At 60.4% G+C, this 44,109-nt stretch carries 43 protein-coding genes and 3 pseudogenes (1 of these 46 cut by a window edge); 26 read left to right on the top strand and 20 right to left on the bottom strand.

Features of this window, described 5'->3' with window-relative positions:
* Positions 1–465: alpha/beta family hydrolase (locus tag U5A52_RS34425; protein ID WP_321938427.1), on the bottom strand; the 465-nt coding region annotated here is incomplete at its 3' end.
* Between the two features lie 310 nt (positions 466–775).
* A complete protein-coding gene (locus U5A52_RS34420) occupies positions 776–1,126 on the bottom strand; it encodes a hypothetical protein (protein ID WP_321938425.1) in 351 nt (116 codons plus the stop codon).
* Between the two features lie 248 nt (positions 1,127–1,374).
* Here U5A52_RS34420 and U5A52_RS34415 point away from each other — a divergent pair, with 248 nt between their 5' ends.
* Positions 1,375–1,611 (top strand): type II toxin-antitoxin system ParD family antitoxin, encoded by a 237-nt coding sequence (locus U5A52_RS34415; RefSeq protein WP_201698493.1) that lies wholly within the window; start codon positions 1,375–1,377, stop codon positions 1,609–1,611.
* Positions 1,608–1,946, top strand: coding sequence for a type II toxin-antitoxin system RelE/ParE family toxin (locus U5A52_RS34410; protein WP_321938423.1), 339 nt, complete (start codon positions 1,608–1,610; stop codon positions 1,944–1,946). The genes U5A52_RS34415 and U5A52_RS34410 overlap by 4 nt, the downstream gene beginning before the upstream one ends.
* A 184-nt stretch (positions 1,947–2,130) precedes the next feature.
* Here the strand turns inward: U5A52_RS34410 and U5A52_RS34405 are convergent, their stop codons facing one another.
* A complete protein-coding gene (locus U5A52_RS34405) occupies positions 2,131–2,481 on the bottom strand; it encodes a hypothetical protein (RefSeq protein WP_321938421.1) in 351 nt (116 codons plus the stop codon).
* Between the two features lie 530 nt (positions 2,482–3,011).
* On the opposite strand from U5A52_RS34405, the gene U5A52_RS34400 reads away from it, so the two are divergent.
* Positions 3,012–3,215, top strand: coding sequence for a cold-shock protein (locus U5A52_RS34400; RefSeq protein ID WP_042293433.1), 204 nt, complete (start codon positions 3,012–3,014; stop codon positions 3,213–3,215).
* Here U5A52_RS34400 and U5A52_RS34395 read toward each other — a convergent pair.
* The gene (locus tag U5A52_RS34395; RefSeq protein ID WP_321938419.1) at positions 3,202–3,726 is read right to left on the bottom strand and encodes a hypothetical protein; all 525 of its coding nucleotides are present in this window, start codon (positions 3,724–3,726) and stop codon (positions 3,202–3,204) included. The two genes, U5A52_RS34400 and U5A52_RS34395, sit on opposite strands and share 14 nt — an antisense overlap.
* A 201-nt stretch (positions 3,727–3,927) precedes the next feature.
* On the opposite strand from U5A52_RS34395, the gene U5A52_RS34390 reads away from it, so the two are divergent.
* Positions 3,928–4,230, top strand: a complete 303-nt coding sequence (locus tag U5A52_RS34390; RefSeq protein WP_175198068.1) for a hypothetical protein — start codon at positions 3,928–3,930, stop codon at positions 4,228–4,230.
* A gap of 510 nt (positions 4,231–4,740) precedes the next feature.
* Entirely contained in the window at positions 4,741–6,108 is a 1,368-nt protein-coding gene (locus tag U5A52_RS34385) for a hypothetical protein (RefSeq protein ID WP_321938416.1), read from the top strand.
* Between the two features lie 252 nt (positions 6,109–6,360).
* On the opposite strand, the gene U5A52_RS34380 is transcribed toward U5A52_RS34385, so the two are convergent.
* Positions 6,361–6,681 (bottom strand): hypothetical protein, encoded by a 321-nt coding sequence (locus U5A52_RS34380; protein WP_321938414.1) that lies wholly within the window; start codon positions 6,679–6,681, stop codon positions 6,361–6,363.
* A gap of 291 nt (positions 6,682–6,972) precedes the next feature.
* Entirely contained in the window at positions 6,973–7,194 is a 222-nt protein-coding gene (locus tag U5A52_RS34375; RefSeq protein WP_321938412.1) for a hypothetical protein, read from the bottom strand.
* A 101-nt stretch (positions 7,195–7,295) separates the two neighbouring features.
* Here U5A52_RS34375 and U5A52_RS34370 point away from each other — a divergent pair, with 101 nt between their 5' ends.
* Positions 7,296–7,916, top strand: a complete 621-nt coding sequence (locus U5A52_RS34370; protein ID WP_321938410.1) for a hypothetical protein — start codon at positions 7,296–7,298, stop codon at positions 7,914–7,916.
* A gap of 268 nt (positions 7,917–8,184) precedes the next feature.
* Here U5A52_RS34370 and U5A52_RS34365 read toward each other — a convergent pair whose 3' ends face one another.
* Positions 8,185–8,787, bottom strand: a complete 603-nt coding sequence (locus U5A52_RS34365; RefSeq protein ID WP_321938408.1) for an RES family NAD+ phosphorylase — start codon at positions 8,785–8,787, stop codon at positions 8,185–8,187.
* Positions 8,788–8,790: 3 nt separating this feature from the next.
* Entirely contained in the window at positions 8,791–9,576 is a 786-nt protein-coding gene (locus U5A52_RS34360) for a hypothetical protein (protein WP_321938406.1), read from the bottom strand.
* 482 nt (positions 9,577–10,058) lie between these two features.
* On the opposite strand from U5A52_RS34360, the gene U5A52_RS34355 reads away from it, so the two are divergent.
* Both U5A52_RS34355 and U5A52_RS34350 read left to right on the top strand, forming a co-directional pair.
* Positions 10,059–10,574 carry a hypothetical protein gene (locus U5A52_RS34355; RefSeq protein WP_321938404.1) on the top strand — a complete coding sequence of 172 codons (516 nt, stop codon included), beginning with the start codon at positions 10,059–10,061 and terminating at the stop codon, positions 10,572–10,574.
* A 356-nt stretch (positions 10,575–10,930) separates the two neighbouring features.
* Positions 10,931–11,122, top strand: a complete 192-nt coding sequence (locus U5A52_RS34350) for a hypothetical protein (RefSeq protein ID WP_321938441.1) — start codon at positions 10,931–10,933, stop codon at positions 11,120–11,122.
* A gap of 64 nt (positions 11,123–11,186) precedes the next feature.
* Here U5A52_RS34350 and U5A52_RS34345 read toward each other — a convergent pair whose 3' ends face one another.
* Positions 11,187–11,426 carry a hypothetical protein gene (locus U5A52_RS34345; RefSeq protein WP_246282576.1) on the bottom strand — a complete coding sequence of 80 codons (240 nt, stop codon included), beginning with the start codon at positions 11,424–11,426 and terminating at the stop codon, positions 11,187–11,189.
* Positions 11,427–11,711: 285 nt separating this feature from the next.
* A complete protein-coding gene (locus tag U5A52_RS34340) occupies positions 11,712–12,290 on the bottom strand; it encodes an H-NS histone family protein (protein WP_415774092.1) in 579 nt (192 codons plus the stop codon).
* Positions 12,291–12,964: 674 nt separating this feature from the next.
* Between U5A52_RS34340 and U5A52_RS34335 the strand changes: the two genes are divergently transcribed.
* The gene (locus U5A52_RS34335) at positions 12,965–13,306 is read left to right on the top strand and encodes an H-NS family nucleoid-associated regulatory protein (protein ID WP_415774091.1); all 342 of its coding nucleotides are present in this window, start codon (positions 12,965–12,967) and stop codon (positions 13,304–13,306) included.
* Between the two features lie 312 nt (positions 13,307–13,618).
* Entirely contained in the window at positions 13,619–13,933 is a 315-nt protein-coding gene (locus U5A52_RS34330; RefSeq protein ID WP_321938398.1) for a helicase, read from the top strand.
* A 293-nt stretch (positions 13,934–14,226) separates the two neighbouring features.
* On the opposite strand, the gene U5A52_RS34325 is transcribed toward U5A52_RS34330, so the two are convergent.
* Positions 14,227–14,697 (bottom strand): RES family NAD+ phosphorylase, encoded by a 471-nt coding sequence (locus tag U5A52_RS34325; RefSeq protein WP_321938438.1) that lies wholly within the window; start codon positions 14,695–14,697, stop codon positions 14,227–14,229.
* Positions 14,694–15,149, bottom strand: coding sequence for an antitoxin Xre/MbcA/ParS toxin-binding domain-containing protein (locus U5A52_RS34320; protein WP_110388253.1), 456 nt, complete (start codon positions 15,147–15,149; stop codon positions 14,694–14,696). The genes U5A52_RS34325 and U5A52_RS34320 overlap by 4 nt, the downstream gene beginning before the upstream one ends.
* Before the next feature lie 222 nt (positions 15,150–15,371).
* On the opposite strand from U5A52_RS34320, the gene imuA reads away from it, so the two are divergent.
* Both imuA and U5A52_RS34310 read left to right on the top strand, forming a co-directional pair.
* A complete protein-coding gene (gene imuA, locus U5A52_RS34315; protein ID WP_321938396.1) occupies positions 15,372–16,088 on the top strand; it encodes a translesion DNA synthesis-associated protein ImuA in 717 nt (238 codons plus the stop codon).
* Complete coding sequence (locus tag U5A52_RS34310; RefSeq protein WP_321938436.1) at positions 16,075–17,484, top strand: DNA polymerase Y family protein; 1,410 nt, start codon at positions 16,075–16,077, stop codon at positions 17,482–17,484. The genes imuA and U5A52_RS34310 overlap by 14 nt, the downstream gene beginning before the upstream one ends.
* Before the next feature lie 233 nt (positions 17,485–17,717).
* On the opposite strand, the gene U5A52_RS34305 is transcribed toward U5A52_RS34310, so the two are convergent.
* The gene (locus U5A52_RS34305; protein WP_321938395.1) at positions 17,718–18,803 is read right to left on the bottom strand and encodes a transposase; all 1,086 of its coding nucleotides are present in this window, start codon (positions 18,801–18,803) and stop codon (positions 17,718–17,720) included.
* Positions 18,804–18,856: 53 nt separating this feature from the next.
* On the opposite strand from U5A52_RS34305, the gene tnpA reads away from it, so the two are divergent.
* A complete protein-coding gene (tnpA, locus tag U5A52_RS34300) occupies positions 18,857–19,285 on the top strand; it encodes an IS200/IS605 family transposase (protein WP_321938393.1) in 429 nt (142 codons plus the stop codon).
* A gap of 16 nt (positions 19,286–19,301) precedes the next feature.
* Here tnpA and U5A52_RS34295 read toward each other — a convergent pair whose 3' ends face one another.
* From U5A52_RS34295 to U5A52_RS34285, 3 genes are all read right to left on the bottom strand, one after another.
* Positions 19,302–19,586, bottom strand: a complete 285-nt coding sequence (locus U5A52_RS34295; protein ID WP_321938391.1) for a hypothetical protein — start codon at positions 19,584–19,586, stop codon at positions 19,302–19,304.
* Between the two features lie 289 nt (positions 19,587–19,875).
* On the bottom strand, positions 19,876–20,235 hold the full coding sequence (locus U5A52_RS34290) for a hypothetical protein (protein WP_321938390.1): 360 nt from the start codon (positions 20,233–20,235) through the stop codon (positions 19,876–19,878).
* 116 nt (positions 20,236–20,351) lie between these two features.
* Entirely contained in the window at positions 20,352–20,690 is a 339-nt protein-coding gene (locus tag U5A52_RS34285) for a hypothetical protein (RefSeq protein WP_321938434.1), read from the bottom strand.
* A 217-nt stretch (positions 20,691–20,907) separates the two neighbouring features.
* On the opposite strand from U5A52_RS34285, the pseudogene U5A52_RS34280 reads away from it, so the two are divergent.
* Positions 20,908–24,052 (top strand): annotated as a pseudogene (locus tag U5A52_RS34280) (error-prone DNA polymerase).
* Positions 24,053–24,821: 769 nt separating this feature from the next.
* Positions 24,822–25,286, top strand: coding sequence for a hypothetical protein (locus tag U5A52_RS34275; protein WP_321917299.1), 465 nt, complete (start codon positions 24,822–24,824; stop codon positions 25,284–25,286).
* A gap of 203 nt (positions 25,287–25,489) precedes the next feature.
* Here U5A52_RS34275 and U5A52_RS34270 read toward each other — a convergent pair whose 3' ends face one another.
* Positions 25,490–26,227, bottom strand: a complete 738-nt coding sequence (locus U5A52_RS34270; protein WP_321938388.1) for a hypothetical protein — start codon at positions 26,225–26,227, stop codon at positions 25,490–25,492.
* A 387-nt stretch (positions 26,228–26,614) separates the two neighbouring features.
* On the opposite strand from U5A52_RS34270, the gene U5A52_RS34265 reads away from it, so the two are divergent.
* The 10 genes and pseudogenes from U5A52_RS34265 (at position 26,615) to U5A52_RS34225 (ending at position 34,954) form a co-directional block, all read left to right on the top strand.
* Positions 26,615–27,028 (top strand): antirestriction protein, encoded by a 414-nt coding sequence (locus tag U5A52_RS34265; RefSeq protein WP_321938386.1) that lies wholly within the window; start codon positions 26,615–26,617, stop codon positions 27,026–27,028.
* A 54-nt stretch (positions 27,029–27,082) separates the two neighbouring features.
* Positions 27,083–27,454 (top strand): annotated as a pseudogene (locus U5A52_RS34260) (DUF932 domain-containing protein); the annotation flags it as partial.
* Positions 27,455–27,496: 42 nt separating this feature from the next.
* Positions 27,497–28,945: a site-specific integrase gene (locus U5A52_RS34255; protein WP_321938385.1), complete on the top strand. Its 1,449-nt coding sequence runs from the start codon at positions 27,497–27,499 to the stop codon at positions 28,943–28,945.
* A 44-nt stretch (positions 28,946–28,989) separates the two neighbouring features.
* Positions 28,990–30,825 carry an integrase gene (locus tag U5A52_RS34250; protein ID WP_321938383.1) on the top strand — a complete coding sequence of 612 codons (1,836 nt, stop codon included), beginning with the start codon at positions 28,990–28,992 and terminating at the stop codon, positions 30,823–30,825.
* Complete coding sequence (locus tag U5A52_RS34245) at positions 30,822–32,705, top strand: integrase (protein ID WP_321938382.1); 1,884 nt, start codon at positions 30,822–30,824, stop codon at positions 32,703–32,705. The genes U5A52_RS34250 and U5A52_RS34245 overlap by 4 nt, the downstream gene beginning before the upstream one ends.
* Positions 32,702–33,064, top strand: coding sequence for a hypothetical protein (locus tag U5A52_RS34240; protein WP_321938381.1), 363 nt, complete (start codon positions 32,702–32,704; stop codon positions 33,062–33,064). Before U5A52_RS34245 ends, U5A52_RS34240 begins: the two co-directional genes overlap by 4 nt.
* 132 nt (positions 33,065–33,196) lie before the next feature.
* Positions 33,197–33,697, top strand: a pseudogene (locus tag U5A52_RS34235) (DUF932 domain-containing protein); the annotation flags it as partial.
* Between the two features lie 53 nt (positions 33,698–33,750).
* The gene (locus tag U5A52_RS34230; protein ID WP_321938379.1) at positions 33,751–34,059 is read left to right on the top strand and encodes a hypothetical protein; all 309 of its coding nucleotides are present in this window, start codon (positions 33,751–33,753) and stop codon (positions 34,057–34,059) included.
* Between the two features lie 82 nt (positions 34,060–34,141).
* Positions 34,142–34,291 carry a DUF3717 domain-containing protein gene (locus U5A52_RS43385; protein ID WP_415774093.1) on the top strand — a complete coding sequence of 50 codons (150 nt, stop codon included), beginning with the start codon at positions 34,142–34,144 and terminating at the stop codon, positions 34,289–34,291.
* 357 nt (positions 34,292–34,648) lie between these two features.
* On the top strand, positions 34,649–34,954 hold the full coding sequence (locus U5A52_RS34225; protein ID WP_321917290.1) for an XRE family transcriptional regulator: 306 nt from the start codon (positions 34,649–34,651) through the stop codon (positions 34,952–34,954).
* Positions 34,955–35,921: 967 nt separating this feature from the next.
* On the opposite strand, the gene U5A52_RS34220 is transcribed toward U5A52_RS34225, so the two are convergent.
* The 3 genes from U5A52_RS34220 to U5A52_RS34210 form a co-directional block, all read right to left on the bottom strand.
* Positions 35,922–37,373, bottom strand: coding sequence for an IS1182 family transposase (locus U5A52_RS34220; RefSeq protein ID WP_321938432.1), 1,452 nt, complete (start codon positions 37,371–37,373; stop codon positions 35,922–35,924).
* A gap of 2,447 nt (positions 37,374–39,820) precedes the next feature.
* Complete coding sequence (locus U5A52_RS34215; protein WP_321938377.1) at positions 39,821–40,789, bottom strand: ParB/RepB/Spo0J family partition protein; 969 nt, start codon at positions 40,787–40,789, stop codon at positions 39,821–39,823.
* Positions 40,786–42,006: a ParA family protein gene (locus U5A52_RS34210; protein ID WP_321917287.1), complete on the bottom strand. Its 1,221-nt coding sequence runs from the start codon at positions 42,004–42,006 to the stop codon at positions 40,786–40,788. Before U5A52_RS34210 ends, U5A52_RS34215 begins: the two co-directional genes overlap by 4 nt.
* 891 nt (positions 42,007–42,897) lie before the next feature.
* Here U5A52_RS34210 and U5A52_RS34205 point away from each other — a divergent pair.
* Positions 42,898–44,109: the 5' portion of a replication initiation protein gene (locus tag U5A52_RS34205; protein ID WP_321938375.1), read on the top strand. The gene runs 294 nt beyond the window's last position; 1,212 of the gene's 1,506 nt are visible here — the first part of the coding sequence; its start codon is at positions 42,898–42,900; its stop codon lies beyond the right edge, outside the window.

Raw genomic sequence — 44,109 nt, 5'->3', positions numbered from 1 at the left:
TGGCACCGTGACGTCCGCCAGATGCCGTGCCCGCTCCACGCCAGGCGCGCCCGCCGGGTGCAGCGGGAACGCGACGAAAGCGAGGCCACGCACGCCGTCGAGCGGGGAGATGGCTTGAGCCTGGGAGGTCATGCGGCCGCCGAACGACCTGCCGCCCGCGAAGAGTGGCAGGGCTGGCAGCCGCCGGCGGGCCTCTGCGACGGCCGCCTGCACGGCAGCATGTGCCACGGCCGACGAGTCCACCCGCTTGGAGCCCCGCTCCATGTACGGAAACTGGTAGCGTAATGTGGCGACATTGGCCGCCGCAAGCGCGTCGGCCAATGACGACATGCCGGCATGCTGCATGCCCGCCCCGGCGCCGTGCGCGAAGACATACAGGGCTCGCCCGTCCTCCGGCACTCGCAGGAGCGCAGAGACCTTAGTGCCGTCGGGCAGTGTCAGGGAAAGCGATTCTGGGTCGTCCATCGTATTCAGGTCGTGTCGTTGTGGCCATTGCGCCGATTCTGCATCAATGAGGCATCTGGGAGCGTTTGTGGCGGCGTCCGGCAAGGCATTGCGCACGCGGAGTTTGCCGGCCGATCCATGGAGCGCGCGCCCGCTCGAACGGCGGCTAGGGGTCGAACTGGGACGGACGACCAGACTACGGCTTCAAGGGAGATTGTCCTGGCGGAACCAGAGCCCTGTTGAACTGGCTCGCCTGTCTGCTTGTCACTCATGTGAGCCGTGTTGCGCATACACGGCATCCGTCCTTATCTGCCTCATTCCAGCAAGATAATCAGGGTTCCTCTAGATATGCAGCGCAGCGCACATGGAGCCGTTGTACGACAGGTGAACGGTAGTCCAGAAACCAGCCGGTTCGTAGATTGAAGAGTCTGTGCAAATCCGCATCGTCTTTCGGGAAGGGTACCTCGCTTTCCTGCCTGGCGATCACCCGAGACGCCTCCACGAGCCTTGCCCGCTCCAGCCAGTCACATTCTGCGCCGTTCGAGGCCAGCCAGATCTGTGCCGATTCGATCAGATGATCGGTGCGCAGCCACTCGCCCTCGCGGGCGAATGCAAAGAGCTGGCCGACCACAAGGAAGCACAGCAACTCGGTGCGTGCTTCGTCATCCAGAGGTCTCGCCACTTCCGTTCCGCCATGTAGGTCGCCCGCAGGGCCGTTTGTCGGGCTGGCTTCTCCTGATGCCGCAGCCGTACGGCCAGATCACTTTACCGCACCGATTGGCGGATCGCATGGGGACAGTTCATCGCCACCCGCACGATTTCCCGTAAAGACTCGCCAGTTAAGGCTACTCGTACCGATGAGGCCACCCCTGAACATCCACCAGGAGATGAGTTTGGCAAAATTTGCCAAAGCCTGATAGACTGGTTTACATGAGCACGATGAACATCTCCCTCCCCGATTCGCTGAAGGAATATGTCGACGAGCAGGTCGGCGAGCGCGGCTACGGCACGAGCAGCGAATACGTCCGCGAACTAATCCGCAAGGACCAGGATCGCAAGCGCCTGCGGACAATGATCCTGCAGGGAGCGACTTCGGGCCTCGCAGATCCGGCCGACGCCGACTACTTCGAATCGCTGCGCGCCCGCGTACGTACTTCGCGCAAATGACGGCCAAGCCCGTCATCCCGACCCGGCTGGCCAGGCAGGACGTAGAAGACGAGCTGACACATTACCTCGTTGACGAAGGCTCGGAACAGGCAGCGCTTGGGTTCATTGCGGAAATCGAGCAGGCATACGCGCATCTCGCCAAACACCCCAACATCGGCTCACTCCGTTACTCGTACGAACTGGACATACCGGGCCTGCGCTCATGGTCTCTCGATCGCTACCCGCATCTGATCTTTTACATTGAGCGCAAGGATCACGTCGAGGTCTGGCGCGTACTCAACGGCAAGCGTGATATTCCAGCCTGGCTGTTGAGCGATGACAGCGAGTTCCATTGACACCATCTGCACGGCACAAGGCCCGCGAGAAGCCATCTGGCTCGCGGGCTTCTTCATTTTCCGACCATGGGGCTCGCCCATTTGACGGCCGCGCCCCTTCTGCGCGCTTACGCCGAAGCCGCCTTTCGTTACACAGGTAGGGGGCTACCAGTCTTTTTTCCAGTCTCCTGCGATCCGGCCCGCGTCACCTGCGACGTTCAGCGTCGGGACCCGGCACGGGGATAGTCCACTCAGCCACCACTTCCCCCGCTTCGGGTTCGCGCTCTCGCCTCAGCTCCAGGATGCGACCGTGAGCGACAACCACTTTCAGGTCGAGTCTCACGCCTTTCCGGAAGTGGAACAAATAAGCCGTGAAGGAGGCTGTGTTGCTGGCAAAGTAACCGTCACTCAGAAACTCTCGACGCGCGACAAGTCCATCGCTTGTCACCCAGTAATCGGCCATGGCGCAATCGAGCGACTTTGTCTGCCAGTCCTTTCTCGGCAGGTCTTCGAGGAACGGCTCGAAATCCTGAGAAAACTCGAATGTATCGTTCATCCTCGAGCGCGGCTTCGCTGGTGTTAGCGTCGAGCAAGGGTAACATGGCCTCCCCAGTCTCCGGGCTGGCACTGCAAAACTGGTTAGGGCCGCTTCCGCGCCACAGTTTGCTCGTCGCGGGACTGTGCGGCACGGGACCGCACAAAAATGGTGACGGAGACCGGGCTTTCGCGTGTGGCGAGGGCGGAATCCGCAATGCGTTGATGTTTCTGCGACTCTTCTCAAGTGCCTTCCCTGCTCCATTTCAGAATCAGTCTTCGCAGCGCGTCCTGCAGGCTTCGCTAAGACTCCCGCTTGCAGGGTAGATCGTGATTGCCGCGCGGCAATCATACGGTGCCACCATCAAGGGCTAGAACGACGAATGCCTGCACCGGGCCCGGGCCTCTGAAAGCCGGACCCTGTGCTGTCCGTGGACCTGCTGATTGGCAGGTGTCATCCCGGCGTGGTAAAAAGTCGTCCCTTGCGGGTGATCGCCTCCATGCGATGCGTATTCTCGCGATTTCAGGTTTCAACATCGACAGGATTCAAAAATGGCAACTGGCACTGTGAAATGGTTCAACGATGCGAAAGGCTTTGGCTTCATCACCCCGGATGACGGCGGCGAAGACCTGTTTGCCCACTTTTCCGAAATCAAGACGGAAGGCTTCAAGTCGCTGCAGGAAAACCAGAAAGTAAGCTTCGATGTCAAGATGGGGCCGAAGGGCAAGCAGGCTGCAAATATCAAGCCAGCCTGACCGGCGCGCGTCGCATCCCGATGTGTGGCCCGCTCTGCGGGCCAGTTTTTCTTGCGCCCTGTGCATCAGTCTCTGATGCGGCGATGGGCATCCGGCACATGTCCGCGCCATGCTGTTTGAGCGTCAACAGTAGTTTTGTGCGAAACACGATGTCCTGGTGCGCCCTCCTCGCGACATCGATCGATTCTCCGGATAATCGTTGACGAAGCGCAAGCGTTTCGCCACAGGCGTGAAGACGCAGGGCGAAGCGCGCGTTTGCGGTAGCGTTGATGTCGCACTTTCGGCCACGCTGCCCGGATCCATCATCGCCTGGCAAAACAGCGGATATCCTCTGAAGGAAGACGGTTGGACTCCGCGGCAGCAATAACACTGTCCTCGACGAATCGACTTCCCCGACCAGAAGCACTACGATCAAAAACATGCCGGCCGCCATGGCAGGTGCTTGCCGCAAGATAATTTGCTGATGATTCGCACCCACCGTGCCAGACTGCCCACCGATGTGGTGGCCCATAGTGCCTCGCGACGCATGCGTAGTGAACCCGCGCGGTCCCGTGCATGATCGCGGTGACCGTGACGCAGTCCGCCGCGTAGATTGTTTGAATCAGGCGAGGAGGCAAGTGCCGGAAATGCGTGGCGCTATCCTCGGTGGGTGCCCGTCGATGCCACCACCCAGTGGATCGATGCCGGGAGCCGTGCTTTCAGGGGAATCGCCATGACGACGACTGAGTCACTTCTGACGTTGGCCGAGTATCTCGAGCTGTCCCTGAACTCCGGCGGAAGTGTGATCATGATGCAGAAATGCAATGACGTCTGTGCCATGTACGTTGGCGATGCAAGGAGAGATCAGGATCGCCTGAGATATCACGGGAACATTGCTGCAACCCAGGCCGAAGAGATTCTTGAGCAAACCCACGCTGGACGAAACCGGCTGGAGATCGGCGGACAGCTATACCGTTTCATCCGGAGCTTCAAACATTTTGAGGACCGCGGCGCGGTCGTTTTCGCGCCGTCGTGACACCGGAAGCACGACAATATCGGGAAACTTGAATTTGACGTTTCCGGGTATGTTGTCCATTCCCAAATACTGAAATCCCCATCAAGGACTTGTCGGGCGAAGTCCGTTGCGCTCGAACAGGATCGAGTGATCGAGTTGCCGGTCGACGGCGGCCAGCGTGATGAGCAGGTCAGTAACGCCCCCGCTCCATTCGCCGAAGCGCCGATTCCGGTGAAACCAGAATGCCGCGCCTTGCCTTGAAAGGGTTATCGGCTTGCCGTCGGCACCGTTGACCAGTGCGCCGGTTTCATCGCGGATCCATGAATGGTTACCTGAAATTCCTGCGGAACTTCATTCGTTATCCTCTACATTTCATATCCACTCTCGGGGAACGGGTACTTCAAGGAGCCCGCCAGCCTCACCCGGGCGTACATTTACGGCTCATGGAGCGAATGACGCATCAAATACCAACATCGCCGCGTCTATAATAAATACCTGCCGGACACCAACGATCGCATGGAGCCCTACTTTATGAATCAAGCCCGCGGGCGATATGCGGGATCCCGCGACAGCGGCCAACGCCAACCTCGCCACGAAAAGAAATCTCAGCCCAACCGGCCGAAACAATCGTATGTGAAGGCGCCTGCGCAGGACTCCGCCCAGACCGCCTCCATTTTCAAGACACGGTCGTTCCAGTTTCTGGTCGATACGGTAGGCGCAGAGAATATTGCCATCGCACTTGAATCCAGCATGACGCGCGTGGCCGAACTGTTGAAGGGCGAGAGGTTCACACCCGAGACCGCCTTTCATTTGGAAACTACGCTCGGGTTGCCGCATGGCTTTTTTGACCAGCCCAATCCTGGGCTCACAGCCGAGACCATCGCCCGGCTGAAGTCGCCACTCGACTTGATTCAAGCCGACGACGGACCAGACGCGGCGTCCGAAGCACTTGCGCCGGCTTCTGCCCTGAGCGTCGACCCGCAACCATCTCCTAAAAACAGTTTGTCCGAGGAAGCACAAATGCCCAGGAAAGCAACTGGCGGTACGCCCAGAGCCGTCAAGAATAATCCGGGCGTAGCGGCCGGAGCCCAGACGCAGCGAAAATCTTCGCGTGCAAAAGACAGAACGTCTCCTGAAACGACCCGGCAGCAATCGCTGGCTCTGAACGATGGCGCCGACGTAGAGAACATCCGACGCGCCAACCTTCACGTTCTCACGCGTCGCAACGGATCGAAAGCAAGGCTTGGCGTGGTCATGGACCTGAGTGGGTCCAACATGGCCCACCGGCTGCATGGCAAGAAGCGCCTCGATGCTGTCGAAGCAAACCGGTTCACGGAGCGGCTTGGATTGCCAGCTGGCTGGCTGGACACCCCGCGCTCTGAAGCCGATATACCTGCGTCGGTGTCGCGTATGCTTGCCCCTGCGTCCCGCGGACGCGTCTCCGCCAGGCAGCACGAGTCGGTTGTGCCCGCAACAAAGGATGCCATGCCGGCGAAGGCCACCGGTGCGAAGGCGCGTGGACGGCGCGCGCGGGCGGCCGATCCACAAAACCCCTCACCGGTTTCGACGGATGTGGCGGGCGAGCAGGAGACGATCCTTGCCAGCGCGCAAGATCCTGTCAATGGTTTTCCCGACGACGTTACCGATCGCCTGCCTGAAGAAAATGGTGACGGGGCCCCGCCAGCTACAGCGTCAGCACCTGAGTCGTTTGCCGCGTCCGAAGTACCGCAGCGAAACCCGGCAGCCCTCCCCTTCGCTTCCGCGACGAGCCTGGACAATCTTCACGGTATCGAGCCGATAGCGGAAGCATTGCTCAAGACGCTGGCAGGCAAGGCACGCACGGGTCGCCTCGACGAACTGAAAGCGCTGGAACTGCTGCAGCAGGCGATCCTGCTTTGAGCCAGTGGTGGCGTACCAGGTCCCTCGCGCCGAGACGCATATAGCGCATCGAGGTACCTGGATTCCTCCGCGCCCATGACTTCGCCACGTCAGGTCGGCTTGCCACCGACCTCCATCGCCGTGTTGGCCGGAGAGGGCGATCATCTGACGGGCAGGGGATAACTGTCGGAGGCTGGATTCTTCCGCATAACTTCCCCTAGACTACTGACGAGACTGCGCCGCGCTGGCCCCGGTGCGGCGATCGCCTGCCAGTCAATGAAGTCTGGAAGCCTGGCGACGGCGGGCAGTTGCCAGAAGCGGATTATCGTCGGCTTCGGCGTCGCGCTCTGGTGCACTGCCATCGGCAATGACAACGTGGACGTCCTGCGCAAAGGCATCTTCGAAACAGCTGCGCGCACGTGCAACACATTCGGATGTCGGCGCATCGCCTGCACTCGCGGCGGCCTGCGCGGTCGCTTTTGCGGCCAGGCCAAACGCGGCGACGATCTCTTCCCAGGTCAGTCCGGTCGCCATCGCTTCCTGCACGAGCTTGCCCGCGACAACACCGATTTTTGCCCTCAGTTCATCATCCATTGCTTCAACTCCAGCGATCCTTCGCGCCGCGCCTGCGCGACATCGTTCCACAATTGTCTTCGCCTTTCAGGCGAGAGCGGCACGGCCGACGACGTCCTGCCACGCCATCTCGACCGCACAGTCACCGGACGTAACCGTACCGTGCGCCTTTACCGTCACGACGTCTACGCCATGGCTCCCTCATCGCAGTATGCGGACGTTACCGCGGGATAGCGTGATCGCACGATTGCGCGAGCCGCATCTTTGGCCTCACGGCCGGGTCGATAGCCTAGCTCGAACATGGTTTCCATCCTATGCCTTCTGGAGCACGAAATTCGCGGCCGCGTATCGTGCGTTGCAGTTCCAGACCTCCTGCCCGTCGCGGTAGAAGGTTGCCCAGCCGTCCTTGATGGTCGTCTGCGCTTTCGGAGATACCTGGCTGTGCCCATTTGCTGCAGCAGAGAAGGGATTGTTTTCCTTGCAGATCGCCCAGTATTCGCCGCTCTCAGGCACGTCAGTTCTGGAGACTTCCATTTCGTGACCCCTCCAGTTGACGGTCACATCTGCCGATATATCGCCGGGCCACCGATCACGCCGACTGCGACTATCGTACCGCGACCATAGTTGCGAGGCTCATGCCGAACCTCGTAGCCATCCTCATCGCGCCTCAGGCGGGCGATATGCGCTTCGACGGTTGCGTCCTGATCACGCACAGCCGCAAGATCACGCATCACCAGGTCCCCTGGCAACGACCGCAAACACTCCAGCAACGTAGACATCCTGCTTTTCCTTCCTCAGAACCTGATCGTATCGAACGGGACATCGATCCCGTGGTGTTGAAGCACAGCGTCGCGAAACACCTGCCATTCACCTTCTCCAGCTCGCTCATGCGTGCAGTGCAGGCACTGATCCGCACCGGCGAGCTGTTCAGTCACGGTTCGATGCACGTCGATCCCGAAGCGTTTGCTGAATCGCCCCACGCACGAGCCATCGTGCGCGGTCACCCAATCGGTATCGCCCAGCGAGGACACGTCAATGGAGTAAGGTTGCGTCACGCCCATTTCCTGTTAATCCGGCGTCAATTGTGTGTCAGGTCAGCATTGTCCTGTTTCTCGCAGGAGCGCACGGTCAGCCCCAGCGGCCGGACAAGCGCCACCACTTCGGCAGGCGTGTCACAACTGTCGACCCGGAAGTCAGTTCCGGCAACCGCGATTGCGCAGGGAGGAACGTCATCGCCCCATTCGTTCTGGCGATAGATCACAGCCTCCGGGCTACACGAGAGGTAATGTGCCATCTCGCTCCTGCATTCCGGATACACCTTCGCAACATGTGCGCATTGTGCAGCTGACATCGTTTTCATCTTCTCTCCCCACTGCCGCGTCGCCAGCATCACTCCTGGCATGACTCGCCTTCGAAAGCAACGCGTGCTGCATGACGAATTTTGCAATGCACAGGCAGACAAAAAAGGCACGTGGCTCTACGCACGCTTTTCGTGCAAGCACGCCACGCCAGCAATGTTGCTGGCTACGTGTACGCAATATGCAGGGCTTTTCGGACCTTCGCGAACGCTGCGCTACCCGCCAACGCCATGGATGGCTTACGCTGGGTCAGTGCGATACTCCCACCTCTGTCGAAAAGCACGACGGCCAGGTTGGGAGCCATCATTCTCGACACGTAGAGTATGCCGTCCACGTCAGCCGGATGCGTGTAGATCGCCCGTGACCAGCGCATCGGAATGCTGTAATTCGCCGTGCCAAACAGCCCGGCGTGTGCGCCAAGCACGTTCATGCCCGGGCCCGTCAGATCGGCAAGCGTCAGATCCATCCCCTCGAACATATGGATAAAGCGCCGCTTCACTTCATCGGCTGCGACCTGGTATCGGGTCCCAACCGGCTCGAGGTCATGCAGCAGGGACTCTGCGACAGCCGTGGCCAGATCCAGGCCGAAATAAGTGGTCCCGTATTCCCTTTTGGGATCGTCAAAGCGGTGGCTCGCGGTGTGTCCAAAATGCGGTTCGCTTGAGTCATAACTTGAGATCCTGACCAGCCGTCTGGCTTTCACTGTGACGACCGGCAACGCAAACGTGCTGAAATTCTTCGCAGGGTTCCTGAGGGCACGAGCAGCCAAATGCTATTCCTCCGCGTAGCCCGCTGCGGCCCGCAGGACCATCGACAGGTTGACCTTCCCGACCTGATCAATGCTGTTGCGACCGCCCTGCCTGCGCCCGGGCGGCTTGCCACCGATCACCTCCAGCGGGGTGAGGCCGCCGAGTGAGCGCCGCGGGTTCGTGAAAAACGCCCATTTACTGGCACCAGGCAGCTCTTTCAGCTCCCTCGAGACGCGCGCAACCGTGCGGCGGTCAAGGCTCTCATCCACAAAAAAGGCCGGGTAATAGCTCACCCCGTTGGGACCATCCACCGTGAAGAGGGAACCGGTCTTCAGCCGCTGGTGGATTGCCTGCCGCGTCACACCTGCGCGGCCCATGAACTCCGCAGGCTCCAGCAGTTTGCCTTCCCTTGCGAGCTTCGCGCGGGCGGTCATCGCTTCTGCAAACATTTCCGCTTCGGCAGAGGACGCACTGGCACGCCGCCCCGCCCTGGCGTCCACGACGGTACGGGCGCGCGGTGCGGGAGCACGGCGGCTGTGGCCCGCTCCTGGCGCCCTCGAAGGCGCGACTTCACCCGCAGCGTCGGCTACGGCTGTCAGCGCATCGTCGAATCCCTGTGCGAACAGCGCGATTGACTGCGCGAATCGCTGCTGCTTTTTAGCGGGAAGCTGACCGATGTCGGCCTGCATTGAAGTCGCGACGACCTTGCGGATCGCTTCCGGGGTGCGCGCGCCGGTGCGATCCAGCACCTTCGCAGCACGCACAAGCAGCCGCGAAAACTCTGACGCCTGAATGGTTGCCGTAGACATGTGCCTTCTCCAGGGGAACGATTAAGCCTATCCCGAATATGGAGACATCGTCAAGCTTGTCAAGGAAGTAAAGGAAGTGAATTTCACCTGTCAACCCACTGGCTGGCTGCCGTGGCCACGCAAACTGCTCCAACCCTTATAAGTCGCCCCCTGCTGGACGCCATTTTTTGCCGCCGGCAGGCGTTGGTGGAGAGGAGGCGCAATTGACAGTTAGTTGCACCGTTCGCTTATGACTTGCTAATCTGCCTGCCCGGAACATCCCCTGCCCGGGAGGCTTTGGCGCGCGGTATACGGTCTTCCTCGGGCGCCCCGCGTTCGTGAGTACACCCTCGGCGCAGCGACCTGTGAGGAGATGAGAAAGATGGAGGATCGCAGTAACTGGTACACACGTAGGCCTCGTACGCCCCCCACCAAGCTCGCAATCCCGACCATGCAAACTTAATTCCGGCGCTCCCACTTGATTCTGCGCTGACGAACTCAATATGGCACGCAAGATCCAGATCAACCGGCTACCGGACATGCCCAACAAGAAGAACTCTCGATCGACGCGTCGGCCAGTTGCCGGAGCGCACTCAAAGTCGCTCTTTCTCCCGATGCCCCGAAACGAATCATCAGACCTCGCGCTGCGTGCGCGGATCGCACTCGAGCGTCTACGCAAGGGTGAAGCGGACCGCGCCCTGATCAATCTCGTCTCGCAGGTTGTCATCATCGCGAGCTTCATCACCCGGGCGGGCCACGGGCAGCTCGATATCGCGGAGATTGAACACGTTGAGCGTGGCCTCGCAGAGGTACTCAGCGAGGCCGGTCGCACCGGTGTATGGAACGTGCCCGAATCGCTTGTCGCGGAACTCTGCGCTGTGATCAACGAGTACGACCGCCAGCTCTGCGTGACCCGAATGGAGATCGTCGTCCGGGCGAGCGATCACCTTGGAAAGCTTGTTGATCTGGCCGCGCGTGACTCGCGCACCCACGACAGTCATCTCCAGGTCATACAGTAGCCACACAGTGCATCACGCGCCGGAAGCAATGATCGGCCAGCGCGACATGCGCCAGGCTCGCCGGCGAGTGAAGACGCATAAGGTCAGAGTCGCACGCAAAAGGCACACGGTTCGCTCTCGCCATCCAAAGGTAACCAGACACCATAGGTGGAGACCAAACCATGGCGTACGTCGCGAAGGAAAGCCATTTTCGACGGGCGCGCACCAATGTTGCTTGCGAAAGCGCGCAAGCGCTCACAACAGACAAATCAGCGACACTCAACCGAACGAAGTCAGGGGTATTGCGCGCTACACTGCCCACACCCCTGCGCACGACGATTGCGCTGCTGCCAACCACGTCGCCGAACGAAAACAGTATGGATATTCGCGTCGCCTACGAACATAGTCTCGCCACGGCGCCGGAGGAGTTCATCGTTCAGGTGCCTTCGCAGCTCGTCACCGATATCCCCGCGAACGTGCCGCGCGCCCTGCTGCCTGAGTTCATCGCGAACCTGATCGTCGAACGCTCACCGGCAATCGGAAAGATTCGCAATCTCAGGATCCTCTAGCGGGCTTCTTTTCAGCGGGGATGCCTGGGTGTCGGCAGGCGTTGTGCCCATGCCTCGGCAAAACTCAGAAAAGGCTCTGTTGCCTGATATCGCGCGCTGGAGGCAATGACGGTTTCTGGCGCCGCGCGCCCGTGCGTCGGCGAATGACACGGCGTACATGGGCGATCAGCTCGAAGCTCCCGTTCGCAAAACTGAGCGTGAGCCTGAACGGCGTCAGACCATCTGGTCCGATACCGGGTTGCGCCCGCAGCGATGCACGCATGTCGAGCCGGCGGGCACGGTCCACGAGCTGCGCGCGGCTCATGCCATTCCATGCGGCCGCGATCAACCGACCAACCGCCGGAGGAACCGACTCGGGTGGACAGTCAACTGGCAACGCAAGAGATACGAGCGCGAAACGGTAAGCCATTCGGTTGACGGCGCGCGGCGCTGTGTCCGCACTTCCTGATGTACAAACATCGCGCCGCTCTCACGTGAGGCGACGCACGAAGGGACCTGAGTAATCAGTCGTAGCGGGCCGTGAATGCGGCGTTGGCCAGCATGTCAACCCGCCAGCTACGACTGGATCGCCCGTTACCCCCGTTACCCCTTACGCTGCTGCGACTGCAGGCGTGGCAGCAGCATCAGCTGCGGCCGGTGCCTTTTTGGCTGCAACCTTGCGCGGCGCCGATGCCTTTTTCGCGGGTGCTGCGGCCTTGCGCCCACGCACGCCCTTTGCAGGAGCCGCCGCTGCACGGCCAGCCTTCTTCGTGGCGACTGCCGTCTTCGCCGCCTTTTTAGCCACGACACGCTTTACGCCTGCCTTCTTCGCAGCAGCCTTTTTCGCAGCACCCTTCTTTGCAGGCGCTGCCTTTGCGTCGGCAGTCTTCGCCGTTGCACCCGCTTCAATCAGGAATTTCGAGCGATCCTTGACGTCGCGAATCCACAGCGGCGCGAGTCCCCGGCCCGACCACGTCGCACCCGTTTTCGGATCCGCGTATTTCGGCGCAACGTGATGCACGACCGCGCCCGGGGCTTTTGCTGCCGCCTTCGCCAGCGTGGTCCCAGGTTTACGACCGCGTCGTTTTGCGACAAAGCCTTCAATGTCGGCGACAGTCAGGCCGTGCTTGTGCATCAGGTCACGGATTTTGGTCAGGCCCACTGACGACTGCTTTTCGGCAATCGCCACTGCCTGCTTCTGGAGTTTTGCAATTTTCGAGTTGATTGCGTCCAGGGTAACCATTTCTATTCCTCGCTGTGGGGTTTACCGTTCATGCGATCCTGGAACTTCCCTGGCACATTTCCCAGGCACTTCGAAGTTCGGTCTGCCCGTCAGAATTGACGCATCGTCGCGGTCGTGATTATGACTTTATCAGTACGCTCGTGCAAATTGAAAGCACAGTGCGCAACGGTTTGAATGTCTCTGGAGTTCAGGAATCGGTGCACGCCCAATGTTGCCTGTGCGTCCCGCAGCGCTGTCTTTCTAGGTTTGAATGCTATTGCGCCGCAAAATGGCCTTCTCTCTACTATCCATACGTGTACCCGGTAATGTTGGTCGGGGAAGTATGGGTTTGAGTCAGCGATGGGCCTGTTCATCCCGCACGATGAATCGCGAACGCAACAAAAGCAGACTCAACGTGCGCAAGCAAACCTGGTGTCGCGCATAGGTTGTTTTATACTGCTTTCATGACGGTCGCCAGCCGCGGCGCCTTCCGTGCGCCGCTCCCAGCAAAACATGATTTAACCATGCTCCCCCCTCTTTGCTGCCTCGGCATGGGCAGCGTTGGGTCGCGTGGTGTCCTGGCGGCACGCGATTTGCAATCACCTGCCCAACGACAGATTGTTGCGCGGAGAATACACCAGATGGATGAGAGAAAACGCGAAAGCATCGTGGCCTATCTGCGACGACGGATGGCCGAATTTGGAATCGAACCGGAAGACATTGCTACTTCAATTGCAGCCGATCAGGAGCGTTTGCAGGCAGTGCGTTTCCGCGACGCTTCGGGCAACACATGGGACGGCAAAGGCGCTCCGCCACAATGGGTGGTTCAGGCAATCAGTGCCGGCCAGTCTCTTGAGCATTTCGCAATTGACGGCGCGTCGAATCGCGACCCGGGCAAACGCACCGGCGCCGACTGGCGCAATGACCCGTTTGCCGGCACCAGACTGGCAACTGTCAGTGCGGAGAGCGTTGGGGCGGCCTGAGAGCGCAATGAAAGCAGCACCCCCCGCCGTCGAACGCAGGCTTTCAGGTCGTGAAGCGACGCCTGGCATCCAGTCGACGCAACAGACCCTGACGGCCGCCGCGCCACTCAGGCAGGATCTCCAGATTGTAGTGAGCATCCGCGCGCGATCGGCCTCGCACCACGCAACGTTCGTCGCTTTGTGCAGCGTCGTTAATCCGGCCAGATCTCCACGGGCACCGGCCTGCTCCCAAGGTTTGAAGTCAACCGCAGAAATCAGGCAGGTCACGATCATGCCGACTGCTAGAATGGCTGCCTTTTTCAGGAGAGTTAAATGTCCTGGTTCATCTACGAAGTGCCCGAATACAACGAAGACGGGGCGCGCATCGAACCCTTCACCGACCTGCGTAGCCGTGTCCTGAAAGTTAGTGGGCAGGCTATGGCTGACGAACTGGAAAGCGTCCGCGAGAACGCCGCATCGACGGCGGACACGCCCTCGCGCCCGCTACGCGCCGCAGAGAATCCCCACGTATTCCCGATTCCTTACGCCGACTCAATGATCCTGGTCGGGTTTATCTTCGAACTGAAGCGCGAGTCCCGGCAACTGGTGGTGTCACCCGTGGAAATGCCCTGGCTCAACGACGCGTAGAACGCGGGACGATCGAATCCGCTCCAAAGCTGCGAGGCAGACTACCCTCCAGGCGGCGACCTCGTGCTTGAGCGCGTCTTCGATGAAGACCGCCATCTGCAGATGTGTCCGGTTCAATTCTCTGCGCAGTGCGGAGACATTTTCTTCATCCCTGGAAACTTCGACCGCATGCACGCAGTCACGCAACTGCCGGACGAAGAAGCCACACTGAGCATTTGCGCCGTCCGTCCGGTTGCGATGCGTCCTGCGCCGGGATAGCCGGGACGAGGGTCACTCGCGTCAGATGATCGAGATTACCTGTCGCCCAGGATAGCCCGGATCCTCGGATCGTATGGCACTCTCAGTGCCTCCGCGATCGTCGCTGAGGCAGCGCCGGGATGAAGAGGATTGAAAAGATAGTTGTACGAACGAGGAAGTATTGCACTCGGAACCTTGAGGAGCAGCTCCTGCCCTCCCGCCAGCCATTCGCTGCCGGCGGCCTGTGTCCAGTCCGCGTTCTCGCGCCAGTCGTCGGGGATGACGTTCGCCGTGAGTTCTGCCATCGCAACGTCCCCGGCAATCTCCACGCGCAGCAGTTGATAGTTATCTGGCAACGCCTGCGGAGACCCGAATTCGTGGTGCACCATCGTCTCAAGCAGCGCGAGCGCGGGGTTTTCCGCCAGATAGACGACCGGCTGCCCCCGATGATGCCACCGGCCGGGCGCCCTCAATCCGCCGATTCCCCGAAGGTCCGCGTAGTTGCTTATCCTCCAGAACTCCATCAGGCGAAGTATCCCTCGTCGATCTGAACCAGGGTGTCCTCAACAAGCCGTGCACCGTGCTCAGTCGATGCCATCTCGAGCGGCGTTTTCCCGGCGAATCGCTCCTTCTTTCCTCGAAGCCAGTTCATGGCCTTTTCCGGGTTTCCAAACACCGTCTCCGCCTGTGCAACGATCCTGGCGAGGCGGATGGCCTTGTCCGACTCGTCGGTCGAGAGCCGCTCGCCATTCTGACGACGATGCGAGAGCGTCCGGCGAGGAATGATGAAGAGCAGCTCGTCGGCCTTGAGTCCATGCTCGCCGAGACGGTCGATAACGTCCACGCCGACGCGCTCGGTCGCCAGCGCGGCAAGATCGCTCCCGGACCGGATGTGGGCCTGGAGCAGATCGCCCAGCAGCGAGAATTCGGTATGGCGCGGGTTGACGCGCCCAGTGGGTCGGTATTCAACAGTGGCCATGGCCTCTCCGAGCAAAATGCCCAAACAATGAAGGCATTTTGCCACAGATTGGGATATCCCGCTGAGCCGCGGCTACAGGCGGGTCTCGCAGACTCTGCCGGGGGCCGATCGGGCGCCACCGAACAGCCCCGGGAAACAGTCACACACCAACTGACCGCGTGACTTTTGCGAGCGGACCCGATACGATTACTGTATATTTATACAGTATTTATTGGGGGCACCATGGCGCTGCCGCTACTGAACGTAGAGGCGATACACCCGGATTTGTGGCGCGCCTCGCAACTGGCTTCCGCGCACGGCCGCACGGTGACGAGCGGACACGAGACGCTCGACGCGGAGTTGCCGGGCCACGGCTGGCCGACGGGGGCCCTGACCGAGGTGATCGTCCCGCAGCCGGGCTGCGGCGAACTGCGCCTGCTTAAAGCCGCGCTTGAAGCCGTCGCGACCCGGCCTGTCTTCGTTCTCCAACCTCCGCACAGACTGCAACCGGCAGCATTCACATGGTGGGGTGTGGGCGCTGAAAACATCCGCGTGCTCAAGGCAGCCACGACCGCAGACAGCCTTTGGGCAGCGGAACAGATCCTTCGTGCCGGAACCGCAGGGGCGCTGCTTTTCTGGCAGCAGCAGGTCCGCACGGAGGCGCTACGTCGCCTGCACCTCGCCGCGCAGTACGCGGATACGTTGCTGTTCCTCTTTCGTCCTGCGGCCGCGGCGAACTCGACGTCCCCCGCCCCATTGCGTATCTCGGTCGACGCGGCGCCCGACGGCGTGAACGTCTCATTCATCAAACGCCGTGGACCGCATCGCGACAAGCCCGTATTCGTTGCGCTCTCCCCTTCGCCTGTTCTCCTGAATCGTCATGCACCACTGGATCGGCGTTCCTCTGCCACGCCTGCCCATCGAGAGCTTCTGCCCAACCTGGTACATGCCGGTGTCTGACAACGGTTTCGTTGTGCTGGAAAAAGGCCGCGTGCTCGATGCCGACGCCGCCGCGCGGGCGCAGGGGGTTGTCGATGGCATGTGCCGTGGCGGCGTGCTCACGCTCGCGCCGAACGCCGATCTCAGGGAGCGTGAGCTCACACGTGAAGAGCAGACGGTACGGGGTGTCGCGTTCGCCCTGCTCCAGTTCACGCCAAACGTCGTGATCGCCGACGAGAACGTCGTTCTCGCAGATGTGACCGCCAGCCTGCGGCTTTTCGGTGGACTGCGCGCGCTTCGCCGGCGCGTGCGTCGCACGGTTGCAGACTTCGGCATGACGAGCACGGCTTCGATCGCACCGACTGCCGAGGCAACCTGGCTTATTGCGCGCGCCGGTGGTGGCGTTGCGCTCACACAGCGGTCCCTTTCGCGCACACTCAGGCGCATCCCTCTGGGCGTGCTGCCTGCCGCGAGACGTTTCGCCGAATGGTTCGATGGTTTTGGATGCACAACGATCGATGACGTGACGCGCCTGCCGCGCGCCGGACTGAAAAAGCGTTGTGGCACCGCGTTGCTCGATGCACTTGACCGCGCGAAGGGCGAGGCCCCCGAAGTCCACGAATGGCTCACGATGCCGCCCGCGTTCGATGCCCGCGTTGAGTTGCCGGACCGCATTGAGCATGTTGAAGCGGCGCTCTTCGCAGCGCGCCGGCTTACGCTGCAGATGACGGGATGGCTTGCGGCCCGCCAGCTTGCCGTCGCGCGTTTCGTTGTCTCGCTCGAGCACGAGCGCGGCCGCGATGCGATTCCCCCCACCGACGTGGAAGTCGCGCTGGGCGAGCCGACGTGGCACGAAGAACACCTCGTCCGGCTGCTGAAGGAGCGACTCTCGCGGATCGAACTCGCGGCCCCTGTCATTGCACTCAGGCTCGAAGCGAAGGACGTGCGGGGAGCCGAGGCTCCGAGCGAATCGCTGTTTCCCGAACCCGGAGGATCGCCCCAGGATCACGCGCGCCTCATGGAACTGCTCACGGCAAGGCTGGGTTCAGGCAATGTGATGAGAGCGGCACCCGTCGCCGACTTCCGCCCCGAAGTCGCCGCGCGGTGGGTGCCCGTCAGCAGCGATACCGGGCCCACACGCACCGATCTGCCGCGGGATCTACCACGCCCGGCGTGGCTTCTTGAGGTGCCCATCCAGCTCATCATGCGCGGCCATCGTCCCTTCTACGGCACACCGCTGCGGATGGTGTCGCCCGGAGAGCGGATTGAATGTGGCTGGCAGGACGGCCACATCGTGACGCGCGACTACTTCGTCGCCGAAGCCGAAAACCATCTGCACTACTGGGTATTTCGCGAGCGCGTCGGCAGTCGTGATGAGCGCGAGCCACGCTGGTTTCTTCACGGCCTGTTTGGCTGAAATGCGGGCGTTGCTGCAGGGGCGTTATTGTTGTGATCCGTTGACCCGTCGGGCGTGCGCTTTTGCGCAGAACCGCCCTCAGACATCCTATGGCCGGATCGTCATGCCGCCGCCTGATGGACGGTCCGGATCCCGTCTGCCCGACTCAGGTGAGCGGGTTGTGAGGAACGGATGACGGCTTCGAGTGGAGCGACATGCAACTGCTCCTCGTGTAACTTGACTTCCTCTCCGGGCTAAACCCCGGAGATTCCTTCTGCAAGCGCCTGAAGTCCCAGGCGGAGAATATTCCGTGCGGCGTTGGTATCGCGATGATGTACCACTCCGCAATCGCTGCACTTCCACTCTCTTATTCCAAGTCCGGCTCTACCTTTCGGACTGCCGCGCGGGATAACGCCACAGCACGAGCACGTTTGGGTTGAAAACGCTTCGCTCACCTCTGCGAACACCACGCACTGCCTGATGGCCTTGTACTTGAGTTGTGTCCGGAACATCGTCCACGCGGCATCGAGCACGGACTTCGCCATGTTCGTTTGTGCCAGCGCCTTCGCGTTCACGTTGCCGACGAAGATTGCTGCATGTTTTTTGACAAGCGCCAATGTTTCCTTGTGGATGGCGTCCTTGCGCTGATTCGCGATACGGGCATGGATAGCCTTCACCTGCCTCTTCTTGTTGGCCCTCTGTGCGATGCCAAGTGCCGCTTCAGCCTCCCTATAGAACCGCTTCGGGTTGAAGTCGTTCCCGTCGCTGTACGACGCGACCTTCTTCAGACCCATGTCGATGCCGATGGCTGCGCAGCCGTCCGGCACACGCTTCTCCTGGACCTGTAACTTGACCGAGATGTTGACGTACCAGCGACCGCGGGAGTCCTCGTTGAAACTCCCAGCCCCCAGTTCGTACTGCGCCAGCCCATAGCTATCCCACAGGCTAATTCTCAGCCCGCTGAAGCGCAGTTGCCCTCCCTTGTACTTGATGCCCTCGCCTTTGAAAGGCACCCAGCCCAGCGAGTATTTCGGGGACTTGCGGCTGCTGACGCGCCAGTTGAGGCGCTGCCGTTTGAACTGCTTGAGCCGCGTCGCATATTCCTTGCAGACCTCCTGCGTGGTGCGGGAGTCGATAGTGATGCCTTCGCACTTGCTGAAGCCCGCAGTGAGCCTCTGAAGGTCGAAGCCGGACAACCAGGCCTTCGGGCGATTGCAGTACCGCTTCAGGCTGCGGAACTGGGTTTCCGCACAGAAATTCCAGACCTGATTGACGTCGCGAGCCATCGCAAGCATCGCCTTCGCGTGCTTGTCTTTGATCCGCAGCTTCAGTGTCCTCATGGCTTCCATTTCTGCATGATAAGCTTGGTCTACGAAACTACGCAAGACGGGAAATGGGACGACCACGTAAGACAGATAGCGAATTACGGCACGGACGACACTGTGTATTTGCGCTGCACGTCCACTTGGTATTCGTTACAAAATATCGGCGCAACGTGTTCAAGGAAGAGCACCTGGACGCCATGCAGCAGATACTCGCGAACGTCTGCGCCGACTTCGAAGCACAGCTAGTCGAATTTAACGGCGAGCATGACCACGTTCACCTGTTGGTGACCTATCCACCGAAGGTCGCGCTATCCACGCTCGTCGCATCGCTTAAAGGCGTGTCCTCGCGTATGCTTAGGCAGCAGTTTGGCGACTTCCATCCGTGGCTCAAGCGGCGAGGCGTGTTGTGGTCCCCGTCCTATTTCGCCTCGTCGTGCGGCGGAGCACCGCTGGATATCCTGCGACAATACATCGAGCAGCAGCAGGCCCCGCACTAACCCCCAAATTCCCTGCTTACCCCGGACTAAACTCCGGGGCTTGCGCAGGTGCCTTGGTCAGCAGTTCTGCGAACAGTTCGAAGGTTGCCGGATCGATACCCCAGATGCCAGACACCAGCGCCGCGCGCAGGCTGCGCTCGAGCGCGTCGTGCGCTTCGGTCAAGCCCTCGATGCGCGCCCGGCCATACCCCGCGTCAAAGAGGTGTGATGTACTGACGATGGCCTGTGCCATCGTCACGAAATGCGCAAGATCGCCGCGCTGCAGCCGGAGGCTGGAAAGCGTGATGTGGTACGCGATCATCCGCTGACGCACCGCACTCTCCGGGAGGGGAAGCAAACGAACAGCCAATGGAATACCGCAGCGGCGCTTCGAAGCGCCTCGCCTGGTTCGGGCCATGACAGGGAAGGATTAAGGATGCTTTCCTTCGATAACGGCAGGATTGTTGTCGCGCTTCAATCCGCTCGCTGCCCCACAAAGCCGATCCACGACAGAAGCTGCCTCAGGACGTCGGCCTACTGGTCACGATGGCAGCCACCCCGCAGGCATTCCAGAACCAGAGCGCTTCCATGTCGTCAGCAACGCTTTCCGGCTACTCGTTATCCGGAAATCCGCTATCGGAAATCTGGTGCCTGCAGGACTCCGTCGACAGAAGCCGGGGCGGCTCAAGAACGATGCCCCACGCGGTCAGCAGACCATCAAAAGACAGCTGGCCCGACTGCGCCCGGGGCGCGGGCAACGCGACTCCGGTCGCCCGATAGTGAACGCGGTCCTTCGCGCTTGCACCTGAACGCACGATGCGCTCAAGCGCCCCGTTGCGCAGCGCGTACTGCACAGCATCGGAAGCCGTGCGGGACTTCATCAGTCCGGACGCCACAATCTCGCTCACCGTCGCGCTTGCGCGTTCGCGAAACCACGCGAGGAGTACCTCAGCGTTGTCGTGCATGCTCATGCTCGACCCTCCCTGCGCGCGGGGCTTTGCCGCGCGATATGTGTAGTGGTTGTCAATCCCGTGTCTGGCCCGTCAGCCCGGACCATGCAATGCCACGCTCATGCACCTGCAAACCGTCATGCGTCTTTCTGTTCATCGAAGGGTACGTGTTCGCCCGTCGACGACTGCTTGCCAAGCTTGCTTTCATTTTCCATCGCGTCCTGCCACGCGAGCATGGCGTTCGCGACAGCGTCCTTCTCGCCGCTGAAGGACAGCACTGTCTCCCCGCACGACGGACAGATCCCGCCGAATGCAGCCTGGATACCTGCCATGTTTCGCGTGTCGAGCGCGTCAAAATCGCTGAAGCCGGTCTTGCATGCGCCGCACACCAGCTTTTCCGGGCGCAACGCATCTATCTTCGCCTTTGCCTGCGCGATGCGTTGCTGCTGCGTGCCGCGCTGTTTTGCCTGTCCCATCGTTTGCTCCATGTGCTGTGAACCGGTCGTGGCCGGATTTTCCGCGATGTTAGCCCGCCAGAGTCCGGTTCATTCCGGGAAAGGCCGATATTTTGGCCAGCCAGCCGGTTTGCGCTAGAATAATACTGTATAAATATACAGTATCGAGGGCGGAAAGACGGAATCAGGGCGTCCGGGTCCAATGGATCAGGTGCCGGCTGGGCCGCGCGCGCAATTTATGCCTGCACCTGACCTTGGCGGACTGCCGGCGTATGCCGAGCTCCATTGTGCGTCGAATTTCTCCTTCCTCCGCGGTGCCTCACACGCCGACGACATCGCCGCGCGTGCGGCGCAACTGGGCTATGCAGCAATCGCCGTCACGGATGAGTGCTCGCTGGCCGGGGTCGTGCGCGCGCACGTCGAAGCGAAAACCGCGGGTATCCCGTTCATCGTGGGGGCCGAGTTTGCGCTGACGAATGCTGACGGCTCGCACACCTTGCGCTTTACCGCCCTGGCCATGACGCGGGAGGGCTACGGCAATCTCAGCGAGCTGATCACGCTCGCGCGCATGCGCGCGGACAAGGGTAGCTACCGGCTCGCCACACGCGACCTGGATCACCCGGAAGCTTCTCACGGACACCTGAAGGGACTGCCGGACTGCATGGCGATCCTCATCCCGGAGTACCCGGCGAATGAGACGCGCCTTGATGCGCAACTCGAATGGTTCGCAGCGACGTTCGGCGAGCGCGCGCGGATCGCACTGACGCTTCATGCCCGCGCGATGGACGACCTTCACCGCGGCGCGATCGAGCGGGCTGCTGCACGCCATGCCGTGCCCGTGGTGGCCACCGGCGCGCCGGTCATGCACGTTCGATCGCGCAAGCCGCTTCAGGACGTGCTGACTGCAATCCGTCTCCGGCGGCCGGTTGCCGAGTGCGGCTATGACCTCGCGCCCAACGCCGAACAGCATCTGCGTTCGAGATTACGTCTGGCCAATCTTTATCCGGCACGTGCGCTCGCCGAGACGGTCGAGATTGCGCGTCGCTGCACGTTCTCTCTCGACGAGCTCCGCTACGAATATCCGGACGAACTTGTGCCCGAAGGCTTCACGCCCGAGGCCTACCTGCGCCAGGAAACCTACATTGGCGCGCACCGGCGCTGGCCAGCGGGCATTCCGCACAAGGTACAGGCGCAGATCGAGCACGAACTCGCGCTCATCGCGGACCTGAAGTACGAGCCTTACTTTCTGACGGTCTACGACATCGTGCGCTTCGCACGCAACGAGGGGATCCTCTGCCAGGGACGCGGCTCGGCAGCGAATTCTGCCGTTTGCTACTGCCTGGGCGTCACAGAGGTGGACCCGGCACGCTCGTCGATGCTGTTCGAGCGCTTCATCAGCAAGGAGCGGGGTGAGCCGCCAGACATTGACGTCGACTTTGAGCACCAGCGGCGTGAGGAAGTCGTCCAGTACATCTATCGCAAGTACGGGCGCGAGCGCGCTGCGTTGACGGCTGCCGTCACAACCTATCGCCCGCGCAGTGCGCTGCGTGAGTCGGGCAAAGCGCTCGGCGTTGACCTGGCCATCGTCGATCGGGTTGCGAAGGCCCATCACTGGTTCGACTCGAAGGAAGACCTGCTCAGCCGCTTTGAGGAAGCGGGCCTCGATCCACAGGCGCCGCTCATTGTTCAGTGGGCCGATTTCGCCACGCTGCTCCTTGGCTTTCCGCGTCATCTATCGCAGCACAGCGGCGGGTTCGTCATCAGCCGGGGGAAGCTCTCGCGCCTGGTGCCCATCGAGAACGCCGCGATGGTTGACAGGTCAATCATCCAGTGGGACAAGGACGACATCGAAGCTCTCGGGCTGCTCAAGATTGACGTCCTCGCACTCGGCATGCTGTCGGCCGTGCGCCGCGCACTCGACCTGATTTCGGAAAAACGCGGCGAGGTGTTCGAGCTTCAGGACATCCCTGCCGAGGATCCTTCGACCTACGAAATGATCTGCCGAGCGGACACGGTGGGCGTATTCCAGATCGAGTCCCGTGCGCAGATGAGCATGCTGCCTCGACTGCAGCCGCGCCAGTTTTACGACCTTGTGATCGAAGTGGCGATCGTGCGCCCCGGTCCGGTCCAGGGCGGGATGGTCCACCCATACCTGCGCCGGCGCCAGGGGATCGAGCCGGTGACGTTCCCGAGTCCGCAGATGGAGCAGGCCCTCGCCCGTACGCTGGGCGTGCCAATCTTCCAGGAGCAGGTCATGCAGGTTGCAATGCTTGCGGCGGGCTTTTCTGCGGGGGAGGCCGACCAGTTGCGCCGTGCGATGGCTGCGTGGCGTCGCAAGGGAGGACTCGGCGTCTACTACGACCGCATCGTCAACGGCATGCTCGAACGCGGTTACGAGCGCGAGTTTGCTGAACAGATCTTTGCCCAGATCCAGGGCTTCGGCGAATACGGATTTCCGGAAAGCCACGCGGCCAGTTTCGCGTTGATGGTCTACGCGAGCGCCTGGCTGAAGTGCCACGAGCCAACGGTGTTCGCGTGCGCGCTGCTCAACTCCCAGCCGATGGGATTCTATTCGCCGTCGCAGCTTGTCCAGGATGCAAAACGGCATGGAGTGCGTGTTCTGCCCGTCGACGTCACCGTGAGCAACTGGGATTGCGCGATTGAAGGTCCCGCGACGCGCGATCCATTGCGGTTAGGCATGTCGCTTGTTCGGGGCATGAAGGTAGACGCGGCAGCGCGCATTGAGATGGCTCGTGCGGTCCGGCCATTCCACGACGTCTCCGATCTCGCGCGCCGCGCGCAACTCGACCGGCGCGATCTCGAAGTACTCGCCGCCGCGAACGCCCTGCTCTCTCTTGCGGGACAGCGGCGCGCAGCACTCTGGCAGGCCGTTGCGGCAGTCCCCGATCGTGACCTGTTGCGCGGCGCCACCGACGACGACGAAACGCCTGAGCTTGCCCCAATGAGCGAAGGTCAGGAGATCGTGAGCGACTACCGTTCGACGGGTCTCACGCTTGGCCGTCATCCGCTCGCCCTGCTCCGCCCTCGCCTCGCAAAGATGCGGCTCGTGCCTTCAGATGTACTCATGCGCTATCGCAATGGTCAACTGGCGCGCATGCGGCATCGTCACTGTCCGGCAGCGCCCAGGCACGGCGAAAGGCGTGATGTTCATGACGCTGGAAGACGAGGCCGGCAGCGTGAATATCATCGTCTGGCAGTCAGTGCTGGAGAAGTTCCGCCGCGAGGCGCTCGGCTCGTCGTTGCTCGCGGTCTATGGCGTGTGGCAGCGTGAGGGTGAAGTACGGCATCTCGTGGCAAACCGCCTCGTTGACGTTACCCAGCTGCTTGGCGAGCTTCCAACCGTGAGTCGTGACTTCTGCTAGCGGAGAACACTCGATGAACATCCATGTGGGCATCGCGCCATATCAGGGAACTGGATGCCGCGCGAGGTTGCGTCGGCTAAGATGAACGCTTAGCAAGGGTACGGAGTGACCCATGTGCACAATGACGCGGCCGCGCGCCGCGCCGTCGCAATAGTCACGACCATGCAAGTGACTAGTACCTTCATGATCCTATCCCTATTTTTGACATTAGCGTAGACGCAAATCTCGTGCGCAAGGAATGCGTCACCGCGCGGTTCGACAATTACCCGGTGAAATGCATTTTCAGTTTCGCTGACAAGACCGCTATTAAAGCAGCACACATCGACTAGAAAGCCGTATCCGTTTGTCCCGGCAATAGTCATCTCACGGCTCGCTGGTTGCCAGTTTCAACTTACCCGCAGTCAGGCTGCTTTACACGGTGACGACTGCCACTGGTAGCAGAGAAGCTACAGCATCAAGGGCCAGTGTCCCGACGGGAGCAGGCTGTCGCCTGCGCTGGGGTTTCAAAGGGGCTCGCCCCTTTGGCACGTGATATTTTGCGCAGCGCGTAGCGTTGCGTAAACATATCCGACGTGCCTCGCCGCCGAATCATCCCTGCCTTGCATTGCGCCAACCGTAGTCCAAAGTGCGCAAAACGACGCCAAACGACTCGACACCACGCCATGCGAACGCACGGCCCACACCAAACCGGTTGAACTGTGCGCCAAACCACGCTAATCTCAAACCAAGTCTAGAAAGGCTAGGAAAAGCAAAGCTAGGAAAATCCACTGTGAATGCCAAGGAATACCTCTCGCGCATCACGCCTGCCGCGCAACGCTCCTCGCTATCGCCGTTTCACGCAGACATTCTCGAACTGCGCGCAGCTGGCTGCACTCTCGCCCAGATCACCGAATTCCTGCGTCTCAACAACCTCGCCGTCACGTTCTCCACAGTGGGCAGGTATCTGCGCAAGTACGCCAGTCCGACCCCCGCCTCTGACGCGCCAGGCACCTCGCCCCCATGCCCAGCCAATGCGCACGGCAGCGTCGTGCCATCCGGTGTGCCCTCGGTATCCGTCACCCTTCCGTCCCCCGTCGATGGCATCAAATCCATCGAGCAGTTGCGAGCTGAGCATCCGACTACGCCTCCAATGCAACTCTCGAAACTCTACGCCCAGCAGTACGACCGCCCAGCGCTCACAGCCGAAATCATCGATGACCTGAAACGCCGGTTTCCCCACCATACAAAGGCCTGACCGTATCGTTCCGCCACGCTAGATCGGGTCTGGATGTACCGCACGACTCCACAGCAATCCGCGCAGGCCCAAAACCGCGCCGGGAAAATGGGGCGCGGCATGTCTGCTTGATTCAACCCCATCTGGTTGCGCGCACAACAAAAACCGCCCGGACCTGCGCCCGGGCGGGTGTGTGGGATTACCTGTGATGGCCCGTATGCCCGTCAATCGATGCCGACTTCCTCCTCGCCACATGCCGACTGCGCGTCGGACACCTCGTTTGAAGCGGCTTCTGCATTATCGTTTCCTTCATCGTCCTCGCGCCATCCGTACGTCATGCGGTCCGGGACCGCGCGATTGCGCAACACTTCCGGCAACCACCCCGAATCGATCATGCGCCGTTCTGCCGCCGCAGCAGCTTCCCCCTTCTTCAACCCGCGTAGTTCGCCCGCTACCTGCGGCGATACGCTTTCTCCGACCACCGCCACAATCCGGTCTTTCGGCACGTGCTCGAAGTAGCCCGCGCGTGTTGGCTTCCAGTAACGCGTGAAATCCACAGCCAGCGTATTGGCGACTTCGTTCACCGGATGCGGACGATCCGCCACACAGATCCCATCCACGGTGGCCGCGACGCAAAAAGCAAAGAGATTCGACATCACGTCCGTGTCCTGTTGCAGCAACCAAGACAGCAGTTCGTCTGCACGTCGGGGCAACATCCGCGCCCACTTTGTGCGGTCCGCTTCCAGTTCCTTCCAGGCCACGCTCTCGGCCATGTCGTCGGCACTGGACACCAGCGCATCCCGCGTCGAGCGCACATCGATCTGTACCGCATGGTCAATGTGCGTCCGTGTGTACAGGTCATCGAACACAACAGGAATCATGCGCTGCATCAGCACGGCCAGCGCTACGCCGGGTTGCAGCGCAAGCTCGACCTGAACGGCGGCAGTGCGATGCGCTGTCAACCGCTTGCACAGCTTTCATTTCGTGCGCTACCAGATTCTGCATGAGGCCGGTCTCGGCATGGTAGCCGCGAGCGTTTCCACGCCGGTCGGCGCCTTCTTGCGGACGTTCAGTGGTGAGAGGGTCAACTTCGAATAGGCGACGTACTGTCTTTGCACTGTATCGGCGCAAATGGCAACGACTTCAGACGCTTGCTTTCCCATGAGATTAATCTCCGGTGTGAGCCACAGCAGAATGCCGGGCAACACTTAAAATATAGGTGCTAAACACCTATTAATCAAGCATACCCCATTAAATAAATATCATATCATCTTGAAATAAAGGTTTTTTAGACCTATTATTGAATCGTTGCCCGGCGCTCTGCTGTGGCTCAAACCCGGAGATAAACCGTGAGTACTCCTGATTTAAAGATTACGTCCACTATCATTCCCGAAGAACTACGCCTTAACGTCTTGCCTCGCTACCTCGGTGGCCACTACCTGAGCGGTGAAATGATGGTCTATGACTGGGCCGCTCGGCTGTGCCCCAGATATCAAGGCGGCTATTGGAATTTCTTCGCCCTTTCCAACGGCGGCTTCTACATGGCTCCAGAGGGAATGGAGCGCATCCATGTGCGCTGGCATCTGAACGGATACAGCGACACGATGGGTGCCGATGCCTTCGGCATCACCGTCACGCTCTTCGCACTTTGTCACCTCGCAGAAAAGACGCTCGACGACGCAATCATCGAACGCTTCCAACAGTTGCGCGAGTTTGCGACGCACCACGTGGAAGCCGCCAATATCCTGCGCGCAATCGATTAACTGAGCGGCCCCGGCCTTGGGGGCCGGGGCTGCTCTCCTCTTTTGGGGAACACTATGAACACTCTAGCCAGCCGCTTCAGCCGCAACGCTGTTGTGCTTCACTCGAACAGTCCGCTCACAAATGACCAGATCGCGGAGGTCGCACCTTCCATCCTCGCCAACTCCGCGCACGAGAGCCGTTCGACTCGCTACAGCTACATCCCCACCATTGATGTGCTCGATGCGTTGAGGAAGGAAGGCTTCCAGCCCTTTATGGTTTGCCAGACACGCGTGCGCAACGAGGAGATGCGGACCTACACGAAGCACATGCTCCGCCTGCGCCACGCGGAGCAGATCAACGGTCCTGAGGCACACGAAGTCATCCTCCTAAACAGCCACAACGTATGCGCAAGCCAAGAGCGATTTCCCGATACTCTCAGGATGCTTTAAAACGGCCATCAACACGAACACGGCGCGAGGATCTCGGCGATGACGGCAAGACGAACCACCATCCGGCAACTGGCACTGACCGAGGTCGCTAACCGCGACACTCCAGGTGCGGCGGCGGTCAGCATCACCACGCCCAAGGGCGGCACCATCTATCACACGGTCCCGCTCGCAGACCCCGACACCGGCAAGCGGCGCGACGCCCGTCCGCAGTGGATCGCAGACACCTTCCCTCTCTTTCCTGTTGTCCGGCTCGCTGACGGTGCGCCGTGGGCCGAGGCGAACGTCTGGCTCATCGATATGATGGAGTCGAAGTCGTCGCCCAACATGCTCACGTTCGCCAGCATCGCAGACGACCTGGTGGCGTTCCGTCGTTATCTGGATGACGAGGGCGTCGACTGGCTGACGTTCCCCGCGAACAAGCGGCAACGTCCGACCTACCGCTACAGCGCCTCGATCAGGCTGGCCGTGCAGGCAGGCGAACTGTCTGCGGGCGTTGCCAGGCGTCGTATGGGCGCTGTGTTGCGCTTCTATCGCTGGCTCATGACCGAGGCAGGCTTCAGGCCTGCGAACGCGCCGTGGGTCGAATCTGACCGGCTCATCGAGTTCAGGGACCAGAAGGGCTTCAGCAGCGTAATCGCGGTCAAGACCACCGATCTGTCGATCAGCGGTCGGCGCGCAGACGACCCGTGGGACGATCACATTCAGGACGGCGGCCGCCTGCGCCCACTGCCCTCGTCAGAGCAGTCGGTGCTGCTCGAATCGTTAGCCGCTCTGGGCAACACCGAGATGACGCTCGTTCATCTGTTCGCGCTGTTGACAGGCGCTCGCATCCAGACAGTACTGACCGTGCGTGCGAAACACGTGATGCGCAAGCCAGGCGAGTTTCAGGGCGACGACATCCGGCTCGCCTGCGGGCCCAGTACGGGCATCGACACGAAGGGCGGTGTCAAGGGCGTGTTGCACCTGCCGCGCGGTTTCTACGAGCGGCTGTACGTCTACGTGCACAGCGATCGTGCTCGCAGGCGTCGCCAGCTGGCAGACGGCGGCGATCACTTCGACCAGCCGCTCTTTCTGAGCCATCGAGGTGCGCCGCTCTACGAGGACCGCGAGTCGCGCGCCCCGCTCAGCACTGGCCCGCGCGTGCGCCGTCACGTCAAGACCGGGCAGGCAGTGCGCCAGTTCATCAGGGACGAACTGTTGCCCATGATGCGCGTGCAGCTCGGCAACCCCAGGTACGCGTTCAGCTTCCACGACCTGCGCGCGACCTTCGGGTTGAACATGGTCGACGCGATGACAGCGAATGAGACGAAGTACACACGGGCGCTCGATCAGTTGCGACAGTTGATGTGGCACGTACAACCATCTACGACCGAGCGCTACCTCGCTTACCGCGAGAATCGCAAGCTGTTCGACGCTGTGCAGGATGGCTGGGGCGCGCACCTGTCGACGCTGGTCACACGCACGCTCGACACGGTGGTGACAGTATGAACCGCCTTTACGAGGAAGTGCACATGCCGCTCGCGGAGGGCACAATGCTGCTGCACCCCGAGCGCGCGCTGCTCAAGTGGGAAGGCATGAGTAGCCGTTCCGATATCGGGCAGATCTGCTACCTGAGGCGTGACACGTCAAGCTCGCACCGCGCGCGACGAACTTTCGATATCCTGAGCTTCAGCATCGAACGCGCCAGGGTCGTACGCCTGCTGTTGACGCAGCTTTCCGGGCGTATGACCCTTGGCGCGATGCGTCCGGCGACGATCTCGATAGCGCTGCGCGTCGTGCTTGATTTCGTCAATTGGGCCGACAGGCAGGGCTTGCATCAGGTGCTCTGTGACGAGAAGGCTACGGCGGAGGCAGTTCATCGCTACTTCCACGAGAAACGCGAACAGGTTTCGCTGGGCAATCTGAACCGCAATTCCGTCGGCCACGATCAGCGTAATCTGTTGTCGATGCTCCGTGAGTTTTTCGGAGACGACGACTTCTGCACCGACGCGAGGGTGCTGCGCCGCCAACTGGATGCCTCTGTGCCGACTGCTGTGCCTGACGCCGAGGCACAAGCCGCCCTGCTCGCGTGGGCTGACGCGCTCTTCACCAGCATCAGCACCCTGGTGCTCGACTTCAAGCCGTACCCGGTGCGCGTGAGCACGGCACGGGGCGAGAGTCTTTGCCTGGTTCCGCACAGACACCACCGTCGTGAAGACGACAACTTGCACGGCCACCTGCTTGGCTGGAACCTCGAGACCGGGGAGCTGCGCACGCGGGAAGAAATCGCGACGCACATGGCTGCGGCAGGCGCTAAAGATCCTCGTGCGCGTGCGTGGATGATCGCCTCGTTTTCGGCTAAACATCTTAGGGCTGCGAACGAGGACGTGCAGTCAGCGATCCGTCGCTCGCACGCTTCAATGGCGACCCTTTGCTTCGCCGCGCTGTTCCTGGCCGAAACGGGCGTCAACCTCGCGCAACTGCTGGCCATGAAGTGGAGCCCGGAGCTTGTCGCGAGCCTGCAGGATACGTCGGTTGTACGTCAGACGTTTCGCGAGATCAAGTACCGTGCAGGCGGGAAGGATGTCACGTTCACCGTCTCGCTGGGCTTCATGCCGAAGCTCAAGACGTATCTGGCCTTGCGAGAGTATCTGGTGCAGAACGCAGACTGCGACGCGTTGTTCATTCTAGCCGGGCATTACGCAAAGCGACGACGGCCAATGGGTCTCCCAACTCAATTTCTGGCTCAGCTTTACAGTCGACTCGATACGCTCGGGATCGTGCTACCGCGCATTACCGCACGTCAGTGGCGTGCGGCGAAGCAGGATTGGGCGGTGAGCAACCACGACCCTGTCGTCGCAGCCAGACTGATGGGCCACTCGTTGGCCACGGCGCTGCGCTCATACTCGAACGGCACGGACGCCGCGCACAAGGCCGAGATGGGCGCGTTCCTCGCTTCGGTCGAGAAGACCGTGCTGAAGCCCGGCAACGACCCGGCGGGCAGCATCAGGAGCGCGGTGGGCGTCTGCATCGAGTTCCACAAACCTGTGCCGATCGCGGCTTCAGTCACCGTGCAGCCTGACTGCCGCTCGACCGAAGGGTGTCTCTTCTGCGACCAGTACCGCGTGCACGCCGACGCCGCCGACATCCGCAAGCTGCTGAGCTGCCGTCACTGCGTCAGGCTCGTGAGCGGGCGTGCTGACTCGATCGAGCAGTACGACACATCGTTCGGCGCCGTGCTGCGGCGCGTTGACTTCCTGCTGGATGAGCTGCGCAAGCGCGACGCCGCGCTGGTCGATCAGATCGAGCATGACGTTGATATCGAAGGGAATCTGGACGCTTTCTGGTCGGCCAAGCTCGACCAGCTTTACGAACTGGGAGTGGCATGAACAACACGCTGATCACGCCGATCGCAGAGCGCCCCGACTGGTATCGGATCGAGGATGATACGGTCGTCACGCGCGACCAGGCTGGGAACGCCGTTTCGCTGTTTGGTGACGACGCCTGGGACATCGGCGCATACGCGATTGGGCCGCGTAGCACCGGCCTCCATTTTAGGGGCCACCTGCCTGACGGCGTGAACCGTGCTCTTTCAGAGGCGACCACGCGTCAGTGGAAGCAGGTCATGTACTTTCTGATGCATGAAGCAACCGATATGGTACCGGCGTCCAGTACGCTTCAGGCTCGTTCAGTTTATCTGAGGGAATTCGCATTCTTTGCCGCCGAACGGCAGCTTGCGCTCTACGAGGGGCTGTCCAATGTCCCCGTTGTTCTGGACTATGTGGCGCAAGCGGGGATGGAAAGGAAGGCCCAACGCCTTCATTCGATTCTGGTGCAGCTTCACCGTCTGGGCGTCGGGACCACTGGGCTGTGTGTGCCGCTGGCCCAACTGCATAAGCCTCTGCTCGAACGCTTCGCGCAACGCGCTGAATACGCACAATACCCTGTCATCCCGACGCGGATCTACCAGCACTTCCTGTCGACCTGTGAGCATGACCTCGGCGTCGCTGAGGACGTCGCTGACATCCTGTCGGACTACCTCGCACGCGTGTACGCCGGCGAGAATCCAGACGTCTCTGCAGCGGTGACAACGAATGCTGCGCACTTCGGGTGCAAGGACTCCCCTTACGTCGTGTCGTCGCTTGTGGCATCGATCCGCGCGCTATGCCAGCTTGTCATCCTGGCATTCACTGGCATGCGCGCGAGGGAAGCGGAGAACCTGCCGTACGACTGCCTGAGCGAGGCCCGTCTGGATGGCGTGATGCACTACGCCATCGAGGGCGTCACAACCAAGCTGTCGGGTGGTCGTCCGAGGCGCGCGCGCTGGGTGACCAGCCCGCTCGCCGCTCGTGCCGTCCGGCTTGCGCAGCGGCTGTCGGGCGAGGCTCACCGTGCGCACGGCGCACCGAACTACGCCGAATCAACGGACGGGTCACACCTGCTGTTCTGCCGGATGGGTCTGCGTTATGGGTACGTGGCAAACCGTGGCGCGAGTACCCTGCATCTCGATGTCGAAGCGTTTCGTGAGCGCGTCTTCCCGACGATCACGGTCGAGGACATCGCCGAACTGAAGCGTGTCGACATGCACCGCGCGTGGGAAGACGAACCGAAGTACGCGCCCGGGCAGCAGTGGCCGTTCACGCGCCACCAGCTTCGCCGGACCCTGGCTCTCTACGCGCATCGGAGCGGACTCGTGACACTGCCGACGCTCAAGCGTCAGTTGCAGCACATCACGCAGGAGATGAGCATGTACTACGCCCGCGGCTCGGCGTTCGCGAAGGGCTTCATCGACACCGACAGGACCCACTTCGCGAAGGAATGGGCCGAGGCACAGCACCTGTCCGGGTACCTTGCATATGCCGAGCAGGTGCTGTTCTCTGACGAGCGGCTGTTCGGCGGGCACGCAGCGTGGACGCAGAGCCGTGCCGTGCAGGCCTCGCCTGTGTCGGTCTACTCACGCGAGCAGACGGTGAGGATGTTCGGGAAGGGCGAACTGGCGTACCGAGAGACGGTGCTGGGCGGCTGTGCCAGCGTCGAACCGTGCAAGTCGACACCGCTCGACTGGATGCGTCTGGATTGCCTTGAATCGAACTGCCGCAATCTCGTCGTCGTGCCGTCAAAGCTTCAGCGCGTGATCAAGGCGCAGCAGGCTACGGTCGAGAAGCTACGCGCGGTCGATGAGGCGAGCGTCGAATATCGTATCGAGACCCAGACGCTGCAGCGACTGCTTGATGCGCAGGAGAAACTGATCAAACCGGAGGAAACATGAGCGACGCCATGACCGATTACTACGCCGCCCTTGAGCGGCTGAAGAAGCGCAAGGGTGCGCGTATCAACAACGACACCGTGGCGATCGAGGCGGGCCGCAAGAAGGGCAGCATCAAGAAGTCGCGCCCGCAGTTCGCTGAACTGATCGAAGCGATTGACGCGGCCAACGCCGTAGCCGGGCGACCGAATCTCGAACTGACCGACCGTCTGAACCGCGCGAAAGGCGACGCGAAGGATTTGCAGGCAGAGCTTGACGAGTCGCTGGCCCGTGAGCTCGCACTACTGCGGCAGGTGTTCAGCCTGCGCAAAGAACTGGCCGCGCTGCGTGGCGGTAGCGTCCTGCCCTTACATTCGAGCTAGATCGAGATGGACACTCCGACGATCGTTCTGTCCACTTTTTCGGCCAGTCTGATGGACACGTGGCAGACAGCTGATCCCAGTATTTTCAAGGCTCCGGCTGATGTCCATTGTTTTTCTCTTGCGCGTAACAATGGAAGCAGCAGCTATCAGATGATCGCCGGAATGTTCCGCTGGGCGTGCCAGAACGGCATCGTGTGCGGCAACGTGCTGAACGATATCCGCGTCCCTCACAAGGGCGACGTTATTCGTGATGTCATTGAAGGCGCATTCACGGTGCTGAAAGGATTCGAGGAACCGACCAGGCAACGCGAAGCCATGGCAGCGACCGTACTGGATGACGGCGAACAGGTTGCTTTTGCCCGCGCAGCGCTTGCGCTGCGCTACGAGGCAGACAAGCCTGCACCAGTCACGGAGCAACAGCTTCTTACGCCGCGCCGTGTTGAGGATCGTGCACCCGACCTCTGGACCACTTTCAACCGGCTCCAGGAAAACATGATTCGCGGCGGGTTGCACGGTCGTAATGAAAACGGCAGAGCCACGACGACCCGCGCCGTCACCGGGATCGACCAGAACATTCGGCTGAATCGGGCGTTGTGGGTACTGGCTGACGAACTGCGACGCCTGCACGGCTAACCGGCTCGCCCTGACCCACGAGTCGGGGCCGCTCCTCCAACTGGGGATATCGAATGGACACGCTGAATATGCGCCCTACCTGGCTCGCCGCTCTACTTCCACTGCTGGCTGTCTGGCAGTACGGAGACCGTGACAGCGTTCGCGGTGAACTCTACCGGATGGCCATGTCGGCCGATGCAGCAGCGCATTCCGCCGAAGCGCTTAGGCGCATCGCCAACATGCTGGACCGGGATGGGAGCGCAACCGAAATGCAGTGCGACGAGTTGCGCGCGATTGCCCGCGTCGCACTTGCTAACTTCGATCGCGTTCCGCCGTCCGCACCCGTCGCGATGCTCATGGAACATTTTAGCCAGCTTCACTGACCGCGAACCAGAACGCTCTTCTATGCCCGCGCCAGGGTCGCGCGGGCCGGCAAGGCAAACATGACGAGGATTTTGACCGTTGGTGAAAATAGAACGTGCTATCAACTACAGGCATGCGCGAGAAGTCTCCAGCAATGACGGCGCGCTCTGTGCAAGGGCGCGCATTCTCGCTGATGTATACGGTCTGATGATCCATCTGCGCGCGCGGAATCGGTTCATGTCTCGCGGCTGAATCCCAAACAGTTCGAGGCAATCTGTATTGCGCTCGACTATATGCGCCCGCCCTCCTGAGCACAGGGAATGTCCGGCGGCGGAATTACTTGTCCACATCAGCGTGGCTGCGCTGTCCACCCTCCTGCAAGCCACAAGGACGGATAATCATGGCGGTATCGCGCGCGCCGCGCGCCCGGATCGAGGCGCACGGGGACCCACGCAGGATGCGTGGGAGAGCGCCGACGCGCCGCGGATCGCGGCGTGACGAGCCGGCTTGGGCCAGTGTGGGCCACCGGCCGGGGTCGTCAAGCGCCTGCAGGGCGCGTGTATCCCCCGCGGCGAAGCCGTGGGGGGTGGATAACAACCGGAAAATCTGATGAGTGAAGAACCGTTTATCAAGGTGCGCAGCGAGTGCCTACGTCCCGCCGTCTATTGGAAAAGACCGACGGGTGCCGAGATACAGGAGGTTGTCAGGCTGGCAGGTTTTACGGGGCGACTCGCTGCCGATTACCTTGATCTCGCCGATAAGAGCGGGCGCCAGATTCGCAAGTGGATCAGCGAGGAAGCCAGGATCCCGTATGCAACGTGGGCGCTGCTATGCCACGCCGCTGGCCTTGGCAACATCTGGGAGATCGATGTCGACGAGCTTCGCCGTGCCCGCAACGATCATCCGGACGAATAGCGCCGCGACAACGCCCGCTCGAATAGTAATGCCTAACACTGGCGAGGCGCACGGCCTAACAAAAGCGAATGGCAATCCCATCTGTCCGTCGAGGAAAGTCGGGACTTCGTCGCGTTCGACAGCAGCGTGGGCACCGTCAGTCAGTCACAATCCATCTCGTCATGGTCACTGGCGAGCGCGGTTCTCACGACACCCCATAGGCGGATACCATACGTTCTCGCCCAAGCGTCGTACCGGCGGCGTCCCGCTCAAAGATGGTCAGCCTGACCGAAACGTTTGCGGGTAAGCAACTACCGCAGGCTTTTGACGCAACCGTCGTGGTTAGAGCCGAGCACCGAGCTTTGGGGCCGGCCACGTCGAACCAACGCGCATCGCGTGGCCTCACATTCGAGGCAGTTCGGGTGAACCTGACTGTATGCCTCGCATTCCTCATCGCGGCAATCATCGCGATTTAGTACAAAAGCCAACTGGGCGGGGCATAAGCACGCGGGTGCCGACGATTGCCAGTTGCTACAAATTACGTAATATTCAATACACTCCATCCAACACCAGCGAGTAGGAGCCGCCGAGGCGGCCTTTCGGGCGAATTTCGTCACGCAGTGATTGATTTTCCTGTGAAACAATTGACCGAAAATCCGCTGAAAGCCCCGCTGCGTATTGCTTACCGCCGGATTCAAACCTTTACGCAGATGTTTCACGAAACCGAATTAAGGGGTCACTCGTCCATCAGTACATTTCAGGGATTTGCTTCCGGCCGCCACACATCTGAGACAACATTCATAGTAGTCCGAAGTAAAATACCGTACGTGTATGGCCTTCACCGGAATCGATTTGTCGGCCGAGGCCGTGTAAAAACGCGCAGAGCGGCGGACCGGTGACGCCCAGTTGGACGCCCAGTTGCTTTTGGTCGAGGCGTAGGCAGATGAAGTGATCGTGTTTTACAGGCAAACAGCGTCGGCGCGCGAGTTCACGCGCCCGCCAGCTTCATTGCTCGCAACGTCTTTGCGAACCCGAGGATCCTGATGACGCGCTTGAGGTTGTAGGCCAGCACGTGCAAACTCATTTCAGCGCCGACATGGCCAAGTCCGCGCGTCTGGAAGTGCGTCGATCCCATCCAGTGCTTTAGAGTGCCAAACACGTGCTCGACTGTCCGCCTCCGTGTCGTCATCGCGTCGAGCTGGCGATCCAGTCTGGACTGCATCGATTCAAGTACCGCTTCATGCTCCCATCGCCGGATACGCCGGTATTCAGCAGGTGTGCATTGGCTTTTCATCGGGCATCTCGGGCAAGCGCTACTCCAGTACGTCCGCAGCTCCAGTAGATTGGCGCTTTCGAAGGAGGTGTATCGGTATATCGCGCGCTGACCCGCTGGGCACAAGTATTGGTCATCCCGGGCAATGTAGATGAAGTCGGCCCGGTCGAATCGTCCATCAGCCTTGGCGCCTGAGGTTTGTGTTCTCGGCACCAGCGCCGCAATACCCGCGTCGTCGCAAGCCTTGATTTCCGTTGCATTGAAGTATCCACGATCGGCCAGTGCCTTGAGGCTCTTCTTTCCCATCGCATCGCGCGCGGCCTTGGCCATCGGGCTTAGCTGCGCGCGGTCACTACCGACGTTCGTAACTTTGTGCGTCACGATGAGGTGATGCTTCGTATCAACAGCAACCTGAACGTTGTAACCAACAACGCCGGTGCCTTTGGCTTGTGACATCATCGAACGTGAGTCGGGATCAGTCAGCGAGACCTGTTTTCCCGGTAAATCATTCAACAGCTCTGCGGCCCGATCCAGATCGCGCATCTGCTCGCGCAGCGTCTCGATCTTTTCCCGTAGCCGCTCGGTTTTCGCTTCCACCTCGACTGGTTGCGTACGATCAGCCGTCTCAAGAGCATCCAGATAACGCTGAATGCTTTGTTCGATCTGTTCTTGCCGCCTTGCAATCTTGTTGGGCGTGAAGTTATTGTCGCGGCTGTTGACCGCCTTGAACTTGCTGCCGTCGATGGCGACGGCAGCCTGAGCGAAGAGCTTCAGGTCGCGGCATATCATCACGAAGCGTCGACATACATTGCGAATGCCGGCACCATTGCTACGTCTGAACTCGGCAATCGTCTTGAAGTCCGGCGCGAGCCGACCCGTCAGCCACATCAGTTCGACATTGCGCTGGCACTCCCGCTCCAGACGTCGGCTCGACTGCACGCGATTGAGATAGCCGTAGATATAGAGTTTGAGCAGAACGGCCGGATGGTAAGACGGTCGGCCCGTAGTCGCGGGCGTGGTGCCCTCGAATCCCACGGAAGCCAGATCGAGCTCGTCGACGAATGCATCGACTATCCGGACGGGATTGTCTTCGGCGATAAAGTCTTCGAGACATTCCGGCAGCAGCGTTGCCTGATTGCGGTCCACACCTTCGACAAATCGCCCTATCTTTGCCTCTCGAGCCAACGGGTTGATTCAGTCTAGGCGATCGACGCGTTTTTACACAGCCTCGGCCATGAGCTGTCTTACTATCGCTTTAGCCGACTGCCGAAGATTGACCCGACGATTCCCGACGCCCTGATGGGCGAACTGTTCGACCAAGACGAATGGGGCGAGAACCAATTTCGCGTGCACCTAGGGCGCGCATCCACGAACTGTCCGAAGTCACGCCCGCGTCTGCTGTCATCGTTTAATGCCACTCAACGGCGGCGCTAGTATGTCGGAAGCGGTCCGCCACGCATTTGTGGGCCCCGTGCTGATCACGCCTGCTCGATGATCTACTGGCATCGACGAAGCTCCTGAGTGTGTGCCAGCCAGCGGCAGCCAGATCCGGCAGATTATCGCGGGCATCGTCATCTCCGTTCTCTGTTCAACTTAAGCACCCGTCGTCCTCAGGAGGGAGATGAAAAAAGAGCGTCGTCGCGAAGGCGCTCAACCGTGGCTTGACGGCCAGCCCAACGAGGCGCTGCATCGCGCCTATGAAGGGTGGCGCGTCCTTGCTCACCCGGCGCCGATCGCAACGATACGCGGCAGGCGCGCCGCGCCCGAAACCATTAGACGGCGCACCTGCCGAGCCTCAGACTCGGCGGCATTTCGCGGTCCGAGCTGCACGGGCGTGACGACACGCGGACCCTCGAGGACTACCGGGCGAGGTTTGACCCGGAGGGCGTCTACGGTGAGGCAGAGCTGCCGGAACGCTACCCCGCAAACTTCCCGCAGCAGGCATCACTGCGTTGACCTGACGTTTGCCCCGGAACTGCCGCCTGCTTGCCCGTCAGGGGGCAGCACTTAAGCGCTTGGAGCGCACTCGCAGAGGACCCGACGCAGGACCATCCCGTCGGGGGTGGGTTCGAACTGGGCATTGCCCCGGAGCTACAGGCGGCGTGCGTCGCGACGCCAACCGACCCGCTGATGCTGATTCAGCAACGCCGGCAGCGCTGGTACACCGACGCCGCGTTTCGCGCTAAGCGGCAGCACCTCGCCGACTGTCCGGATCTGGATGTGGACTCACAGCGCGCAATCCTGTCGCCGCGCGGAGTTTCCGACCGCAGTCGGCACCCGGCCCCCCTGCCCTGATGCGCCCGATGATCCTGTCCGACGTCGCACCGCTGTAGGCGTTCGCCGTCCCGCCAGAACTTGACGTCAGCGCTGGCGCCAGAAGGCGCCGAACTCACTTCCGACGTCGACGCGATCCGTGGCTGTATACGCGTTGGGGGCGATTGCTGCAGGCACACACCACGCGGCCTTACAGGCGAGTACTAGAACGGTTGCTAGCGCGGACCGTGGTCGCAACGGGCAAGCTCGTTTCGTCGCTCCCCGACAGCGACATTGACGCAGCTATCAACGGGTTCCCCAGCCGGGTGAGTGCCGGATCGGGCACATCAAGGTGAGCGGTCCGACCCAGCGGGCTGCCCGTTAGCCGGTTCAGTGCCAAAGGCAAACGACGAGACCTCCCGGAAAATACGGTCGGCCCCGTCCGCCTAGCTGGTGAAAATGCGCTGCCCGCTGGCCGATCCGTTCGACGCGCGGCGGCACGATCTGAAGTGGATACGCATGGTCGCACGCTCACCCACGCCCACTAGGCTCCAGGCTGCAAGCGTTCAGCGTTGGATACCGCACATGCGCAGCATGGCGACTGCTCCGTTCTGCGCTTCGCCTACGTAACGAGCGCCTGTCACGCGGAACTGGCTCGCGCCACACTCGACTCATTCAACAGCAAGGGGCTCGGCGGGGTGCGGGAAGACACCTGCTCAGCCAGTTCGAAGGAGCGAGTAGGACAGCGCGCTAGGTGCCGATACCGGAGCGGCTCAGGTACGCGCTGCGCGGCCCTATGCCGTTTAACGTCGAAGCCGACCGCGCAACACGCCGTTACTGGCTTGCGCGACCACCGCGCGCGCCATCACAGCCCTGGGGTCGGCTATTACTTGCGGGGCTTCGCGCAGGCGGACTTGCAGGTCGAGCGCAGCTATTTCGGAGCTTCTGCAGACCTATGGCGGGCCTGCACCCAGTAGTTGCGCAATAGCCACGCAAACTATTCGGCTCAATACGAGTAGTGACCTGCGCGACCTTAAAAAGCCGGTTGAGCCAAGCAAGTCTTGGAACGACTCAACTTTTAGTTCATAGTCGGTGCGATCAACCGTGTCAACATCACGAGGGCAGACGCCATCGAAGAAGTGTGCCTTTTAGGCACACTCACAACTCCGATTTCAGATGGGCTCCTCGATTCGACCAGTTATCGCGCACGAGTAGTGGGGTGTGCCTAAAAGGCACACCCCACTTTCCTTCGCTGAGCGGGCACCCGTGCGAATGGGCCCCAACCAGAGTGATTTTTACCCGCGCCCCCAAAAAAAGAAAAGCCCGCTTAGCGGGCTCTCATTTTTTTGTTCGCTTGAACGTCAGCTCGGATCGCCAGTGAACAATTCGCTAATCACCTGACGAATTCTCGCCTCTTGGACATCGGAAAGAATCCCTGCCTTGATCTTCACAGTAAATCCATTCACGTCCTTCGTAATACTCCCAGCTTGTGCGCTGCCGGAGAAAAACTTCTCGATTTTTCGGTCGGTGGCCGTTGCACGCGAGCCTCGACGCGCTACCAGCGCACCAACTGCTCCGGCGAACTTGGACTGATCAAGACTTCCGGCGACGAGATCGGACCACAGATCCTGGGCCGCCTTGATGCCTTCGTCACCGTGCTTCTTTAGCGAGGTTACGATCGCATCTGCAGCATTGCTCCCGAGCAACGTCGGGTTCAAATCCAGGTCACGCGTTATGAAGTCGGGGAGGCCCCCGAAAGCCATGTACTTATAAAGACCGCGACGGCTCAGCCCCACAGCCTCGGCGAGCCGGGTACGGTTTGGAAACTCCTGTTCCGAAGCCCGGAGGGAAACCGAAATCTCGTAGTCGGTTAAATCGTCCCGGCTGATGTTCTCGACCAAGGCCAAAACCGACATGTCCTGATCCGAGCACTCGACTACGACGGTCTTGATGGTCTCCATGTTCAACAGTTTGTGGGCGCGCCAGCGGCGCTCACCTGCAATAATCTGATAGCCGGACTCTGCACGACGGACCACAATCGGTTGAAGCAAGCCGGTCTCTCTGATTGACTCGGCTAACTCTGCCAACTTTTCTTCGCTGAAGATCCGCCGCGGTTGCCACGGATTCGGCACGATCTCAGAAATAGGAAGCTCCGAGTTAGCGCCGCTGGCTTCCAGCTCTTGCACGCGCAGTTGAGCAACAGCCAACGCGCCTGCCATCCCCGGCGCGGTCTCGGTACGGGCGGCTCTGCGGCTCGCGTCCGGCGTCCGCTCAGCGGTTGAACGAACCCCTGCAGTCTTGGCCAATAGTTCTTCTCGGAGTTTACTCATGATGCTTGCTTCCATTGTTTGATGAACTGTTCGTCGACCCATCGACAATAGTCGATAAGCGGCTGACGAACACGTTGCAATGACTTCGCCTGGCTGTGCGTGCTGCTGATGTCAAATACCGTTGTGAACGCTAGGGCCCCCGAACTCATCACAGAACTCGCCGGAACCTCAAAGGGATCAAGCCACTGACGGTAGGCTCCTTGCGCCCAAGTTCGGACGACCGGCGCTGAAGAGGTTGGGCCGTAGTTGACACGCGTCAGCAGTACCGAAACAAAGTCGTACTTCTTATCAGCCTCGAATCGAATGAACGATTTCGCAACGTCCGAAAACAAACGCCAGAATGACAACGAGCTAAAGAAGTCGAGGTTCTCCGGCACCATCGGCATGACCATTGCATCGGCCGCCATGAGAGCGTTGAGATTCAGGTACGAGAGAGACGGCGACGTGTCGAGAATGATGTAGTCGTAGTGCTTGCGCAATGGCGCTAGGCCATCGCGCAGCACCCGCCAGAACTTAAATCCTGGCGTCCGCATTTGCATCGCTGGCAAGTGATACTCAGCCCCAACCAGCTCCGTGTGTGCAGGAATAATGTCGAGGCCATCCCAATACGTCGACTGCACTCGACTGAGCAGCCCACCTTCCACATTCTGGTCGTATATGTAGGGCAGTACCGTGGCCTCAGGGAAGACCTCTTTTTCGGCATAGAGGCCACACAACTCAGAAAGCGATGCCTGCGGATCGAGGTCGACCACCAATACCTTTCGGCCCCGCAACGTCAAGCCTTGCGCCAAGCACATGGTAGTGGTCGTTTTTGCGCTACCGCCTTTGAGCTGGGAGGTGATAATGACCTTCCCTTGAAAATCGTCGCTTGGTCCGGCTACGAGCGGCGTCTGGTAGATGTCGGAGATACGCTGAACCCAAGCCCGCGCCTCCGCCAGAGTAAACTGACGACTCCGGCTTCGGCCTGTCCCAGTACTTTGCCCTTCCGGCAGAACACCGTCGCCTTTCGAGATCTGGTATTGCACTTGATTGCGCGTCAGCCCACACATCTCGGCAATCTCACCGGTCGTAAACACTGGCGGGTTTTTTCGAGGCCGAGGGGCCAAAATCTGATCACGCAGTTCGCTTGCGTAATCCGTCACGACCTCAGCGAAATCGCTGATCTCTTCAAGAGTGACCGTGCGGTCGATTGGAAGTGGTTGACTTACATTGGCCATTTTCAGAGTTTTCCAGCAAAAATTGGGCTAAACGCAGAATACAGCAATTGACGGAAAAACTGGTGCATTCACCGCACCCTTCCGCGAAATATCGCTTCCCCGACTGCTTGATTCCATTTCTTTTAGGCTTCCCGCACGGTAGTCCACTGCAAAAATGTAGAACCAGAGTACAAACCGTCTCACCCTCGGGAAGGGCAACCTGAACCTAAGGTGAGAGATTTTGTACAAATTTTGGGCGCGCAGGGGAGCACTGTAAGCAATTCATCCACCGAATCTGCTTCAGCACCCTGCGTGGAGCAGGCTTGTGCCCGGAAGGTGAGACAATTTGTACCCTGACGCGCCCAAATACGCGCCCCTTGCGGCCTCTTGTCATCAGAAACACGCTGTCAAACACGTATTTTGTTAGCGAACGGGTGAAACTGCGACGCCCTGACCCTGATGTCTTGCATTGTTCGTTAGTCGTTTTTATATAAAGCAACACACAGACAAACATACAGCGTTTCCTGTATTTCTTTTAAATTCAGATACTTAAAATTAAAAGGTGAGATCTGTTGTACCTTGGGTGAGAGATTCTGTCCCTCAATGGTGAGAATTGATGTTCCCCGCGGTGAGAAAGTCTGTCCCAGAGCGGTGAGAGATGTTGTGCCGAGTCCGAGAAGTGTCCTGGACGACCATCATTCCCTGTGGAAAACTGAAAAAAGATAACTAAATCCAGCGACTTAGCCCACGTAGCAAGGCCCGAAGGTGAGAGATTTTGGGCTCTACGGTGAGAGTTCCTGTTCGGCGAAGTAGATCAGAAGCTTCAGGTGAGACGCTTTCTTGGCTATCTCACCATGCCGTGCTAGAGTGCGCTCATTCGGGGCGAGAACAACTGGAGTGAGGGGATAGGCGATGGCCAGCAGCATTGAGAGAAGTGTGACACCACTCCAGTATGCGCTCGACCTTTTTGTCGAAAGCGCTCCGGCTCGTCGTGGCATCCACGAGCTTGAAGCGAATTCGGACATCGGCTACCAGAAAAATCAGGTTTTCGCGCGGATCGTTGGCCTAGGTTTATCCGCGAGGCGGTTCGTTGACGCTGCCTATTTCATTGTCGCTCAAGAGGCAGAGATCAAGGAGGCTTACGACGTGACCTTGAGCTTCTTTAAGTGGCTCATGCGCTACGACAGCAAGAATCGAGAGCACTTTTCAAACGTCATACGAAGCGTCAAATCATCAATGCTTGAAGTCACCAGCGCTCCGGTCATCTCCGTTGACCAGAAGGGTCGACTTATCGAGGACGTGAAAGATGACGTGGATCTTGATGATGATTCCGTTCCCCCCGAGCGGAACGGCGAAAGTGCGGTCACGTCAACCGAGGATGGGGACTGGCTGGAGCTGATTGGCCGTGTGAGCGTACGTAACGGCCGCATCCGATTCAGGGTGCCGATTGAGCTTCAGCGGCTCATAAAGGACCCTCAAAACTCGTATTGGACCAGCCTCCTAGTAACCTCCAGGTTCACCGTCATTTACGCGCGCGCCATCTACGATCACGTTTTGCCGACGTTGTCATCCGGCACCACCGGCTGGCTACCGATCGAAGTGGTCCGAAACCTGCCCGGTCGCTCGTGGGCGAATCATGCAGAGTTCAAGTATTTCAAGCGGGATTATCTGGAGCCCGCGGTGAAGCAAATCAATGAGCTTTCGGACATTGATCTGTCGTACGAGACAAGGGCGGGCACGCCCGGTTCACGCAAGCAAGACCAGATTCGACTGCGTTTCAAACGCAAAGAGGGCGCCTTGGCAGTAAAGGCGGCGATGCTCAATTCCGTAGCACTTTTCCAGACGCTTCAAAACGAGTTCGGACTGAGCGACAAGCAATTCGAGCGAATTGAGAGTAACCGCGCGACATGGACGGACGATCGCATTCAGCAGGCGATCGAATACACCCGCTGGACAATCAGGCAAGGCACTAAGGTCAAGCGAGCGTCCGCCTATCTTATGAAGTCGCTTGCAGAGAATTATCGGGTAGCGGATGCTGACAAACAGGTGGAAGCAATTCAGCAGCAACTAGCCGTACAGTCGGTTGCAGAGAACGACGCGAAGGAAGCGGCACGCAATGCTGCG

The organism is Paraburkholderia sp. J8-2, from assembly GCF_905220195.1.
Taxonomy (GTDB): domain Bacteria; phylum Pseudomonadota; class Gammaproteobacteria; order Burkholderiales; family Burkholderiaceae; genus Paraburkholderia.
The sequence above is the reverse complement of the archived record's forward strand: the minus strand, read 5'-3'. Positions and strand labels throughout refer to the sequence as shown.

Coding starts and splice junctions, on each gene's coding strand:
- U5A52_RS34210 (WP_321917287.1), bottom strand. CDS start 42,006: ATGGCCAATGTAAGTCAACCACTTCCAATCGACCGCACGGTCACTCTT.
- U5A52_RS34215 (WP_321938377.1), bottom strand. CDS start 40,789: ATGAGTAAACTCCGAGAAGAACTATTGGCCAAGACTGCAGGGGTTCGT.
- U5A52_RS34370 (WP_321938410.1), top strand. CDS start 7,296: ATGCCGAACCTCGTAGCCATCCTCATCGCGCCTCAGGCGGGCGATATG.
- U5A52_RS34310 (WP_321938436.1), top strand. CDS start 16,075: ATGCCGGTGTCTGACAACGGTTTCGTTGTGCTGGAAAAAGGCCGCGTG.
- U5A52_RS34335 (WP_415774091.1), top strand. CDS start 12,965: ATGGATGAGAGAAAACGCGAAAGCATCGTGGCCTATCTGCGACGACGG.
- U5A52_RS34285 (WP_321938434.1), bottom strand. CDS start 20,690: ATGGGACAGGCAAAACAGCGCGGCACGCAGCAGCAACGCATCGCGCAG.
- U5A52_RS34410 (WP_321938423.1), top strand. CDS start 1,608: ATGACGGCCAAGCCCGTCATCCCGACCCGGCTGGCCAGGCAGGACGTA.
- U5A52_RS34230 (WP_321938379.1), top strand. CDS start 33,751: ATGGACACGCTGAATATGCGCCCTACCTGGCTCGCCGCTCTACTTCCA.
- U5A52_RS34350 (WP_321938441.1), top strand. CDS start 10,931: ATGGATATTCGCGTCGCCTACGAACATAGTCTCGCCACGGCGCCGGAG.
- U5A52_RS34240 (WP_321938381.1), top strand. CDS start 32,702: ATGAGCGACGCCATGACCGATTACTACGCCGCCCTTGAGCGGCTGAAG.
- imuA (WP_321938396.1), top strand. CDS start 15,372: ATGGCGCTGCCGCTACTGAACGTAGAGGCGATACACCCGGATTTGTGG.
- U5A52_RS34345 (WP_246282576.1), bottom strand. CDS start 11,426: ATGAGCCGCGCGCAGCTCGTGGACCGTGCCCGCCGGCTCGACATGCGT.
- U5A52_RS34250 (WP_321938383.1), top strand. CDS start 28,990: ATGCTGCTGCACCCCGAGCGCGCGCTGCTCAAGTGGGAAGGCATGAGT.
- U5A52_RS34405 (WP_321938421.1), bottom strand. CDS start 2,481: ATGAACGATACATTCGAGTTTTCTCAGGATTTCGAGCCGTTCCTCGAA.
- U5A52_RS34320 (WP_110388253.1), bottom strand. CDS start 15,149: ATGGCCACTGTTGAATACCGACCCACTGGGCGCGTCAACCCGCGCCAT.
- U5A52_RS34255 (WP_321938385.1), top strand. CDS start 27,497: ATGACGGCAAGACGAACCACCATCCGGCAACTGGCACTGACCGAGGTC.
- U5A52_RS34360 (WP_321938406.1), bottom strand. CDS start 9,576: ATGTCTACGGCAACCATTCAGGCGTCAGAGTTTTCGCGGCTGCTTGTG.
- U5A52_RS34385 (WP_321938416.1), top strand. CDS start 4,741: ATGAATCAAGCCCGCGGGCGATATGCGGGATCCCGCGACAGCGGCCAA.
- U5A52_RS34355 (WP_321938404.1), top strand. CDS start 10,059: ATGGCACGCAAGATCCAGATCAACCGGCTACCGGACATGCCCAACAAG.
- U5A52_RS34400 (WP_042293433.1), top strand. CDS start 3,012: ATGGCAACTGGCACTGTGAAATGGTTCAACGATGCGAAAGGCTTTGGC.
- U5A52_RS34295 (WP_321938391.1), bottom strand. CDS start 19,586: ATGATCGCGTACCACATCACGCTTTCCAGCCTCCGGCTGCAGCGCGGC.
- U5A52_RS34305 (WP_321938395.1), bottom strand. CDS start 18,803: ATGAGGACACTGAAGCTGCGGATCAAAGACAAGCACGCGAAGGCGATG.
- U5A52_RS34375 (WP_321938412.1), bottom strand. CDS start 7,194: ATGGAAGTCTCCAGAACTGACGTGCCTGAGAGCGGCGAATACTGGGCG.
- U5A52_RS34290 (WP_321938390.1), bottom strand. CDS start 20,235: ATGAGCATGCACGACAACGCTGAGGTACTCCTCGCGTGGTTTCGCGAA.
- tnpA (WP_321938393.1), top strand. CDS start 18,857: ATGGGACGACCACGTAAGACAGATAGCGAATTACGGCACGGACGACAC.
- U5A52_RS34395 (WP_321938419.1), bottom strand. CDS start 3,726: ATGGGCCACCACATCGGTGGGCAGTCTGGCACGGTGGGTGCGAATCAT.
- U5A52_RS34380 (WP_321938414.1), bottom strand. CDS start 6,681: ATGGATGATGAACTGAGGGCAAAAATCGGTGTTGTCGCGGGCAAGCTC.
- U5A52_RS34245 (WP_321938382.1), top strand. CDS start 30,822: ATGAACAACACGCTGATCACGCCGATCGCAGAGCGCCCCGACTGGTAT.
- U5A52_RS34225 (WP_321917290.1), top strand. CDS start 34,649: ATGAGTGAAGAACCGTTTATCAAGGTGCGCAGCGAGTGCCTACGTCCC.
- U5A52_RS34415 (WP_201698493.1), top strand. CDS start 1,375: ATGAGCACGATGAACATCTCCCTCCCCGATTCGCTGAAGGAATATGTC.
- U5A52_RS34330 (WP_321938398.1), top strand. CDS start 13,619: ATGTCCTGGTTCATCTACGAAGTGCCCGAATACAACGAAGACGGGGCG.
- U5A52_RS34390 (WP_175198068.1), top strand. CDS start 3,928: ATGACGACGACTGAGTCACTTCTGACGTTGGCCGAGTATCTCGAGCTG.